Genomic DNA, 57,671 nt, shown 5'->3' on the forward strand with positions numbered 1-57,671 from the left:
ATGTTGTTAGCTTCCCTCATTCACTGTAGTATTGTTTATTAAAACACAAAAACCCAAAAGACGGGCACTTTTTTCAAAGTGTCTATCTTTCGGGTCACAGTTCAAATTAGGAATGTGGGTCTTTTTTTATTTTGCTCTTGTTAGTTGTTGTGATAAAACCACTAGTTCTTCAGTGGCCTCCAGTTATCAGACTGTCCTTTACTTGTTTCCCAAACATTAATTTAATCATGACAGTAGATGACATACTTAGCTGTTACAATGAGCTCATGAGGTCAGGTCAGATAAGAAACATAGCCACTACAGTAGTTACGGCCAAGCCGATTACTACCGGCTTCAGGTTGCGGCGCGCGAGCTCGAATGGATCAACACCGCAAATCGCTGCAGCGGGGATGAGTGCCCACGGGATCAACGTCCCTCCGCCTACCCAGATAGCGGCAATTTGACCGAGTGCGGTCAAGGTAGCGATTCCGGAGCCAATGGCGGTGGAGAATAGCTTGGCGATGGATCCGGCTAAAGAAATGCCTGAGAATCCAGAGCCATCGAGACCGGTGATTGCACCGACTGCAGTAAGCGTAACAGCTCCGACCCCTTTGTTGACCGGTACGGTCTGGGCTAAGGCGAAGCCAAGGTCATTGACCAAGCCATGGGAATTTGCCGGAAGCACCTTGCCAAAAATTTCGATGAAGGCAGAATCGCCGAGATAGAAGAAGGCGGCAATCGGAATGACAGGTCCAAATATTTTAAAGCCAAATTGGAAGCCTTCCACCAGATACCCGGTAGCTTTTTCCAAGCCCTTCTGTTTGTTGGCGATTATCGTGATAAGCAGCATAATCAATAAGGCTGTGCCGCCAACAAGTGCTGTCGCATCACCGCCCTGTAGATTAAGCATGAACATCGCTACTACATCTGCTAAGAACAGGATGGGGATGAGCAAGGCGAACCATCTGCGGATCGTTTGTGACAAGCTTCCTTCGCCCTGCGCAGCAGAGGAATCCGCAGCAGCGGCAGCCGTCTCCATATCGGTATAGGTGCCAGCCTGCAGCTTGCCGCTGTTCATGTCTCGCCGCAGCAGCCAGAAGCTCGTTACAGTGGTAACTACGCCCATTACAATGACCAAAGGTATGCTCGCTTGCAGCACATCGCCTACCGGTATTCCTGCCGCATCCGCCGTTAGCTTCGGAGCGCCTTGAATGATGAAATCACCGGACAGTGCGATGCCATGCCCGAACAAATTCATCGCCGCAGCAACGCCAAGCGCAGGCAAGCCTACCCGCAGAGCAACCGGGAGCAGCACAGCTCCTATAAGCGCAACTGCGGGTGATGGCCAGAAGAACCATGAGGTGATCATCATCACAATCCCGATTATCCAATAGGCAAGTGCAGGTGTGCGAATCAACTTGGCGAAGGGTGCGATCATCGTCTCATTTATACCGGTCTGGGTCAGCACCTTGCCCATAGACACGATTATGGAAATAATCAATATGGTCCCGAGCAATTCCTTAATGGCATAAATAAAGCTGGAAAAGACACCGCTGACGGAATGACTTAAGGATCCAGTAGCCAGCAGACCCAAAATAAAGATGCCTGCAATACACAAAATAGTCGTGTCCTTGCGAAATACCATGAATCCGATGATTACTACGATTAATAACAGATAAACCCAGTGTAATGAAATTAAAGAAATAGCCATCCTGGTCGCCTCCTCTAAGTTTTTGTGAAACAAAAACTGGCTTCGTAAGCATGAACTGGGTTTTTGAAAAACAACAGCTGGCTTCGTAAGCTAAGGCTAGGTTATTGTGTTAGAGTAATTGACATCAGTTGCGTATACTGGCACAAGCCCGAGTATTTGGTACTAAACCTTATGCAGGAGTGGAAGGTTTTATTCTAAATAAAGCTTTCCATACCGATTGATAGGAATATCTTATTACGATAAGGTAGCCACTATATAAAAAAAGATAGGAATAGGAGTGAATTTATGCTGGACGCTTCAAATGCTTCACCGAGTGCTAACAGTTCATCGCTTGATTTACGCAAAACGGCACCATGGATTATATTTATCATTTTTTTCGCTGTTCTGAACGAGACGGTGTTTAATGTTTCCACGCCGAATATCGCTGCGCAGTACGGGTTGACTCCGTCGGGCGTCAGCTGGGTATTGACCACCTTTATTATTTTTTTCGGAATAGGCTCCGTCATTTACGGTAAGCTATCCGACATTTACAGTCTGAAGAGGCTAATTGTCATTGGGATTGTTGTTTACAATGTCGGATCGATTCTGGGTATTCTGTGCCAGTCCTGGTACCCGATGGTTATTGTGGCTAGAGCGATACAAGGAGCTGGCGCATCAGCCATTCCCGCGTTAATCATGGTTGTAGTTGCCAGATATTTTTCTGCAGAGGACCGGGGCAAAGTATTCGGTATTCTGAATTCCGCTGTAGCATTTGCCGTTGGGGTAGGTCCGGTTATCGGAGGCTTTATTTCATCCGCTTATCACTGGTCTTTCTTGTTTCTGATACCCTTGATTACGCTCATATCGATCCCGTTTTTCCGGAAGGTGCTTCCTGATGAAGAGGTTCGCAGCGGAAAGGTAGACATACCGGGAGCTTGCTTGATCGGCTTCGGACTTGCATCTTTAATTTTATTTTTCACCATACCTCACTGGTATTACCTGACGGCCAGCCTGGTGCTGCTCGTTTGGTTCATCATTCACATCCGCAGAGTCGACCAGCCTTTTATCGAACCTGATTTGCTTAAAAACAAGCTGTTCCGCAGCGGTTTGATTGTTGGATTTATTCTATTTTGTACCGTGATGGGAATTATGTTTATCATGCCGTTAATGCTAAGCGGATTAAAGGGGCTGAGTGCAAGTGCTATAGGCTGGATTCTGTTTCCAGGGGCTATCAGCGCTGTAGTGTTTGGACCGATTGGCGGAGGCTTGGCGGATAAACGGGGCAATAACTTTGTAGTTGCTGTCGGAATTCTGCTGCTGACGGTCAGTCTGCTGTTGATTTCTTCCTTGCTCGGTTTTAACGCCTGGTTGATGTCGGCAGCACTGGTACTTATGTATATCGGATTTTCGTTCATTCAAACTGCATTGGCCAACAGTGTATCCTTAACATTGGAAATGAATCAGACGGGCGTAGGGATGGGCTTATTCAATCTGGTCGGCTTCATTTCGGGAGCTGTAGGAACCGCCTTGGTCGGCAGAGTATTGGATGAAAAGCTGTTGAATTTCCCTGTTAATCCTTTAGTTAGGCAAAACGAAGCCCATCTGTACAGTAATTTGCTCCTTGTATTCGTTATTGCCATAATTGTTGGAGCCGTAATTTTCTATAAAAGCTATGGGATGATCAAATTCAAAATGAAACCCTCCTGATGTGTTGACTCGGACGGTGGAAAGACGTAGGAAGAAATTGGGAACGCAAATGATGTTTTTTCGGAACAGTTGACGGCTGCGGGTTTTTATAACAAAGATATTGGATATTTAGGCTTCCGATATTATATGGATTACGGGCCATGCATTTATGGACCAAAGATCGTGGAAAGTCATGGGAAAGGCTCTCCGTCACGCTGCCGGAAAAGTTTAACGAATACAGGAAGAACCCTCTCACGCCTATATTTAACGGGAGAGATGGCCTGTTTCTAATGCCGTAAGAGATCAGGAACTCAAAGACATTGGATCATTTATCTAACAAGCAAAGATGGCGGTCTAACATGGATTTATGATGAATCTTTTGACAAACTAGAAAGTTACAATTAAGCGAAAAAAGCGGCCATTCACGACAAAGGCCACTAATTCAACAACAAATGCCGATCCTAGGACCCTATTTTTTATCGGGAATGGGTTATAAATCGCAAGAAAAGTTGAATAACAGCAGCAATCTGCCATCAGCTTGGCAGGTTATATTTACCTGACGTATAATTGGGTATATATAGTTGAATGATACTATATGAAAAAAAGGTCAGTTTGTATCCAAATTTAATTCTAGGAGTGAAGAAAATGGCTATTGATGTTTATATGAATTTTAATGGCAACTGTCGTGAAGCGGTAGAATATTATGCGCAGGTTTTTGGCGTAACCAATCCGCAGATTATGTCCTTTGAAGAAGCACCGCCTCACCCGGACTTCACCCTACCAGAAGAAGCTAAAAATTTAATTATGCATGCACGGCTTGACATCCTTGGTAGTACTGTAATGTTCTCTGATGTTTTTCCGGGGATGCCTTTTGTTGCAGGTAACAATATAACCCTATCAATTGTTATTAATGACGTGGAGGAAATTAAATCTTTATTTAATAAACTGAAAGATGGCGGTACTGTAGGTATGGAGCTTCAGGAAACATTCTGGAGTAAATGCTATGGCAGTCTAAAAGATAAATTCGGAATCGGATGGCAATTTAATTTAGCGGAATAAATGAAACAGTTACTGATTAAGAACCTATAAAAAAGATATAGACTTTTCCTCTAAATAAACTGGTACCCATTCGCTAACACTTTTTTCAAAGTGTCCAGTGTATGGGTACCAGTTTAAAAGAAGAAAAGATTTTATATCTTTTTTTTGCTTTCACCAAATTTTACACATGCGAAGCACTGGATGGTTGTCTTTTTGTGGAATCCAGTCTGCTGGCTCCTACAAACATGGCTGTAACCAAACCTATACTGCCAACACAAATGCTGAGTATAAAGCCGTGATTAATGGCGGTACCTAACGCCTCCTGAAGAAACCTCCGGATTTGCGGGTCGATTGTACCTCCAGCACGCATCAATAGTTCGGGATTAGCTAATAAGCTGATTTTATCGTCAGGAATACCGACTTTGACCGCACCCTCCGTTATTAATCTATATAAATTGTTATTTACGATTGTCGCCATAATCGAAGCGCCTAATATGCCGCCAATATTTCTCCAGAAGCCAACGATGGATGAGCTTACGCCCATGTATTTGGGATCAACATTTGCAGCAATAGCGCTCTGCGCAACACTCATTAAAGGCCCTACTGCACCCAATCCCAGCAAAATCATAAGAGCGATCATATAACCGCTGGAAACATCAGCGCTAACGACAGATAGCAGCGATGCAACAACGATGGTCATGAGCATACTGATAAGCATTAGAGTACGGAAGGTGAATTTCGACTGCAAGAAGCCGAATAGTATAGCTCCTGCAATTAACGAAGCCATCATGGGTGTCAATACGCCATTAGAATTGCTATTACCTAATACCCCAACCGTAAAACTGGGCAGATAAGTAATCGCCGAGAACATGAGTACACCTTGGCAGAAGCAAATGATGCTTGTTCCCAATACCATCTTATTTTTGAATAGGGTTAGCGGGAGTACTGGCTCTGCTGCATTCCGCTCAACTAGAATAAACAAAGTCCCGATTACAGCTGATATGGCGAACAAGCTGATTTCCTGCCATGAGCTCCAAGCATAATCCTTGCCTCCCCATTCAAGAGCAAGCATTAGTGAAACGGTTGTAATGATCAGAAATAATGTTCCTATATAATCTATTTTCGGTTTGCGCTCTGAACGAGTTTCCTTTAAAGCAAACATCAAAACAATCATAGAGGCCAGGCCGATCGGTACGTTAATATAGAAGTTCCATCTCCATCCCAAATGCCCAGCAATAAAACTGCCCAGCTGCGGTCCCGCAACGGAAGAGAGGCCAAAGATCGCCCCGAATACGCCTGACATTTTTGCTGCATCCTTCGGATCTTTAAATATTGTGTAAATAATAGTGAAGCTAATCGGAAATAAAGCACCGGAGCCAATGCCTTGAATGACACGAAACCAAATGAGCTGGTCGACATTCTGAGCAATTCCGCATAATGCAGAACCGATAAGAAACATGGCGATTCCAATCATGTAGAACATCTTCCTGCCGAATAAATCGGACATTTTTCCAAATACTAGCATCGTGCTTGTTGCCGCCAGCATATAGGCCGTAAATATCCAGCTTATTTTATCAAAAACATTAAAATCCTCGCTTAATTTGTTAATGCATGATGCAACAATTGTATTATCCAAGGATGACATTAATAATCCAAGTGCCATGGCAAGAATAATGAGCTTATTATTTGAGCCTGATCCGGTCACATTAACCCCTCGCTTCTTGTTCTAATTGTTCCATTTGTTCTAATCCTTCACGGATTATTTCCAATTTAACGCTATATTCCTTGATCCCAATTTGGATGCATATGTTCTGGGTCGGATGGATTTGATCTTTATAAAGTGAATACTTCTTGTTTAACTGCTCTAACTGCTTCTCTGTATGCTGCTGCACCTGCTTCAACCAGACAATGACCTTGTCATACCCCACAAAGCGGCCAAAATAAAGCCTCATCAAAAAATCCGATTTCAAGCTATCAGCTTCCAGAGGACTATCCAGATAAGAGCTGAACTGCTTTCTTCCGTTCTCCGTTATGGTATACACAATTTTATTAGGTTTACCGTCTTGAGGTACATTTTCCTTGGTTAACAACTCCTCTTTCTCCATCCGATGCAGCATAGGGTAAATCGTTCCGTAGCTGGAGCTGTAGAAGTAAGAGAATAGTTCTTCAAACAATTGTTTGATTTCGTAACCGGATAACGAACGCTCCATAAGCATCCCGAGAATAACATCTTGACTGTTCATGAAAGAGCCTCCTAAAAGTTTTCCAAATGAGAAACTAAACTGACATTATTTTCTATAATGTTTCGTTAGTTAATATATCAGTTCGATATATATCATGTCAATATATAAAATCTTTTTTTCAAATAGTATGGACACTCGCACAATGCAGGACTTATCTCGAATCGAATAGGGTTTGTTATTAGAGGTTAGAACGAGGAAAAGAATGAGGGAGAGAATGGATGATGCTGACGTTGCCACCTGGATTTCTTTGGATGCCGGCGATAATGTAGGAGGGACGCTATGGCGCTTTGGCGTCGAAGTAATCGAGGTACATGTGCCTGGAAATGAAACTAAACTTAGCCCCTATAGCTCATAGCTGTAGGGGTATTTTTCTATGGTTTTGAGGTTTGGGATAAGCATGGTCATCACTAAATTGGCGGTTGAGGGAACTGGGATGCGCTATTTCGATCTGCACACGTGTTCATTTATGTGAAACGGAACAAGGATCCCTTATTTCTTTGAAATGTGGGATTTTAACCGATCAGGGGCGCAATAACGCATCGTGGTTCCGCTACTTCATGAAATAGCAGGTGTGCAAGACATTTAGCGGAACGACGTTCCGCAGGAGATTGGGCGAGTGGGAGAGCGGACGAGTAGGAAAGCAGGAGAGCAGTGGGCAGATCCAGATCCCTGGACAGCAGCTGGGCGCCCTGTTTTGTCGCTAAATTTTCTTGGCCGTTCTGCGGTACGCTGCTGGTGTTATGCCAAGCACCCTTTTAAACATGCGGTGAAAATGAGGTAATGTTTCGAAGCCGCACATTTCTGCGATAAGGCTGATGTTGTGATCGGTAATGTTCAGTAGCTCCTTGGCTCTTATGATTCTTTTCGTCATGATGTATTCCGTCAGGTTCATTCCGATTGTCTGCTTAAAAACGCGGCTGAAGTGCGCAGGTGTAACGGATGCTTTGCGGGAAACTGTAGATAATCCGATATCATTAAATAGATGGTCATCGATATAAAGCAGAATTTCCTTCATCCAATTTGGTCCGATTGATGAATCAACAGCATTTTGGCCGTCATTCGGCCCGGTTTGCCGATTCAGGAGAAGCAGGATGGTTTGAAGCTGGAGCACAATGGCTTGCCTGTATCCGAGACTTGAAGCTTGTATTTCATGGTGAATAAGCTCAATACTTAGTTCAAGATCCTGCTGCTGCTGCTGCATAAGCTCGAATTTATAGTTTTTCTGTTTCCTCTGCTGTTCGAAGCAATGAAGATAAGAGAAGGAGTCACCGAAAGAGGCGTGTTGAACCAGTATGGGGCTAAAAAAGATAGCCGTAGAGGTAACAGGATCGTCTTTATCTGGCAATGCCCGATGGATCGTATTTCCGGGAATTGCAAAGAGATCTCCCTGCCGCATGTCATAGATCGTTTGATCAATAAATAAGGTCCCTGCCCCGCTGTATACGTAGACAAGCTCGTACCAATCGTGAATATGGTCGGGAAGCTCGGTTTGTGTACTCTTGGTGCCTCTGTATACGAACGAAAATGGAAATGTGCTGTTGGAGTCGAATTGTTTTCGAATTGGATTCATAATTAATCTCCTAAGGTAAGAAAAAACCTTGCATCTATAAGTAGATCATGGTTAAAATGATAGCAAAAAAGAGTATAAATTTGCAAGGATAGGTTATTTTTTAATTATTATTTGTTGGTAAAATAGAGTTAAGGTATGAATGAATTCTTTCATGAGAGGAAGGAATGTAAATGCTGATCGGAATTCCCAAATTGATTTCACCTGAACTGTTAAAAATAATGATGGAGATGGGGCATGGAGATGAGCTTGTTCTAGCAGACGCCAACTTTCCGGCAGCAAGTATCGCGCAGAGGCTGGTTCGCTGTGATGGGCATCCGATTCCGGAATTGCTGGAGGCCATTCTTCAATTATTTCCATTGGACACCTACGTGGAGCATACAGCGGCGCTGATGGACAAGGTTCCTGGGGATACAGTTGAAACTCCTATTTGGAAGCGGTACCAAGATATTCTGAAAAGCCATACTTCTCTGGAAGAGCCCTTTGAATATGCGGAGAGATTTGCATTTTACGAGCGAGCCAAGAAGGCTTATGTCGTAGTCGCTACAGGCGAGGGAGCGCAATACGCAAACATTATTTTGAAAAAAGGTGTCATTAAGCAGCAGGGCTGAGCCTGTGAGGGAGAGTGAGCAGCTTGCAATACAGAAAACTGGGCAAGACCGGATTGGATGTATCCATCCTGAGCTATGGGGCGTCTTCGCTAGGAAGTGTTTTTCGGGATGCTAATGAAGAAGAGGGAATCCGAACGGTGCATTCCGCAGTAGATCAAGGTATTAATCTTATCGACGTTTCACCATACTACGGACTGACTAAGGCAGAAACGGTACTTGGCAAGGCAATTAAGCAGCTTCCACGTGACCGATTCCTATTATCTACAAAAGCAGGCAGATACGGTGCGGATACGTTTGATTTCTCGGGCAAACGGATCATCAGCAGCATCGAAGAAAGCCTGCAGCGTCTGAACACGGATTACGTGGATATGCTGTTTCTGCATGATATTGAGTTTGTCAGCTCGAAACAAATTGTAGAAGAGGCTATTCCGGCACTTCATCAATTGAAGGAGCAAGGAAAGATCCGGTATTTCGGTATTTCCGGCTTACCGGTGCAGCTATTTGAAACGATGCTTCCTCAAATCGAGGTTGATGCGATTTTATCCTATTGCCATTATTCGCTAAACGATACATCGCTTTTAAGCTTATTGCCGCTCATTGAGCAACAACAAATTGGCCTTGTCAACGCATCACCGCTATCGATGGGGCTGTTGGGAACAAGAGTCGCACCTGAATGGCATCCGGGAAGTCGAGAGTTGAAGGACATTTGCCGAAAAGCAGCTGAGCATTGTGTAAGCCGAGGAGCGGATATCGCTAAGCTGGCTGTGCAGTTTTCGACAAGCAACGAACAGATTCCAACCACACTGGTCAGTACAGCGAATCCGGATAACATCAGCAAAAACATTGCCTGGACAGAAGAACCAATCGATGAAGAATTGCTTAAGGAGGTGCTTGCTATTTTGGCACCGATTCACAACCAGACATGGGTTAGCGGCAGACCTGAGTATAACGAGAAGGAGGCAATATCATGAGGGGTATTGTATGTGAGGAAATTGAAAAGTTTAAGCTTGTCGAGATGAAGGAGCCGTCTTTGGCAGCTGGTGAGGCGATAGTTCGCATTCGAAGAATCGGTATTTGCGGTACGGATCTGCATGCTTATAAAGGCAATCAGCCCTTTTTTTCTTACCCACGTGTGCTCGGACATGAGCTCGCTGGTGTAATCGAAGAAGTTGGACCCAATGAAGCTGGACTGCAGGTTGGCGATCAAGTAGGGATTATCCCTTATATGCAATGCGGGACATGTATCGCTTGCCGCAATGGCAAAACCAATTGTTGCACCGACTTGAAGGTGCTTGGCGTACATAGTGATGGAGGAATGAGAGAGCTATTGTCCGTACCTGTTACTCACTTAATTCAGACGAACGGACTTACACTTGATCAAACCGCCGTATTGGAACCCCTTAGTATTGGTGCACATGCTGTAAGAAGATCGGAGCTAAAAAGCGGTGAGACCGTGCTTGTAGTTGGAGCAGGACCCATTGGACTGGGAGTTATGGCATTCGCAAAGCACCGCGGCGCGCAAGTCATTGCTATGGATATCAATGATGAACGGTTAGCCTTTTGCCAGAAATGGGCGGGAGTCGATCATGCGGTCAATGCGCTGAATCAGCCTAAGAAGCAGCTGGCTGCAATTACCGGGGGTGATTTCCCGACGGTAGTATTTGATGCGACAGGAAATCTGCGTTCCATGACGGACTCCTTCGGGCTTGTTGCTCATGGAGGAAAGCTGGTGTATGTGGGATTGGTAAAAGCGGATATTAGCTTTAATGATCCTGAGTTCCACAGGCATGAATTGACGCTGCTGGCTAGCCGGAATGCAACCAAGGAAGATTTTGACAACGTTATGGAGGCAGTAAAAAGCGGAAGCATCGACGTAGGGAGCTACATCACCCATCGAGTACCGTTTGAACAAATGATTGAGCATTTTGACAGCTGGCTCAAGCCGGAGACCAAAGTGATTAAGGCTATGGTGGAGTTGTAGTCATTTGGTGTATCACAGCAGACAGCCATATAGGTTCTGCACATTGAATTATACGTACAAACGGGGCTGTACCAAAAGACATTTTGAGACAACCCTTCATTGCAAAAGAGCCCTCAATTCCACTTTAATAGTTGAAGGCTCTTTTTGCACATTCTTGTGTATTCAGTGACGCATAAGATGAGGTCGCTTTCCAACGCTTGCTAATCGCGGGTATCGGGTTCATGGCTCGTGGTTCGGTTAAGGCTTTGCATGGCAGTATTGCGCACTCCGTGCAATTATCAGGAAAATGTCAAGTTAGTTACTCCGAAAATAGCGTTCCAAGTCTTATAGCTGGAATTTCTCCTGCTAATTCTACGTATTTTGGCTGATATCCACCCTGGATTAGCGTGAGGATTTCCATCTATTTCTTTTCTTTCCGCAGCGGCCCCGACAAATCATGGCCTCCTCTAGATTGAAAGCAGCCTTTGAACATCGCTTCTCGCCCCATCACTTAAGCAACATCCAAAAAGCGGCCGAACTCATTTTTGGATTTTTAAACCCCCACTCTGAGGGGAATTTTCCTACAAAAAAGACGCTTCCATTTCCGCTTACATAGTGGTTTTGGAGGCGTATTTGTTCATAATTTGGAACTGATTCATTCACTGATACCCTTTTGGGACAGCCTCGTTATTTTATTTCTATGGATAGTACCACCTGGACAGAAAGACCGGATAGGTGCTAGTTTAAAGGGTTACACTACCGCTCAACGGGATCAATCATTTATCGCAGCTCTTTTTGTTAACTTTCATTAACCTATATGGTTATCTTCACTGCCTGTACCGAGTTGGGATTCAGCCTTATTCTTATGGACTGACAAGCTTTTTGAGATAGAAGTTGAAATTTTTATAACCAACGGTTATTATATTAACATAGGTTACTAACCGTTGGTTATAATTGTAGTGAGGGGGCTATTAGTTGGAATCAATAAAGAAGTCCAAGCAAGAGCTTCGTTCGGAAGAAACGAAGCGAAGCATTGCCGAAGCGGCAGGCAAGTTGTTTACAGAGCGAGGTTACGATACTGTAACAATGCGAGAAATTGCCAAAGAAGCTAATTGCTCGCATACAACGATTTATTTGTATTTTAAGGATAAGGAGGCATTGCTGGAGCAGCTGGCTATTCCGCCTTTGCAAACCTTGGAGGCTGCATTTCTTTCGGTTATGAATGAAAAGTCGTTAGACCCAACGGGGAAGCTCTTGGAGATCAGCCGACATTTCCTCCGCTTTTGTCTATCCCATAAAAGCATGGTCACAGTCATATTCAATGTAAAGTCCGTGCGTGTTGATGAAGTGAACCCGGCAGGTGAGGTAAACCAACTGCGCAATCGTTTGTTCAGCCACCTGACCGAAAGCGTCAACCGGATTATTCCGGCAGAGACATCGGAGGCGCGGATCAATCACAGCCGGGTGTATTTTTTCGTGATGAATGGAATGGTTAGTACTTATTTGAATAGCGAGGAACCGTTAGAGCCGCTGCTGGAGCGCATCATTCCATTATTGGATCAATCCATAGAGATTGTGCTGCTAGGCATAAAGCATAAGCTTGAACAAGTGCAGAACCCGTTGAAAGGACAAACGAAAGGTCAAAAAGATAAGGAGAAGTCCAAGAAAGATAAGAAGCAGAAGGTTAAAAAATCCAAAATTGAGGGATAGGGGAGTTGAAAATAATGAAAATCACACAAATATCGGAGCATATTTGGAAATGCACCATATGGATAGTTATTCCAATTAGTGTATGGATTGTGAAGTCAGAACGTGGTCTGACCTTGGTGGATGCTGGAATTCCATGGATGGCGGGCGGTCTGTTGAAACAGATAAAGGCATTGAATCTGCCGCTGGAGCGGATAGTGCTAACCCACGGACATTCTGACCATACCGGCAGCATCAAAAAAATACGCGAAACACATCGAGTTCCGGTTTACGCACATGAAGCAGAAATTGCTTATATGGAGGGACAATTGCCATATCCGGGGCGTAAAAAAGCGCAAATGTCCGTTGAGCCCGGGATTGTCGAGCCTCTCGATATGCAATCGATTGGCGGATTGGTTCCTTATCTGACGCCAGGTCACTCGCCGGGTCATATTGCCTACTACCATGAGCAGGATCAAGTTTTGCTGGCAGGAGATTTGTTTACAACCAAGCGCGGACAGCTGAAGCAGCCGATGGCAAGTTTTACTGCGGATATGGAGCAAGCTGTGGAGAGTGGTGCCATTGTTGCTCAGCTGAAGCCCAAGCTTGTTAGCATATGCCATGGCGGTGAAGTCCAGCTTCCGCATCAGCAGTATGAAGCTTACAGACGCAGATGGACGGAGAGCCAGGCTGGGCAGGCTAAAATTCGCCGCTGAATTTTAAGATCGGGCAATGTCGCTTCCCCGCATTTGAATTATCGCAGATTAGCCCAGATATGAATCGGTTTGCTTTTCAATCTCACGGACAAATGTCTCAGGCTCATCTAACGCCAAAAAAATCTTGGTCACCTTACGTGGTAAAAACAGCAAGCCTTCCACAGTAATCGGTTCCTTCAACTCTATACGGATATTGGGTGCGGCCAAGAGAGGTAAAGCTGCATCCCGCTGCTCCTCTTTTTCCAGCTGATATTCAAGTGCGGTTGCTGTATGGGCAATCAGCTGAAGGGGGACATCCGCCTGAATCCGTAATCCGTACCTGAGCTTTAGTATACCGTCTTGGAGCTTAACGGGCTGCAAGACAGAGGCACGGTAGTCACTCCAGATCAAAGCCAGCAGCCAAAAGTCGGAGATACTCAAAATCCAGGCTGCCCAATCAGACCACTGCTGAACCAGAAAGTGAACACAAATGCCTTCGATGATGAGGATTTTGGAAAGAATTGCTGCATAGAGCCTTTGACTGGTCTTCCTATAGTAGGAAAATTCAACGGAATGCTCGAGTTTAGCTAGCGTCTTTCTTTTCCACGAAAATAAAAGGTAATAGGCTGCACTGACATCATGAAGCAATAAGGAGGCCAGCTTGCCTCTTCCAATCGTTTCGTGTACCGCCTTGCGAAGCGCTTCTCCAGTATTAGCTTCTTCACGAGCAACCTGCCTAAAGCACCGGAAGAAACGGTATAAAATCCTGACCTCATAGGCAATAAAAGTAACCTCAACAGCAATGATTAGAAGCTCTATAGGCCATATCCCATTCCATATATGATTGCGCATTGAGACAGGAAGAACAAGCCATGCTGCCAACCCACCTAGCAAAGGCAGGGGGAGTACCTTGGAGATGGATTTTCCTTTGCCCCGTAACATACATAACCAATAGAGAAAAGGAATTACCAGCATACAATCGAACATAACGGCATAGACGAGCAGCCAATCTTTCTCGTTAATCGATGAGGTTCGTACAACTGTCAGGTCTGCTGCTAATATAAGAAATGTAAGTGCGATAAACCAGAGAGTAGATCGTTGGAGTTTGTGGACAGTCACATAAATCCCTCCTTAATTAACTGACTTATAATTCCATTATAAGGGTTATCCCAAGAATATAATGTACCCGGATATCCCACAGAAATGACGATTTTATGGCGGACGGATTGAATATTAAAAATGAAAAAGCCGTGATTCTCCTTTAGCAGGAAATCACGGCTTATTACTCTTTATTTATAAGAGCAGCTTTCCCTTAAAGGGAAGTCTGAAGCACGAATTTTTCAACGACATGCTTGACGCCGTCTTCGTTATTGCTGAGCGTAATATAGTCGGCTATCTTTTTAAGTGAGTCTACCGCATTGCCCATCGCCACTCCGAATCCGGCAGCTTCCAGCAGCTCATGGTCATTCCAGCTGTCGCCGATTGATATAACCTCGGACATATCATAGCCGTATTGACCGGCCAAGTAACGGAGCGCATCGCCCTTCGTACCCTCGTGATGGATGATCTCCAGAAAATGAGGCTTGGACTTCGTAATATGTACCAAATGTCCGATTTCCTTGCGAAGCTCAATAGCAATTTCATCAAGCTTGGCGGGATCATCAATTATTAGCAGTTTGGTAGAAGGCTTGTCAGCCAGCTCTTTGAAATTCGGATACACGGTAAAAGGAATTTTGGAAAGCGCGGCGTAAGCTTCGATTTTTTCATTGCGCTCTTTCGCATACAGAATGTCGTCAAAATACGTTTGCAAATGCAGATCGTTGCGCTCACAGTAATCAAAAAGGTAGTGGGCTGCTTCTACAGGCACAGATCGTTCGTATAAAATTTTGCCGTCTATGGCATTTTTCACTAGAGATCCTTGATAGGTAATCAAAGGAACATTCAGCCCCAGCTGGGAGGCCAGCTGCTTCGCTGAAGCGTACATCCGTCCGGTAGCCAATGTAACCGTAACTCCTTGTGCTAATGCTTGCTCCAGAGCTTGCTTGGTGCCTGCCGTAATTTCTTTCTCATCATTAATTAGCGTATCGTCAATGTCGATTGCCAGCATTTTATACATCGTTTATCCACTCCTGTAATTTATGTCTATGGCTACCATTATACCTTAGATTAATGCGCGGATTAACTGTTATTTTCTCTGAGCAGTATCTTTATAAAAAATATCAGCTATATGGAGACCGTATTGTGAAGATTTATTGATGTTTATTTGGTTCACAGCTAATTGTATATTCAAGGGTTCCCTGTAAACAAGTGTAGATGTCATGGCATGGGCATCATATCTTCAGCGCTCTTTGTATAGCTTCTGCTACCCTGTCTTTATCAAAAGGCTTCACAATAAAATCACTAGCTCCAATGGAGATGGCTTCAATAACAATAGATTGTTGCCCCATTGCAGACACCATAATTACTTTGGCGTCACTCTTGTAGCTTTTAATCTCCTTTAATGCAGTAATACCGTTCATCTCCGGCATAGTAATATCCAGCGTAATCAAGTCAGGAGAATGCTGGATGAATAGAGAAACTGCCTCAAGCCCATTCGAAGCTTCGGCAACAATTTCATGCCCTAAATCTAAAAGAATGTTCTTAATCATCAATCGCATAAACATAGAATCATCTGCAATCATTAGTCTAGCCATATTTTTATCACCTTTCAGGGGTCTACTTATTAACATTTCTAGTAGGCGGATTGATTCGTTCACACAAGAAAAACCCCCCTTATAAGATGAACAAGGGGAGTTGTTGATCCCTTCCTTCGGCAGCTGGCAAGCTTAGCGAATGATTTCGCCTTAGCCCCTAATAGCTTTGCGTCACTAATTTTCATTAGTTTTGCTCTTATCGTATATACAGAAGAATTACTATCCATTTTTTTAAAAGTATATCATTCTTATTGCTGGTAATAAAGGACTAGACGGAAATGCCGGTGATAAAGTTCTATTGACAAAGTACTAGCGTTTGAGTGCTGACAATTAAAGTCATAAATGCGAATAATTATTAAGGCAGTTACTCAAAATAAGTTTTGAAAATTTATATATTTTATATCTCGCTAAAATAGGTTGCCTACCTAACGATAATTCCGACAGCCAGGCATGAGAACAATAGAAAAGAGGCAGCGAATGGACAACCTGTCACAAAAGCAGAAAGTTATCGTTATGATCGCCTTATTGGCATCGATGTTTTTTGCAGCCATTAATCAAACGCTTGTCAGTTCAGCTATGCCAAGAATTATTTCTATGCTGGGCGGCATGGATTATTATTCTTGGGTTATTACGATTTATATGCTGACATCTACAGTTGCTACAATTCTGGTAGGTAAGCTATCGGATATTTACGGGCGTAAACCATTCTTGTTATCCGGGATTGTCGTTTTTATGATAGGTGCCTTTCTTACGGGACTATCCACCAATATATTTCAGATGATCGCTTATCGCGGCATTCAGGGCTTAGGCGGCGGAGTTTTGATGTCGGTTACAACAATGGCCGTTGGTGATTTATTTATGCCCCGTGAAAGAGCGAAATGGACAGGAGTCATGATGTCTATTTTCGGTTTTTCGAGTGTTATTGGACCGACTTTAGGTGGTGTGATGATAGATCATATGGATTGGAAATGGTTGTTCTGGGCGTTTTTGCCTCTGGGAATTGTTGCTTTCGTAATGATCTTGCGGATGTTTCCAAAGGTGCCACGTGTTGAATCGGAATCGATTGATTATTGGGGCTCGTTATTTTTGTCACTTTCCATTATTGCGCTTTTATTAGGCTTTTCTTGGGCGGGGTCCAAATATTCTTGGGGTTCCATACAGATTATTGGTCTTTTAATAATGGCGGTAATCTTCGCAGTTATCTTGGTTCTTATTGAACGTAAAGCGAAAAGCCCCGTAATGCCGCTGCATCTTTTTAAAAACTGGATCATCACGAATTCCAATCTTGTTGGTTTTCTTATGAATGCTGGAATGATGGGCGCTATGGTATACTTGCCCTTTTTTGTACAAGGGGTTAAGGGCTTAAGTCCGACCCAATCAGGGTTTGTTAACATGCCTATGTCATTGACGATGGTCGTATTGAGCAGTATGTCCGGACGATGGATATCCAAATCGGGTAAATATAAGCGGTATGCAATCGCTGGTATCTCCTTCATGGTTATCGGTATGCTAATGATGACATTTATGAACAGTATTGCATTAGCTGTAGCGAGTATGTGCGTGTTCGGTGTGGGATTGGGTTTAGGTATGCCAGTTTTTACACTCGTCGCTCAAAATGCAGTCCCGATAAACCAGTTGGGTGTAGTAACGGCTACGGCAACCCTGTTTAGAAATCTGGGAGGAACGATAGGGATCGCCGTGTTCGGTTCCATCATGACCTCTATACTTAAAAGAAATCTGGAAGAAACGATCGCTTCAGGAAAAGGTGTGAATTTATCTCAATTAGATCCTGAGCATGCGAGACAATTGGCACCTTTTTTAAATCCGCAAGTTTTATTGGATCAACCCAAATTGAAAATAATTCAGGCCTCACTACCGGCAGAACTTCAATCTTATTTTGCACAACTGATGGATATGCTCCGTGCTGTATTGAGCGAAACGTTGTCCACTGTATTTCTTAGCGGGGCCGGGTTATTGATTTTGGCACTATTGCTGGTTTTCTTTCTTAAGGAAATACCGCTTCGCTCCTCTGAGAAAGTTGAAGCACCGCAGGAGGAACCAGTGTAAAGGCTTAATAGAGAATGCTCAAAGCTGCTGGCCCTTATTGGGTGAGTGGCTTTTTCTTTTGCGTATAAGTAGAAAATGAACCAGCCCGAGCAACCTTGCAGTCCCTCGTGCGTCTAATTGTATAAAATGGAAGCATTGAGACGAGGTGGATGTATTGGTTAAGTTCTTACAAAAGGCAGCGCTCCCGCTGCTGATTAGCGCCGCGATGCTCACAGCTGTGCCGCTAGGAGCATCGGCGCAGCAGATTGTACCGGATCAACGTACGCAAGCAGAGATTGATGCTGTCCGGCTTCTGCTCGATCAGGGGGTTGTGAGCGAGAAGGTGGATCAGCTCGGGCCGAAGGCGGAAGTGGCTGCTTATGTGCTGCGCACGAGAAAGCCAGACTTGGAGGCGCTCAATCGGCTGGTGGACGGACTGCTGAAATATGCAGATGGCCAAGGTTACAATGGATCATCAGTCGGCGGGATGCTGGAGCAAAATAATGGTGAGCTCCGTTCATCGCCGGGGGCTCCGCTGGAAGCCAGGATGATGAGCCGCAAGCCAATGGATGTATCATTGAATGGCCAGCCGAGCGTGCTGGCACCTTGGGATGAATACCGAGAGCCGCTTTATTTCGACGATAAGGCGTATTTCCCGCTCTATAGGATGATGACGATGTTAGGCGGAGATGCCAAGTGGAATGGCGTCGATTGGGAAGTGACGGCGATCAGCCCATGGGGAAGCCGCTGGAAAGTGCCGATTGGCGAACGCGAGGTACGCAATGAAGCGGGAGATACGATTGCCACACTATCCGGTCCAGTAGTATTGGCAGACAATCAGGTGCTAGTGCCTTACGATTTTTGGAACACATTGACGGGTTATCGCATGGAATGGGACCGATCGCGTAAATCACTGTCTATTGTAACGGAGCCGTTATACCGGCCTGAAGACCCGGTTGAAGGCTATGGAGGTTCATCCACCGGATATGTGGTACCGGATCTGAATGTGCGTGTCGATGGCCGGTTTACCCGTTTGACGCATCTGCCTATCAACTATGAGGGAATTCTTTATTACCCTGTGGAGCTGATTCAGAATCTCATGGATTTGACTGCTGAGTACGATAGCCAGTCCAGAAGGCTGACACTGACTACGAATCGTACCATAGAAGAAGCGCGTTTCGCGCAGCCTGCGCTTCCTGCTCCACATATGTATGGAGTGCCTGTAAACACGATCTCCTATTTGCAGTATACGCTCGATGGCGTCCAATCAAGCGCCGAAGGGAAGCCGCTGCAGCTATCCAGTCCACTGGTGGAGAATCAGGGACGTTTGTATGCACCGATCAATGAGCTAGCAGCTATTGCAGGCTATCAAGTCAGTTACACGGCTGACAAAACGCTGTATCTGAATAAGCCGGTCGCCCAGCGCATCCGCGAGAAGCTGATGCCAGGTGTCTCACGGGATAGAGTGCGCATGCTGCTTGGCAATCAGCTCAAGGTCGTCTATAATGCCGTGGACGGCACGCGAAGCTGGCAGTATCGCTTCCTCACCGAAACGGCTGACGCAACATTGGTGCCACAGCAAGAGAGGGCTGCCTCTGAGAAGCCTGGTGGCTTCGAGCTGGAGGCTGTCGATCGGAAGGCGCTAGGCGATGGTACGCTCAAGCTGCAGCTGTTCGTCCATCACGATCCAGCCGGGTTGATGATCAGCGGCTATACGCTCTATACGGGTACATCTGACGGTATCCAGGAGACCCGCCTGCATGCCGATGGCAGCGTAACCGAGCGGCTTCTGAAGGATGATGAGGTAGCGGGGCCATGAAACCACATCAGAACTTATTTTGATTATGCTAATGTTAAGAGAATAATTATGAAATAAAAAATACTCACAAAAATATCTTTACTCTACTACAATTACTTGGTATCATGTTTCCAACAAATCGAAATGCGATGATGAGAAAAGTAAATACAGCGTTCTTCCACAGAGAGCTCCGGTTGCTGAAAAGGAGTGAAGAATTCTTTATTGAAGAAAGCCTCTGAGCAGTACATCGGAACCCAGAAGGGGATGGTGTAACAGGAGCTCCTGTTATAGAGCTAGAGTATAAGCATCTTTGTATTTAGATGCCGTACTCGAAGAGGCTGATATGGCGACATATTTGCGAATCCGGGTGGTACCACGAGCATATAAATCTCGTCCCTGAGACTATTACAGTCTTGGGGGTGGGATTTTTTTTATTTTGCATGATCGTTATACGTAAAAGAATATTCATACAAAACAAGGAGTGAGCAATATGTCTAGGTTAAAAGCGGCAGTTGTAGGAGCAACAGGGATGGCAGGACAGCAGTTTGTGCAGGCGTTATCCAATCATCCGAACTTTGAAGTTGTCATAATGGTTACCTCAAGAACTATGAAAAATTACAAAGAAGCATTACTGGAATCTAATGGATCATCGAGATGGACGCAGAATACGCCAGTTCCCGCAGATATGCTGGAAGTTCCGGTTGTATCCTCCAAGGAATTTCGTCCAGATTCTGTTGATGTTATTTTCACAGCGATTGAATCCGATCTCGCAAAAGAGCTGGAGCCTTGGTTTGCCCAAACGACTCCAACCTTTTCGACGGCATCTGCATTTCGTTATTTTGATGATACCCCACTACTCATTACTGGAGTTAATGATAACCATGCGGAATTAATTCGCAAACAACAGCTGGAACGCGGCTGGAAAGGCTTCGTTCTGCCTGTTCCCAATTGTACGGTCACGGGCCTCGCGATAACTTTAAAACCATTGCATGAGCATTTTGGAATTCAAAATGTTCTGATGGTGTCCATGCAATCGCTTAGCGGTGCGGGCAGAAGCCCCGGGACTCGTTCTTTAGATATTCTGGATAATATAATCCCGTACATTCCGAACGAAGAGGGGAAGGTTAGAAAGGAGCTTTTAAAGATACTCGGTGAATATTCTAGCGAGGGCATTACTCCAGCTGAGATTAACGTCAATTGCATATGCACGAGAGCAAATGTACTCGATGGACACACGGAATCCGTGTTTGTCGGTCTGAAGAAACAGGCGAATTTATCTGAAATTAAAGAAGCAATCAATGGTTACAATCCGTTTAAAAGCTCTAGTTTACATTCAGCCCCAGAGCATATGATTCATATCTTTGATGATCCGTTTCGCCCGCAACCTCGCTTGGATCGCGAGCTCGGAGGCGGGATGACAACAAGTATGGGAAGACTGGAAGAAGAACCTGTACTTGGGGGCGTGAAATATGTTTTGGTCTCCCACAACACGAAGATGGGTGCAGGAAAAGGTGCAGTTCTGCTTGCTGAATCGATGCTAGCACAGGGTCTACTGCAACAAGTAGCTCCTTAGGCATCATTCAATCCTTCAACAAGATACGATAGTTGAAAAGTAGCAGCGGCAGTCTAGTTTCGTATTAATGAGGCTGTCCCAAAAGAGTATCAGTGAATGAATCAGTCCCAAACTATGTACAAAGACGCCTCCAAAACCACCATGTAAGCGGAAATGGAAGCGTCTTTTTTGTAGGGAAATTCCCATCAGAGTGGGGGTTAGAAAATCGAAAAATGAGTCCGGCCGCTTTTTGGATGTTACTTAAATGATGGAGCGAGAAGCGATGTTCAAAGGCATCAATCTAGAGGAGACCATGATTTGTCGGGGCCGCTGCGGAAAGAAAATAGATGGAAATTGTAACGCTAATCCAGCGTGGATATCGCCTGAAATCAATCTAACTGGAAAAACTAACTCTAATAGAGGTGAAATGGTGGATATCAGCTAAAATACGTAGAATTAGCATGAGGAATTCCAGCTATAAGACTTGGAACGCTATTTTCGGAGTAACTAACTTGACATTTTCCTGATAATTGCACGAAGTGCGCCAGACTGCCATGCAATGCCGTAACCGAACCACGAACCATGAGCCACGAACCATGAACCACGGGCCATGAACCACGAGCCATGAACCACGAACCCGATACCCGCGATTAGCAAGCGTTGGAAAGCTACCTCATCTTATGCGTCACTGAATACACAAGAATGTGCAAAAGAGCCTTCAACTATTAAGTGGAATTGAGGGCTCTATTGCTACCATCTATACAGGATAAAATGGTGGAGGGGTTGTCTCAAAATGTCTTTTGGGACAGCCCCTTTTTTGTAGAATTTATATGTTTCGGGGCTCCCCGCAAATTATCTGAATCAACTTGGAAGCAGACCCCACTTTGTGGGGATATTTTGTTAGGCCTCAATGTTCCGCCAACATTTTAAAGAAAAAAGAAGGCTGGAATTAGAGGATAGAACTCGTTTATAATGTTGATGCATGCCCACTCGCCGCTACAAAGAGGTAGTATGCTAGGCCCGTCTGTTGGGATTCAAGCATATTTCGATGGAAGTCATCGGTTAAAAAGAACCGAGTTTGTTCAGCAAAGCTCACTCTATTTATTTCATGTCCATGATGAGTTAAAAACTCGATATGTTCATCGATAAGAGACTGCACTGCCTCGTCATCAACCCTTAGTCCATTCTTTAATGCCTTCGCGATACTATCCATAAAGCTCTTCGCTTCTATAGCCATTTCGTTCATAGATTCAAGTACAACCGGGTTGTTTTCCAACATGTCGTAGTCATACTTCTCTTTCAAATGCTGATTCTGTTCGTCCATAGCGTCCATCCATTGTTGTTCAGTAGCAAAACCTTTAAACATATCTGACATCTCCATCACTCCTCCTTTTGAAGCTGCAACAATCGACTCATCGAGAGTTTGAATCAGGCGTTCCATTCTTTTCATCCTCCTGGAAAGGAGTTCTTTCTGATCAGACAAAATTAGCAATCGTCGTGGTTCCTTTTCGAGGATGTCTTTGATTTGTTCGAGGGGAAAATCAAGCTCCCGATAAAACAAGATTTGTTGCAAACGCTCCAATTCCTTGATGCCATATAAGCGATAGCCTGCATCACTTACCTTGTTAGGCATCAAGAGACCAATTTTATGATAGTGATGAAGCGTCTTAATCGTTACTTTCGTGATTGCAGAAATCTCTTTTACGGTGTACAGCATATATCCACCTCCTTTCTGATGTTCATTCTAATGTCTCCTCTAAGGTCAGGGTCAAGGATTTAATTTGAACTTCTGTCTTCTATGCTAATGTGCGGGGGAATGCAACAATTTGATTAATTATTACGTTTAATATATGGAACTATTTGTAACAAGGACAGGTAATATGCCAATTTAAGGGGTACTAAGCCAGGGAAGCAGGATGGCTGATTAGTTATAATAATTCGTACAAGAAGCGAGGGATATACCTATTAATGAACATAACCCAGCGTACCGGCATAATGATACTGATGTTGCTTGGCACTCTCGCGTGCAGCAACGATCAGGTCATTCATCACAACGGTATAACCACAGCCAATATGACCACAGCAAACTCTGAACATAGCAACCAGAAACCGGCCTATAGACCGGACTTGTTTCCGGTGAGTGCAGCTATTCCCTTCGGTGAAAATTTAGGACAATCCTTAGAGCCGGGGTCTCCTCCTACGGGTGCGAAGCTGTTCAAAAGCTTTGCTCTTCCTCAGTCTGACGCGGAAGTTCTGGTGTATACAAGCGGTGATGATTCCGCAGGCTTAACCGGGTATCTCAAGGGCAAAAATTCGGAATGGAAGTTGGGTGACTTGTCCAGCTTTAATGAGAATCAAGATTGGATTCATTCGTTGAACTTCTTAACCGGGGATGTGTCTGGCGCCGTTATGGAAATCCCATTTGGTTCGATAGGTGCAAAGAAGGGATTGCTTATTTATCACCCTAATTCCGATTCCTGGAATGTAGTCGATTTTCAAGGGCATCCCGCTATTCCGATGGATCTTGACAATGATGGTGTCCCTGAATGGATTGGCAATCAGACGGATTGGGTGCCTCCAGCTCTGGAGATTCATCGTTGGGTCACAGAGCATGACCGCTTCGAATCGACCGTTCTTCAATGGAACAGCCTATTCCCTGATACGGATAACGAAGACCCCTCTTACTCAGCACTCTTTACAGAGAATGGGGAATACCTAATTCAAATCGGCAATAACGATGCCTATGCTTTTTTTACATATGATCAAGGCGTCTTGAAACAATGCCGGGCAGCAGACACTCGGGATCGTGTTCTCGAAATGCAGATGGCCCGACATCATTGATGGGATTTTTCGAAAAATAGTAGGCTTGATAAGAGATGAACATGTGTATCGTATAAGACGAGTTCCCTTTTATATTTGGGTAGCGGGGGGATGCGCTCTAAGGTACTGAACGGAACTGAAAATTCCGTTATTTAATCTGCCGCCTCCAATTTAAGAAGATTGCGGAAGTCGGCATTCCGTTATTTGGGGTGAATGGGAATATATTAAACACAAACAGAGAGATAACGGAAGGAGGTCTTCCGCTATCTCTCTGTTTGTTGTGCTGTTTCATGCCATAGCGGAACAATTACTTCCACTAATGCCTTGACTTATTCATTATGGGAAGAGCTAGAGGACGGCGCGGCTCCCGGGCGCGCGTTGTGGCGTTGCATGGTGGTCGGTCGAACCCCAATAGGTAGGATAGTTCTCTAATAGCTGTTTTTTATCAATATACGGTTTGCGGAGCATGTTAAAATTACCCTAAGATAAAATAAAAGAAGGTGTTTTTACAGTGGATCTGCTACAAATAGTCAAAGCAAACAAAGAAGAGAAAGAAGTACTCCAGAATTTGATGCAATTTTATTTCTATGACTTTTCAGAATTTATGGATTCGGATGTTAAAGAAGATGGACTATATGGGAAATATCCTTATTTAGATGATTATTGGATGGATGAAAACAGATTCCCTTATTTGCTTAAACTGGAGGGGAAAAATGTAGGTTTTGTATTGGTTAGATACATTGAATCGGAAGATAAAGAGCCTTATTTTTCAATAGCCGAGTTTTTTATTATGAAGAAATATCGAAGATTGGGACTGGGTAAAAAAGCAGCTATACAAATGTTTGATACACATAAAGGACTGTGGGAAGTATTTCAAGTTGAGAAAAATGTGCCAGCGCAAATATTTTGGATGCATGTAATTAATGAATATACATCAGGAAGATTCACGGATCGAATCGAACAAGGTGAAAGGAGACAGGAGTTTTCCACCAGAAGCCCATATAGTTAAACTTCAGATGTATAAAACTATCAAATATTGAAAATAATAGTTTAATAGAATTAGTAGAAAGGGGGAGTAGAGGGAATGATGAAGTATTCAGCACATTATAATCGATTTTATTTTTTAATGTACGTGAAGACGGGTGACACTAAACATTTAATGCAATTAAGGAAGAGAGGCTAATAGAAGAAGCCGTAAATTAACCTGTAGTTATGTTTCCACGACAGCTGACCATCATCGGATCTATGCCCCTATATGGCCGATTTTAGCATAGATTTGAAACCTGTAATGAGTCCAAACGTATGTATATAAATTGCGTTCATAAAAATGAATACTCTCGTTTTCTTGGAGGAGCCTGTCACCAAGGCCTTGCTATGTCTATAGCAGGTCGTGGTAGCGAGGCTCTTTTTGTATTTTTTTCCTGCAATTATGCATAATAACTTTATTAAAAAGGAGTGGAAACATGCTTATTTTCCAACTTGCCATGATTTTACTGGCATCTAAAATTGCCGGAGATATTAGTGTCCGATTAGGGCAGCCCTCTGTACTGGGCAAGCTGCTCATTGGTATCATTCTCGGACCAGCGGTATTAGGTATCGTTACAAGTACAGAAGTACTCAGTGAAATAAGCCAGATCGGGGTTATTTTACTGATGTTCATTGCAGGATTGGAGACAGATACGGAAGAGTTTAAACGTACGGGAAAGGCGTCAGCCTATGTAGGCGTTGCTGGAATCATTGTTCCTTTTTCATTAGGTTATTTGGCTGGTATTACTATAGGGCTTCCTCAGATTGAATCCGTATTTCTAGGGCTGCTGTTATCTGCCACAAGCGTCAGCATTTCTGTTCAAGCGCTTAAAGAAATGGGCAAGCTGAAGTCAAGAGAAGGGACGACTATTCTAGGTGCAGCAGTGATAGATGATATATTGGTCATTATTGCATTGGCTTTTGTCATGAGTTTTGCAGGCGGCGATGTTAATTTAGGAGTTATAGTTTTGAAGAAGATTGCTTTCTTTGCGGTTGCCATACTCCTTGCCTGGAAGGTAGTACCGTGGGTTTTGAACAAATTCGCTCCACTTAGAGTTACTGAGGCTGTGATTTCAGCAGGGCTGATCATTTGCTTCCTATATGCTTATTTAGCTGAGTATGCTGGAGTTGCTGCTATAATTGGAGCTTATATCGCTGGAGTAGCCATTAGTTTAACCAAGTATAAACATGAAGTATTCGAGAAAGTGGAAACCATAAGCTATTCTATTTTTGTTCCGGTGTTTTTTACATCCATAGGGGTCACTGCCGAGTTTACTGGGCTCCTGCAAAATATCGGACTCATCGCGGGATTAAGCGTTTTGGCTATTTTAACTAAACTTATCGGCTCGGCGATAGGCGCCAAATTAGCGGGCTTTCAATGGAGCAACTCATTAGCGATTGGTGCAGCGATGGTGTCTCGCGGAGAGGTAGCATTAATTATTGCAGCTATGGGGCTTGAGTCCAATTTGTTGAATAAAGATATGTTTGCTGTCATTATTGTCGTGGTATTAATAACTACGATTGTGACTCCTCCTATGATGAAATTGTTTTTTAGTAAGACGGGGGAGAAACTCAAGGTTTAATTAGCACTGTGATCATTGGCTACAGTCACAGGAACAAAGTCCAAGTAATCACCAAATAAAATCGCTCATTGGGCAAGTGATGGGGGGACTCCCATTTGCAAGCCCAATGAGCGATTTTTTGTGCTTCAGACCTATTTATTAATTCACGCTGTTGCCTTCCGGCGGGAGCGGGATAGTCCTAGGGAAGCGGCGACTGTTCCTGCGGCGATAGTGACTCCCGCAGCTCCGATCCAACTGATGGACGACAGTGAAGCTTGCTCCACGATGACACCCCCGATTCCAGCCCCGGCAGCCATTGCAAGCTGTAGAACGGAGCTGTTAAGGCTAAGCATAATGCCGGTAGCTTCCGGAGCAAGAGATATTAAATTATATTGTTGCGTAGGACCCGACGACCAGGCTGAGAAAGCCCATAGCATGAGCAGCGGGAAGACGATAATAGAGGATGGGGCAGCTAGCGATAACAGAATAAGCGCTACTGCGTGAAGCAGCATTCCGCCGATCAGAGTGCGGGGAACGCCCCATTTGTCCGTGCTATAGCCTCCGAACTTGGACCCAATCAAGCTGGCGATACCGAATGCGAATAATCCTGCGCTTATTTCCTTTTCACCCATCCCTTTCACACTAAGAAGAAACGGAGAAATGTACGTGTAGGCGATTGAATAGCCTGCAATCCAGAAAAATGTGATCGACAAGGCAATGGCGATTCGGGGCTCCTTCAGCAAAGCCAGCTGTTCACGGAAAGGTACGGATTTTTCACCGTCCGATTGCGGAATCGTGAAGTAAATAGCCAGCATGGCGAAAAGTCCTAGTACTCCGATTCCTCCGAAGATTGTCTTCCAATCATAAGCGGAGGCGATAACCCTGCCGAGAGGCACACCTACAATCAGGGCGGTACTGAAGCCCATGACAAGTGTAGCGATGGCGCTCCCTTGCTTATCGGGTGGAGCCATCTTGGAGGCTACCGTTAATGCTGTAACTACGAATACCCCGGTACTGAGAGCCAAGACGATTCGTGACCCAATAAGAAATTCGAATCCTGGCAAAGCTACGGCGATCCCATTGCCGATTACGAAAATACCGAGTGAATAAAGAAGCAGCTTTCTTCGCTCCAGACGAGCTGTAACGGCCATAAGGAAAGGGGTGCCGAACGCGTAAGCAAGTGAGAAAACGGTTATGAGCTGACCCGCAGCAGATACAGAAACACCGATGTCGGCAGCGACCTTATCTAAAATGCCTGCGATAATAAACTCTGATGTTCCGACTAGAAAGCTGACGATGGCCAACATATAAATTTTCCACGTATATGACATAATTATTATTCCTCTCTTCCACTCCAATATATTTATATTTCTAAAAATATAGAAATATTAACGAAAAAAAATTACGATTCCAGCAAATAAGGTGCGTACTTTTTCGCCATCTCACGGTTCACACTGTAATAGATATAGGTTCCGTCCTTACGGAGATCGAGCAGGCCGCAATCTGTCAATTGCTTCAGATGATGAGACAGCGTTGAACCAGCAACGGACTCCAGCTTACCCATGATTGCCGAGCAGCACAGATTTCTTTCCTCAGTAAGCAAGAGTGCGATTTTAAGCCGGGTTGGTTCCCCAAGTGCTTTATATACTTTGACGGCTTGCCGTACTTCTGCGTTATCTTCAACCATCATAACTCCTCACCCTAACCTGTGACGTTATTTCTATATTTATCGAAATTTAAAATAACATACCATCCCACAAAAGTAAAGAGTAAGATTTCAAAAAACGATCCCAAGCCAGGAATTGAATAATTTGATATAATGAATTTTATTATTACCATGATGCTAAGGTTCCCTGAAGCGTCTTGAGTTGTCTTGGATGAGGTGGCTAATGAAAGCTTATTTAGAATTGCTTAAGGACATTTTGGATCAAGGTGTGAAGAAAGAAGATCGTACTGGGACGGGCACAATATCCGTATTTGGCAGGCAGTTTCGGATGGATCTTTCCAAGGGATTTCCTTTATTAACAACGAAAAAGCTGCATGTTCGCTCTATTTTTCATGAGCTGCTATGGTTTTTGAGCGGGGATACGAATATTCGCTATCTTCAGGAAAATAAAGTTACAATCTGGGATGAATGGGCAGATGAATCAGGCAATTTGGGCCCAGTATATGGTTCGCAATGGCGTACTTGGCCGGCTCCGGACGGAAGACAGATCGATCAGATCAGCCAGGTGATTGAGCAAATTAAGCGTAATCCGGATTCACGCCGTCATCTTGTGGTCGCGTGGAATCCCGCTGAAGTGGACAATATGGCTTTGCCACCGTGCCACTATGCGTTTCAATTTTACGTTGCCGATGGCAAGCTGTCTTGCTTGTTCAATATGCGCTCCGTGGATACGTTTCTAGGACTGCCCTTTAATCTGGCGAGCTATGCGCTGCTGACTCATATGATGGCGCAGCAGTGCGACCTGGATGTAGGTGACCTGATCTGGACCGGTGGGGACGTTCACTTGTATACGAATCATTTGGAGCAAGCTAAGCTGCAGCTGACTCGTGAACCGTATGAGCTGCCTAAGCTGATCATTACTCGAAAGCCGGATTCGATATTCGACTACAAATTCGAGGATTTCGTGATTGAAGGATATCAAAGCCATGCCAGCATTAAAGCGCCGATATCGGTGTAGCTGTGGAAAGTAGCGGAGAGGGGGGCTGGTGCATGATCATTTCAATGATTTATGCCATGGACGAGCAGGGTGGAATTGGCATCGATAATAAGATTCCTTGGCGATTGCCGGAGGACATGGCTTTCTTCAGGAGAACGACCACAGGTCATACCGTGCTGATGGGGCGCAAAACGTTCGAATCGGTAGGGAACAAGCCACTTCCGAAGCGGCGCAATGTTATTTTAACGCGTGACACGAGCTATACTGCTGAGGGCTGCGAGGTTGTTCACACAGTTGAAGCGGCACTTGAGCTGTTCGAAAGCGGTGATGCTGAAGAAGAGCTGTTCGTAATCGGTGGAGCTGAGGTGTATAACTTGTTCATGCCGCACGCAGACAGGCTGTATATCACGGAAATCGCACACCGGTTTGAGGCGGATGCGTTTATGCCGGGGATTGACAAGTCGCAGTGGAAGGCAGCTTCCAGAGTGAAGGGCGTTAAGGATGATAGAAATCCTTACGATTACGAGTTTGTTACGTATGAGAGAATACGTTAATTTAGTAAATGGAGGAATGAAATTGCTTCATTCGGCGCATCTTAATGGTTGAAAAACCCGAGAGGAAGTGTCCGAATGACCAATGTAAATCATCATCAAGTGCCTTTGCAGCACATCATTGATGATGCGGAGAAAGCCATACAGGTCGCCGAAGATGCCGAAATGGCGGTTCGTCACGCTCAGCTGGAGTCGAACCCGGAGAAGCTTGCGAGCTCAATTCAGAAGCTGGAGACAGCACAGCGAGCCGTACAGCAAGCGCAAAGCGAATTGAATTCGCATCTTAACGACTCCAATCGTCAGGAGCTGCTTCAGGTACAGGAGCAGTTGACTCAAGCGAGTCAGTCCATGGATATTGTCAGCGGCAACACCCATCAGCCGAAGCAGATTCGTTAGGCTGATGGTTTCTGTGCAATAGCGCATTATTGTGTCAGTACATTGCAGCAGCAGCTCGATTGACTCTTAGCTTGACATGAATAGCTGCGCTATTTTTCAAATAACCTGAACTGCCATTCTGCTGGCAGCTTCGGGTTATTTTTATTTTTTTGATTTTGTGAGGACATAAGCTGTTCTTGATTACGTCGCTGATCTGACCCAAGCAGCTGCATGTGCATCTTTTTCAATTATTTTATATTTTACTGTTTGGGAGCAGCAGGAATCGACATATGAATCGATAATATTATATAAAAATGCAAAAATATCCTGTTATCGACAAGGAGGGTTTGTCCATGATGCACCCACATACTGAATTGCGTTATATTGATGAGTTGATAGGGTTTGGAGTATTTGCCACCCAATTTATTCCTAAGGGGACTTTAACATGGGCGTTGGATGATTTGGATCAGATTCTGGATCATGGGGTAGTAGATGCTCTGGACGATGATCGGAAAAAGCTGGTTTTAAAATACTCCTACCGCAATCAGCACGGGAAATTCATTCTTTGCTGGGATAACGGCCGCTATGTAAATCACAGCTTCCACGCCAACTGTATCGGAACCGCCTATGAAGTCGAAATTGCCATACGTGATATATATCCCGGGGAACAGTTAACGGATGATTATGGCTCACTGAACGTGGATGAACCCTTTGATTGTTTACCTGAAGAAGGGACTGAGCGATCCAGAGTAATGCCTGGCGACCTACTTCAATATGCAGATTTATGGGATGCTCAGGCACTTGATGCCTTCCGTCATTATAATGAGGTCGAGCAACCGCTAGCTCCGCTGGTTCGACCGGAGTTTAGGGATAAAGTGGAAATCGCGGCAGGACAGAACATACTGCTCAATTCCATTCGTGAGATTTATTTTGATCGAGCTTCCATAATGGAAGTTAAATGAGGCGCTTGTTTAATTAAGTCTTGAAAAAATTCACGCTGCAGCGTAATAAACACTACTGGTGTCTTAGTATGTATGGTTGCCGTACGGGGAATGTTTTGGAGCAAAGCCACTTCCCCAAAAAAATCCCCGTCAGAGAGTACCGCCACCCGTCTGTTTTCTCCGGTCTCGTCCTTCTTCGCTACTTCTACTTTTCCTCTTACTATGACGTAGAACTTATCTCCAGGGTCTCCTTCATGGATAATAGTCCGATCTCTGGCATAGGATTCAGTAGCAAAAAAGTGGGAGATATTCTGTAGGAATGAATCATCCATATCAGAAAAAATAGGGAATAATTTAAGTCGGTCCGCACTAATCTCCACATGATAACCATCCTCGCTGATCTCAAACCCGGTCTGCTTTTGCCACGATTGCTTGTACCGTCCTCCAGGCAGCTCCAGTAATTGTTGATGGGAGCCCTGTTCCGCAATTTTCCCTTGATGAAGCACATAAATACAATCGGCATGTTCAGCTGAAGCAAGGCGATGGGTAACGGATATGACCGTTCTAGTGGCGGTTAACCGTTGTAGTGTCATGTTTATCGCCACTTCCGTGGCCGGATCTAGTGCAGAGGTCGCTTCATCCAGGATAAGAATAGCTGGATTACGAATAATTGCCCGTGCTATCGCCACCCGCTGCCGCTGCCCGCCAGACAGACGCCCGCCTCGCTCGCCAACATCAGTCTCATAGCCGTCTGGAAGACTCATGATGAAATCATGTATTTCTGCCGAACGTGCAGCTTGGATAACCTCCTCATCGCTTGCCTCAGGCTTACCTAGCCGTATATTCTCTCTAATGGATGACCGGAAAAGAAAGCTTTCCTGAAAAACGATGCCGATTTGCGAACGGAGCGATTGCAGCGTGATTTCGCGTATATTGTGCCCGTCATAAAGCACGGATCCTTGTTGAGGATCATAGAAACGCATGAGTAAATTAATTATCGTACTTTTACCCGAGCCACTGGCACCGACAAAAGCGGCATAAGTACCTTTAGGAATCGTAAGGCTGATATTATTGAGGTTTTGTTGGTCGGAGGTGTAGCCAAATGTGACATTACGAAACTCAATTTCACGTTCAAAGTGCTGAAGATTACTTGCTTTTTCGTTATCAGCAACACTCGCCTGCTCATCCAATAGCTCGCGGACACGCTGCATCCCGGATGTGGCTTGTATGAATTGGGGAGCAAGCCAAGTGATGGCTGCTACCAAATAGCTGAGGCTAATGAGGATAGCGCTGAATGCGAGCAGAGATCCGACGGAGAGAAATCCGAAAAAAGCCAGCACCGATCCCGCGCAAATGGTCATGAGATTCAGAAGCATCGTACCCATATTAGTGGTGCGGTCTATGACAAAGTTTGAAAAGCTGGAGCGGGCGGATAGCTTCCTGTAGTTGACCATACGCTCATCAAAACGCCGTATAAATAGCTGCTGCAGGCCAAATGCCTTAATGACCGGCTGAGCGCTTACATTTTCCTGAACGGCTGTCGTAATGTTAGCCTGCTCTTCTTTGAGTATGTAACTGGCGTCATAGGCTTTCTGACCGAATAATTTCGGACCAATCAAGCAGAGTGGCAAACCAATTACAGCCAGCAGAGCCAACTGCCATTGCAGGACAAAAAGCACCGCCACGTTCAAAATAAGTCCTAAAATAGACAAGAGAGCATAAGGTATCAGCATAATGAAGGTATCTATGGATATCAGGTCATTATTGAATCTGGAAACGATGTCCCCGCCGTTGATGCGGTGGTAGAAGTCCGTTGATAGGCTCTGCAGCTTCCGGTACAGCTGTGTATAATAATCCGTAACAATGCGAGAGCCTAGCCCTGCGAACATGCGGTCACGGTAGAGGCCAATAATTACTGAAGCTAGAGCAATGACCACCATTAAACAAAGGATGACAACGAGATATGCATATTGATGGGGGACAATGGCCATATCAATAATAAATTTAAAGCTTAACGGCATGAAGGTTTCGTATGCCAGTTCAACCAGTAGGGCAGCTAATAGCAGGGTGGTCTGGAGTTTGTATTGCAGGAAAGAGGAAGCAATATTGCGAACGAAGGAAAGCATGAATAACCTCCTGAGTTTAAAAGCGCAGATTGCTTTATTTTATCATATTTTGTTGTAATTTTGTCCGGTAATAATAACTTTAAGGTAACGCTACTGCTCAGTTGTTCCAGCTCACCAATCTCCGGTGGGATGCGGTTTAGGCTGATCTCTTCCTTCCGGCTTGGAACGATACCCGGGAGTAGGCCGATTCGAGCTCGCACAACGTCTCTTGAATATGCTCTATTTCATAATCACATATCAAAGTTAAATCTAAAGGAATAGCATGATTTTTGTCGAATTAAGTGGAACTATGATGACAAAAAGAAAAGCAATCTTTATTACTGGATCATTCTTTATCGCCTTATTTCTAATTCGTATCATCTGGGCTACTTTTCAAGCGCCGCTAGATCATCCTCTTGCGGTTCGTGGCGATTTGGATTTGCGCGGTTTCGACTTCGCCAATGATCGTACAGTTGCATTAGACGGCGATTGGGAGTTTTATCCCGGCAAGTTTGTAATGCAAAGTGAGTCAAACACAATCTCATCCGATGGGGGGAGAGCATTCATTCATGTTCCAGGAGATTGGAGATCGGCTTTATCGGTTAACAACTCGCCGTATGGCTATGGCTCCTATCGCTTGCGCATCAAAGTCAACCCGGATAATGAGTTAACCTATGGCATCCGTGTCTCAAGCGTACGCACTTCGTCCGAACTGTACGTGAACGGTCATCTACTGGCGAAGGCTGGGCAGCCGGCAGAGACCAAGCAGGAGTATTCTGCACAAAGCATGCCCTATACTGCTACTTTCAAAGCCAATACTGGAGAAATCGATGTTGTCGTTCAAGTTGCGAATTATGACAATAGTAAACTAGGCGGTGTGGTCGGATCGTTTAAGTTTGGCAGTGAGCATGCGGTGCATAATGAAACATGGTTTTCCATTAATATGCAGATCATTGTGTGTGTCGTTCTCATGATCCATGCCTTGTATGCACTTATTCTTTACGTGATCGGAACCAGGCATAAAGTAATGTTCTCCTTCTTTATGCTCGTTGTTTGCGCCGTTCTCATGACGATGCTTGACGATGATAAACTGTTACTTGTATGGCTGCCGACTATCAGTTATGAATGGTCCACTAAATTGATTTTGCTGTCTTTTATTGGAGTAGGCGCATTTCTGTTACAGTTTGCGAAGGGTCTCTTACCGGAATATGTGGAGAACAGAGTGTTCCGCTGGTTCCTCTTGTTCTGTGTAATTGCGGCAATATCGGTTGTGCTTTTGCCGGCCAGAGATGCACTAAGTGTATTGGCTGTATATTACTCCATAGATTTATTCGCCTGTTTGTTTGTTCTCATGCTCTCGTTTCGTACGACTATAAAGAGCGATAAGGACGCTATATATTTGGTGCTTGGTCTAGTCAGCGTGATGTCTAATGTAATTGGAGGTTACCTTAAGGGTCTACTGGGTGCAGGCTATTACCCGATCGACTTAATTATCGCGTTCCTCGCTTTTGCAACGTTCTGGTTCAAACGCTATTTCCGCATTTCCACTCAGACGGCAAAGCTCGTACAGAAGCTGCAAGAAACAGACAAGAAAAAAGACGATTTTTTAAACAACACATCTCATGAATTACGGAATCCACTGCACGGCATGCTTAACATTGCCCAAATCGTTTTGGATACCGGAATTAATGATCAGGACGTCAAAAGCAGAGAAAACATGAAGCTTCTTATTACAGTAGGCAAGCGAATGTCGTACATGCTCAACGATCTGCTTGACATGACGCGGCTTCAGGAGAATGGCTTACGATTACAGACGGGGAGTATCCGAGTTCAAGGAGTTGTATCTGGTGTAACCGATATGCTTCGTTTCATGACGGAGGGCAAGCCAATTCGCATCGTCAACGACATCCCGGCCAACTTCCCCAATGTCATTGCAGATGAAAACCGTCTTACACAAATTGTATTCAATCTGATTCACAACGCGGTGAAATATACAAATCAAGGACAAATCGTAATAAAGGCCGAGATCAAGGATGATAAGGCGAGCATTGTCGTCGCCGATACCGGCATCGGAATGGACCAAGAGACACAACAAAGGATATTTTCACCTTACGAACAAGGAGACTCCAGCATTACGGCGATTGGAGGCGGAATCGGGCTCGGGTTAAGCATATGCAAGCAATTGGTGGAGCTGCACGGAGGCACGTTGGAGGTCCACTCCATTCCAGGGCAAGGTTCGGTATTTAGCTTTACCTTGCTGCTATCCGATCCTAACATCCCGCAAAACGAGACGGAATTCATCACTTCGGCATCGGCCGATACAGAAATAGCGGTTTCCGTTTCCTCCGCACCTCATGGTGTCATTTCTCAACCGAAATCGGATGCCGGTTCGGATCGGCCAAACATTCTGGTCATAGATGATGATGTTGTCAATTTAAATATATTGAGCAATCTCCTTGTTTTGGAAAATTATAATGTCGTAACGGCTGTAAGTGGTCGTGATGCACTTGCCATTCTTGATACGAGGGAATGGGATTTGATCGTCACTGATATCATGATGCCGCACATGTCTGGATACGAATTGTCCCGTATTATTCGAGAGCGCTTCTCGATTTCGGAGCTGCCCATTCTGCACCTGACTGCTCGTAGCCGACAGGAAGATATAGACGCCGGATTCCAGTCAGGCGCGAACGATTATGTGACGAAACCGGTAGATGCGATGGAATTAAAGTCCCGGGTACGGGCATTGACTGTATTAAAGCAATCGGTACGTGAAAAGCTGCGCATGGAAGCGGCATGGCTTCAGGCACAAATTCAACCCCATTTTCTGCACAATACCCTTAATTCAATAGCCGCGCTTAGCGAAATCGATAACGAGAAAATGAGTGCGCTGCTTGTAGCATTCGGCCATTACTTGCGGGCAAGCTTCGACTTTCGGAATTTGGAGCGACTTGTTCCGCTTGAGCATGAACTTGGTCTTGTTCGCTCATATCTGTATATCGAAAAGGAACGTTTTGAGGACAGATTACGCATTCGATGGGAGGTGGACGCAAAGTTTCGTTTTCAAGTCCCTCCGCTCTCCGTCCAGCCTCTTGTCGAAAACGCAATACGTCATGGCATATTAAGTCTAGATGAAGGCGGGGAAATTCATATTCGGATTACCGAGAACGAGCATGGGGCGGAAATTTCGGTCACTGATAACGGAGTGGGGATGGATGAGGAAACGGTAAAGCGTGTACTCGAAAGACGCATGGGAGAGAGGACAGGAGTGGGCTTGTTCAATACGGATCGGAGATTAAAGCAACTATACGGCAAAGGTTTGCAAATCCGGAGTGTTCCAAATCAAGGTACTATCGTCAGCTTTGTAGTTTCAAAAAATGAGAGGGGAGCTTAAATTATTATAATTAACGCAAAGATACCTTCTTTATCCATTATAGACTGAACGGCGCTGATACCAAGATTCAATTTAACTGGCCGACAAACTGCTGTCGGTCGGATAGACGCCGTTTCAGTGTTACTTTCGATCATCGTTTAGCGGAAACGGAAGCTCTCCGTTCGTTCACTAAAGTATAATGTTGCCTCCCATCCGTCTGTATACGATTCCAGTTCAATCGTCAGAAGCTTCTCCCAATCTTCATTTTGGGGTAAATTCTCGATCCGTATTTTCAATTTATCGCTCAGTTCCTCAACTAATGTGTCGGAATAATCGCCACTCGACAAATTCACCGGAATCCATCGGTTGCCTATTAAAATACGAAGAAACATGATCTTCCCCCCTTTTTTTTACCGCGAACGGAGCTCTGTTACCTGACGAAGCGGAGCTGCTTGCTTCTGATCTGTCAGGAGGCTGTTCGTATACAAGGTATCGTCGCTCAACGTTTGGTTCCAACTCGCCAGGTGATAATCGTAAAGGGGTATTTTGACATCGGATACAAAGGCACTGCGGTAATACATTCTTTGTATTCTTACGGGTCCGACCGTTTTCAAATATGTGAATAATGAAATTCGATAACATTATAAACAATCTGTCTAACCAATTGCTAACCACATCAGATTAATACTTTCCAAAAAATCAGCTCTCATGAAGGAACTGCCGTTTAGAGGGGATACGATTTTTCCATCGTGCGTACCATTCCAATACTGCAGGACTTGGATCGACCCCAGCTTCCTGCTCCAATATTCGAATCATGAATTGATACTGCTTATCGACAGAATCTGTGTCATTCAGTGAAGCATATATATTCATAAGCGCGAGATAACTATCTTCATTCAGAGGATCTCGCTCTTGTATTTGATGGTAAACTCTAAGTGCCTCTATATTCATGTCATGAGAAGAATAAAATTGCCCCAAATGCTGGGCATGTTGCAACCATAGTGCCTTGAGTCTTTGGCGTTCTCTCTCTGCCCACACATAATTATCCTCTTCGTAGAAATTTCCACGATACATATCGAGCAGTCGCTGATGTTCTGTGACATGTTCGATTGAAACAGGGTTTAATTGGCGAAACCCTTGCTCCCATTCTTCAGCATCGATTCGCAGTTCTTTCGACTCAAGAATATACCCATACTGTGAATATCGGATCGAGATATAACCATCTCCAAATGTGTTTTTCCATGTGCTGCGAATTCGATTAATACTTGTTTGCAGGTTGGCTAGCCCCTTGGGATCATCCAGTTCCGGCCAGAGTAACTCCAGCAAAGTATTCTTATTAATTACTTTCCCCCGATGAAATAGCAAGTAGGCAAACAGCTCTTTTGCTTTTGTCGACCTCCACTTCAGGAATTCCAATTCTCCATCCGTCTTCCGGATCTGCATGGCTCCTAAGCAATGATATAATAAACCTTCTTCATTTGGAGACTTCATAATCGAAATACGTTCCCGTAGACGTTCTATTGTTTGGCCCAATCGTTCGCGTCTTAACGGCTTCACTAAGTAATCAGTTGCCCCTAGTTCGAATGCCTCAACCGCGTGTTCGTCATAGGCTGTCACATAAACGATCTTCGTGTTCGGAGAGGTCGTGTGTATTCGCTCTGTCGCCCTCAAGCCATTCAATCCAGGCATGTGAATATCCAAAAAGACGGCATCAGGCTGGAACTCACCAATATGCTTGAGCGCTAACTCAGCCCTTGAGAATGAACCGATCACTTTGCAATCCCGATACTCCCCAAGCATGTTTTCTAATCTGACTAACGCCAGCCGCTCGTCGTCTACCAGCATGACTTTCATTCGATTGCAGCCTCCATTCATATTGTATCTTTATTTCATTTCTATATCGGCAAGACAGCTTTCTTATTATATAGGAAAAATTGTTGTAAATAACAAATTGATGCAGATTAGGTGACGGTGTACTTCAGTCCAACTATATTAATTTTGGTTAGAGTTTGGTTAGAAGGCTTGTCTATAATGTAGTTCAGAGAAAACCTCTTTACGGTCTCTTCACTATTGTTGTCTTGTTGCATTCACAGATACAAGGGCATTGCTCTAATGACAAGGATAGCGATAGAAAATATACACATGGTGGGAGAGGTGATGCAACTGAAAAAATTGCAGCTAACAATAAACAAAAGGATACAGTGTAGAACAGAAAGAAGTTCGCAAATATGTAATTTTCTATATGCTTTCGATGGGAGGAATTAACAAAAGATGAAATTAAAAAATCAAAGAATGTTATCTTTACTAATGGCAATCGTTATGGTGTTGACGATGATCCCCTTTCATCCGTTAGAAGTAAGAGCAGCGACAACACCAACACTTAATCTTGGTAATCCAGTTAGGGTAACCGGAGCAACCTATCAGCTTCCCAATGCTGCATTTGGAAGCACAGGCGCCGTTCATGCAGCAGGCGGATACTTTACTGTGGCTGTAAATAGTGGCACAACTGCGGTTGGAACTCATTCAAGCGGAATTACCGAGTTGACTTATGGCATAACCATTAGTGGCATTACTACTGATAAATCTACACCTACAAATAGAGTGTTCAATTTTTCAAGTGGTACCACTTATGAAGAAATTCAAGCTGCTATTCGCAATATGACACTTACACAAGTTTCAGGGCAAACCCAAAATGTCACAATAAATGTAACGCCAGGGGCACCATTGTCCAATGGAAAGTCCTCTGTGCGTACCTACAAGGGACGCCATTTTGTATATGTGGCAAGACAGAGCAGCATGACTTTTAAAGATGCTGTGACTACTGCAACAAACATTAACGGACATCTTGTAGAGCCAGCAGCAAATAATCCTGGAGAAATGCTTGCGGTTGCGAGTATGTTTAAAGAATTTAAAAGTCCCTTTGCAAGAGAACCAGGCTGGAACTTTATAAGCTTTATTGGCGCATCTAAAACTTACTCACCTAATTGGGACACTTCTGTTGGTAGCTTCACAAGGTATGTATCAACGGGTTACCAAACAGGTCTTGAGCAGACTAGTAATTATATGGATAATGGAGCCTACGACCATCTTACACTCCTGCTAGACGATAATAATACTGGAGTAAAATACTTAGGCGTAAATAATACACACGGTGGTAGCAGCGCATATAAAGACCCAGGAGTTATTGTCGAATATGATTCCGGTATCATTAGTAACATCATCACTGCCACACAAGATATCGCACTTCCAGTGATGGGAGGCAGCGTATCCATCAATGGAGTTGCCAAGGTGGGTCAGGCGTTGACGGCGAACGTAACGGGAGTCACGTATACGCCGAACACGACAGGCAATATGCCTACTTATCAGTGGTACCGAAACGGAGTCCCCATCACGAATGCGACGGGTTCAAGCTACGCATTAACCGCAGACGACATGGGCGCGGCCATCACGGTGAAGGTTACCGCAGACGGCGTACACGCGACAGGCAACGTAACGAGCGTAGCGACGGCACCGGTTACGGCCGGAGAGCCGGCTGTAGATAAAACACAGCTGCAAGCAACGGTCGATAAGATCAATCGAGAGAACTTGCAGACAACCGACTATACTCCGGCAAGCTGGCAGGCACTGCAGGATGCGCTGAAGCAGGCCCAAAAGGTACTAAGCGATCCTAACGCTACGCAAGCAGTGGTTGATACGGCGTTAGCGGCTCTGAACGATGCACGCGATCGTCTGGCTTCGACGAATGTCGGACTCGTCTCGCTCAGTGTGGGCGATGAGAACGGGAGTCCGATCGCGTTGACTCCGTCATTCGACGGCCGGCAGTTGAATTACAAGGCGGTCGTATCGAACGAAGTGTCTACGGTCGGTATCGACCCGCAAGCTCTCCAGCCGGGCAGCAAGGTCTCCGTTACCTTGAACGGCAACCCGGTCAGCGCCTCGGATTGGAAGAACCTGCCGCTTAGGGAAGGCCTGAATACGATTCAGGTGGAAGTGACCGGACAGGACGGCAAACGGGCGACCTATACGCTGGAAATCGTTCGGACCACGAATAAGCTGGTATCGCTCACTCCTTCCATCGGCAGCTTGAGCCCTGCCTTCGATTCGAACACGGGAGCTTATACGATGGCCGTATCCAACAGCGTATATCAGCTGCAATGGACGCCTGTAGCGCTCGATCCAGGCGCGAAGATCGAGATTAGCGTCAATGGAGGAGCTTATAGCGAAGTGGTCAACGGTGCAACAAGCACGGCGCTTCCGCTCAATATCGGTGTTAACACTGTAACGGTGAAGGTGACGGACCGGGACGGCCATATCAAGGAATATACGATCACCGTAATCAGAGTATCCTCTGGAAGCAGTCGTCAACCGGGCAGTGGCGGTGGAGGCGGTAGTGCTTCGAATTCCGGCGATATCATCACAACTGTGAACGATAACAAGTCCTCCTTTGCGACACAAACGACGGAACAATCCGGAGATCGGACGGTCACGACCGTAAAGATCGATGGTGACAAGCTCACCGACACCTTGTCTCAAGGGGGAGCACAAAATCTGGCGATTCGCGTTCCGGGCGACGGAGATGTTCAGGTACAAGGCTTGACGGCAGCGATGGTCAAGCAGCTGAAGGATACCGGCTCGAGCCTGGAAATCGGGAACCTGCTGGCGATCTATCCGGTGCCTAGCAGCCAACTGGACCTCGGTGCAATCACGAAGCAGTTTAGCGATACAGCGCTTGGCGATATTACCATGAATATCCGCATTAAGCGTTCGGAACAAGCATTAATCGATAATGTGCGCACCCGTGCAACGGCTAATGGCTATGAGCTGCTGGTGAATCCGGTCGATCTGGATTTGACCTTCTCCCATGCAGGACAGACTATCCGTGCGGAGCAATTGAACGGATATGCGGCAAGATACATTGCGCTTCCCGAAGGCATCGACCCGAACCGGATTACGACCGGGGTGATCGTGAATCCTGACGGAACCGTGCACCATGTACCGACCGTCGTTACGAAAATCAGCGACCGGTATTTTGCGAAGATTCAAGATTTGCGCAGCCATGGCAGCTACTCCGTCATTTGGAATCCGCAGGACTTCAATGATGCTAAGAGCCACTGGGCGCATAAGACGGTCAACAATGTTGCCGCTAGACTCATTCTTGCCGGAACCGGGAACAACGTATTCTCGCCGGATCGTAATATCACCCGTTCTGAATTTGCGATTATGTCCGCAATGGGCATGGGGTTAATGGGTCAGGAAGCCGCACAGAACGCATTCCATGACGTTGCTTCCACCGCTTGGTATCGCACTGGCGTCTCCGTAGCCAGCGAATTCGGTATTGTGGAGGGCTATGAAGACGGCACGTTCCGCGGAGAACGGCAGATTACCCGGGAGCAGGGGATCGCGATGGTCGCCCGGGCTTACAACCTGATTCAGCCGCAAAGTGCGGCGATGAGCCAGACCGAGATCGCAGCGGCGCTTTTGGTGTACGGCGATGCGGCGGATCTCTCCGATTGGGCGCGCGAGATAGTTGCCCGGATGATTCATGCCGGCATCGTAGAAGGAAGCGCCGGCCAATTGCTGAAGCCGCAAGATAACATAACGCGGGCAGAAGCAGCAGCACTGATCGAAAGAATGCTCAAAACGACCGGTTTGATCGATAAGTAAAAGTTATCTGAACAACCATTGCCGACTTTCATGTCGTCGATGGTTGTTTTTTTAGAACCGTTAAGCTGAGCCATAACCATAAAATTATGGTCAATTGATCGAGCAGCAAGGGCATAAAGGTGTATCTGTCTGCGGCAGCAGTACAGTACCGGGCAGGACAACCATTTTGGGGACGTTAGATTTTAGTTTACCTAGTCAAAGTTGGATGGTAAGCTAATATCGATTTGATGTAGGGGCGGTGGGATCATGAGTAGTAAGACTTCATTATTTGAAATTTTAAAAGTATCCTTTCAATTGGGCTTGACCTCCTTCGGGGGACCGATTGCCCACCTGGGCTATTTTCATGAGGAATATGTAAAGCGGCGCAAATGGATGGACGAACGAAGCTATGCTGATCTGGTAGCATTATGCCAGTTTCTGCCCGGTCCAGCCAGCAGTCAAGTAGGGATGGGAATAGGCTACATGCGCGGAGGTGTGCTTGGAGCTATTCTGGCGTGGTTAGGGTTTACTCTGCCTTCGGCATTGGGCTTGACTTTATTCGCTTATTTATGCCAAGGCTTGGACGTAGGCGGCATGGGATGGATTCACGGGCTCAAGCTGGCCGCAGTAGCTATCGTTGCCCAAGCGGTATGGGGGATGGGGAAGAACCTGATACCTGATCGGAGCCGGGCAACGATAGCGATTTTGACCTGTATAACGATGCTGTTATTCAACTCGGCGCTTATTCAAGTTGCCGTTATTGTGGCAGCTGGCTTGTTAGGCTCATGGTTATATAAGAATGCTGCTGCTGTAACCATTAGCAATGCGCAGATCGAACCAGCAGCTGCTTCTTCCAATCACAAAAAGCTGGCCATCTGCTGTTTAATCACATTTTTTGGCTTGTTGGTATTGCTGCCGCTGCTTCGTTCTGTTTATCCATCACAGTGGCTTGCTATCATCGACAGCTTCTACCGGTCCGGCTCCCTAGTGTTTGGCGGCGGGCATGTGATGCTGCCGTTGCTTGAGAAGGAAGTCGTACCATCCGGTTGGATGGGACAAGAGCAATTCCTTGCAGGCTATGGAGCGACCCAAGCGATTCCGGGTCCATTATCGACGTTTGCATCTTATTTGGGCTTTGTTATTCATGGTTGGGAAGGCGCTGCTGTAGCTACAATTGCGATATTCCTCCCTGCTTTCCTGCTTGTCATGGGTGCACTTCCGTTCTGGGAAATGCTTCGGAAGCAGCCGAAGGTCAGAGGGGCTTTATTAGCAATTAATGCTTCGGTAGTCGGTATTTTGCTGGCAGCCTTGTATGATCCGGTATGGGTGAGCGCGGTAAAGACACCTGGCGATTTTGGCTTGGCGTTGGCACTGTTCGGTGCGCTTATATACTGGAAGCTGGCACCGTGGATTGTGGTCATCGCTGCTGCGGGCGGAGGCATGCTGCTTACTTTATTTTAAAAATAGTTGAGCAGGGAAGCAGCTTTTCACCGCTATTGTCGATATTGTACATTATTTCCCGAGAAATATTAGGGTTACTTTTTCCAATTTTCCTCAGCATTTTGCAGCATCCGGTATGTCGTCGAATTGTGCTCAGACGTTATTTAGCTGCATTAAGTTCCATTTATACACAGTTCTATGCCACGAAACCGACAAAAATTGTCGAAAGAGGTAAAAATGTAAACAAACTGTAACCTTTAAGACAAATAAACCGTTTATAATCGTAACCATCGATTTAGAAAGAAGCGAGGGAATACGATGAAAAAAATGATTTTAAAAATAGCGTTAGCCAGTGCTGTTGCCATTGCTGCAACCGTTGGCATTTATGTTTATTCCATATATGAAACAACTACTGTCGCAATAGAAAAGATCGGAACGCCGGAGGTAGTACCTGTGGAGCAGTCGGCCAAAGTGAAGCCGCTTACTTTCTTGTTGATGGGCATTGATTATCGACCGGAATCCGGCAGCTTGAACTCGGATGTCATTATGGTGGTTACATTGAACCCTGAGCAGCACTCGGCTACCCTTGTTTCACTGCCGCGCGACCTGCAAATCGCCCCCAAAGGACTGCCGTCACGAAAAGCCAACTATTATTATCCCTATTTCAATAACATTGAGAAAAACAGTGCCTTTATGGAGACGAAAAAGGTTTTTAGCGACTTCATGGGCGTTCCGGTCGATTATATGGTAACGGTTGATTTCGACGGTTTTCGTCAGATTGTTGATCTGATGGGTGGATTGACGATCCAGGTGGATATGGATATGCGCTATGTAGACGACGAAGACGGAACCGATATTAATCTGAAAAAAGGGCTGGCTAAGCTGAACGGCAAGCAGACGCTGGATTTTGTACGCTACCGTAAATCTAACAGGAATACGGAGGAATCGAGCGACTTGGCTCGGAACCAAAGGCAGCAGCAGGTGTTGGATCAGCTAATGAATTCATTAAAAAGCACGGGTGGAGTAACCAAGCTGGGACAAATCATTGAAACTGTGGGAAGCCATATGAAGACGGATGTGCCTGCTTCGCAAATTAGGGATTTGATGACAACTTATTTTGATATTTCCCCATCGAACGTAAAGTATGTACATTTGGACGGAGAATGGGAGAGCCCTTATATCATTGTCAAGGATGAGGACTTGGAGGAGGCACGGGCTGCCTTAATACAACAGCTCGGAGGAAAAGGAACGGCTATAGCCGGTATTGGTTTGGGTACTGGCAGTGGGGCTGGGAAAGAATCGACTTCTGGTACTAGCAGCAGTAAAGGGAGTAGTGGGGGCTCAAGCGGCTCAAATAGCTCAGGCGGGAGCACAGGAGAAAAAAGCAATCCAAGTACAGGCACGGGAAATGGAAGTGCTACAGGAACAAACTCCGGCGCGGGAGCAGGCAAGCAGAAAGAGCAGAAGGGTGGCGCGAATAAAGAGACGAATGGTACAGCGGAATCAGGTAGTAGCACTGTAGGGGAAGCGACGTATGGGGTTAAAAGTGAAAATGGCAGCATGCCACCGAAATCACCCCCGATCCTGCCGCCCAATGCAGGGTCAAGTTCAGAATGAGAATACATACATTTAAATAATAATAAAGGGGTTGTATAGCAATGACCCGAAGAATTGGCTGCTATCATGCTCATTATTCGAATATTGAATATATCCAGCAGGCATTGGAGTGCTACGATGTGGAGTTGAGCCATTTTGTGGATCCTGGATTAGACAGATTGAAGGGGGATGCCGATTTTTCGGCTGAGCGAGGACAGCGTAAAATCGCTGATATGCTAGGCTGGATAGCGTCCTGCCATGTGGATGCGATCCTGGTTACATGCACCTATTTTACAGCTAACTTGACAGAGGAGCTGGAGCAGGCGCTGCCAGTGCCTGTCATCAAAATCGATGACCCAATGCTTGCTCTGATTTGTGCCAATGATGAACCACAGCTGCTCGTGTTTACCAATCCCGCAACTGTGAATGGGACTATGAACCGAATGCACCAGTATGCGCGAAGTGCCGGGAGATCGCCACAGCTTCAAGCCCATTTGCTGGAGAATACATTCGAATTGATCATGCAAGGAAAGAAGCGGGCATATATCGAGATGGTTAAGACTGGACTCGAAAGATTGTCCGCCCAGTATCCGGATCAACAATTATGGGCTGTCCAATTGTCTATGGTACCGGCGGCTGATCTTGCTTCTTCAGCTTCGAGAGATAGCAAGAAGATCGGCAACCCGTTGAAGGCGCTTGTTGAGGAGCTTGTGAGTAGACTGGAGTTGAAGCGCGTAGTTTTGTAGAAAGGCGTGGTTTCGACGATAGCTCTTAGCTGAAGCTCGCCGTTTTATTTTTATTTTTACGCACAATCCGTACGATTACGAAGATCGCTAGTAAAACAAATGGTAGCCACATCCATTTTAAACCTTGAGTGTGAATCAGACGACCTACTTCATCTACATAATCGCCGAAGAAGCGGCCAACTGTGAAAAAGATCACTGTCCAGACAAAGCCTGTCGAATAGGAAAGGAGTGCATAACGCGGGAATGTCATCTTGTTAAGACCAACGACATAAGGAACAACATGTCTAACTACCGGAAGAAAATAGCTGATTACTAAGGCAAAGCTTCCATACTTCTCTATAAGCTTCTCCGATGCTGTTAAATACTTCTCCATCTTCTTCTTTCGTTTCAGCCTCTCAATTACCGGTTTACCAATAAATCTACCCAATACATAACCGAGGCTTAACCCGGAGATAACTCCCAAATAAGTCACGATAAAGGCAGGAATAATTTGCAATATCCCGTTTGCGGTTACCGCTCCACCGGTCATCACAATAACTTCATCGGGTATCGGCATACCAACGATGCCAAGCCACAAGGCGAAAAACAATGCGGCGTAACCATACTGCCCAATCATAGACAGCAGCATATCGTAATTCATTCTATTCCAGCTCCTTCTTACGGCAAACGTACACAAATGCAGGCGGTAGATTAAGTGGGACCACTTTAATTTGCTCTATATGAAAATAGTGTTTCAATAGCTGTTTCATTTGTAAAGAATACTGAAAAGCAACAAAGAGTCCACCGGGTTTAAGAGATGCTGCAATTTCATCCATCAGCCTTATTCGCAGCTCCTCAGGGAAGTTGAAAAAAGGAAGTCCGCTTATAATAGCATCCAACTGCCCGATTCCTTCCACACCAAGAGCGCCTTGGATATCGGTGGCATCAGGATGGCAGCCGTATTGAGGATATTGCAAGGCTAGCTGCTTTCTCAGCATAGGCTCTTTTTCAAATAATAAAATCCGGGTCTGTCCCTTTGAAGCCAATTTAATTTGCTTGGTTACAGCGCCCGTGCCCGAACCAAGCTCTGCAACAGATTGTACAAGGTCCCAAGGGATGCTTCTAGTTAAAGCTTGTGCCAAATATTTGGAGCTGGGAGTAATACTGCCCACTTCTTTAGGCGAGCGTAAAAATTTATTAAGAAACAGGAATTTCTCCTGAACTAATGCGCTTAGGTGCACGATCAATATAATTCTCCTCCTCATATGGAATTCACTAGAAACATCATACTTATTTTGGCATATGAGGTTCAACTGTCTGTGGTCCTGATTTCAACTGGACCTAAGGCTAGGATACTGGTATGAGGAAATAAAAAAACACGGTATATACCGTGTTAGTATGGCGGACGCCCTTAGGCAATCCGATTCTTTATTAGTTCATAGTCTGAAGCACCTGATAAGTTACTACAAGAACGAAAGTTATCAAAGTGGCGCCTGTTACATAAGAAAATCGTTTGCATGAGAATGTCATGGCGGTTCTCTCCTTTTAATGAGTGAAAGTATAGCGCAAGGCTGAACAATCAATAAGCGCCTAATACGCAATATGTATATTCTATAATAGCATATCATTTGCTAGTGTTAAACTTTTGTGAAGCTAGCCCATTTTCTTCAGCTCATCCAACGGGTAAAAGGTGCCGCGCCAATAAATACCACCCTGTCGAACCGTCAACCAGACAGAACGGATGATGATATAGCATAGCAGACAGACCGTGAGCGGCAGTACTATGACTTCTTTGCCATTATGCCCAATTAAATAGCGGCTGAGACGCAGGTATAGAACAAGCAGGATTAGGATAGCTCCGGTATACAGCCACAAAGGCCACCCATCCAATATGAAGATAGCGAGAAATGGAAAAAAGAACATCAGGAGCTGTCCCAATACGCCTAGTAAAGCTAGACCGATACGGTAATGAAAACCGGAAAATAAGTTTTTCTCTAATCCTCGAACGGCCTCACCTAAGGAAGAATACCATTCAACCGCGATATGCTCTCTGCCTGATGCAAGTCTTTGACGCAGCCCCGCTTGCTTGACACGGATTCCAAGCTGTAGATCATCATCAGGGCGTAAGGCGAACGCTTTGTGAGTCCCTATGCACTCGTAAGCCGTCCGGGTCATCATGTTAAAAGCGCCTACGCCCATGCCATGTTTGTGCTGGCTGTCAATATTGGCGCGCCAAGGCTTTATATACAAGCTGAAGGCAAAGAAGAAGTACTGCACGAATGCCCGCAGCCAGAAGCTGCGCACAATCATGTCAGGAGCCAGAGTCAGATGATCGACATTGTTTTCTTTCATATAGTGGACTGCGTCAGCGATAGCAGCGGGTTGAAACAGCACATCCGCATCCGTGAATAAAACATATTGTCCACGTGCTTGCTGATACCCTTGATATAGAGCATGATTTTTACCTATCCAGCCTGCGGGGAGCGAAGTAACATGAATGATCCGCAGCGGGACAGGAATGTTCTGTCTGCCTTCCGACCATTTACGCAGCTCTTCCAGCTTGCGACCGGTATCGTCTTGAGAACGGTCGTTAACGGCAATGATCTCCAGACGGGGATAAGTTTGATTCAGCAGATGTTTAACCGTCTCCGAGATGGATGCTTCCTCTTCCTTAGCGGCAATTATGACGGAAACAAGGGGGAGCTCATGGACAGCTTTTGCTTGACGCTGCTGCCTTGCTTTGTTTATAAGAACAACATTTGAGGCCAGGGTTTTATCATCCTCCTGGTCTTCTTTGTTATGAGGCAAATGCAGCATAAGCTCACGAGCCCGGTAAGTATCCCAGAGCATATACAACCAATAGGATATGGTGAAGATGGCCAGCAGCTTGAGTACCAGCATAAGTGTACCCTCCCGGATGTGCTTTTTTGGCATTATATCATGGGCTGAGACAGGACGACAAATCCACCTGTGGCTGTGTTACAATAAGTAAGTTAAGCGTTTGTTCTTGAATACCGAGTTACTGGTTTTATTTTTTGCTTAAGCACAATCATCATAAACGCATACGTCCTTGTGGACGGTTAGCCGTTTGTTTTTGGATAAATACTTACAGTCCGGCACAGGTTGGAGGAAAGGGAAGCGGGGAGTGTAGCGGGTGATGAATAAGGACGGAGCTAGAGATAAGAGCGGGGCAGGAGAAGGAAGTTCGATGTTCCGCAAAAGAATCAAGGGAACCGAGCTGGCCGATTTTTTGCAGACGATAAGGCAGCAGGGTACGGAATTGGATGATTTGCTATTTCTGTGCGTGGGAACAGACCGGTCGACAGGAGATTCATTGGGGCCGCTTGTTGGTATGATGCTAGAGGATGCAGGTTATCCGCATGTAATTGGAACGCTGCAGCACCCGCTGGATGCTGGCAACATTAAAGACCGATTGAGCGAGCTGCCTCAGGGCAAGCATGTCATTGCTATTGACGCGTGTCTTGGACAACCGGCTTCTTTAGCGAGCTATCAGGTTTCCAATCAGCCGTTGGAACCGGGGAAATCACTCGGCAAGCAGCTGCCGGCGATAGGTGACTATACAATTGCAGCAATTGTGAATGTTGATGGGGGCAATAAGTATTCAATTTTGCAAAGCACCCCTTTGTACCGCGTTTATCTGATGGCGGGAGAAATCGTTGAAGCGATAAAGAAAGTATTTCCTGTTCGATGAAGCCTGTACAATCTAAGTTACTATGGAATATCCCTTATTGAACACGAGGTGAACAGCGTCCAATTTGCCGCAGCTGTTCTCTCAGACACTGCCTTTCTTAGGCGGTGTTTTTTTGTTTGCCCGTTTGTGATGAATTTATTTGGGTGATTCAAATAATATCGATTGTTTATTTTCGATATATCGATTAATATTATTCGTAATAAAACTAAAGGAGACTTCAATATGTCGCTGCACGGCAATCATAGGCACAAACGAGGAGACCGAATAGGACGAATTCAATTAGCCATTCTTCAGCTTCTTCGCATTGAGCAGATGCACGGGTATCAAATAATTAAGCAACTGGAAGAGAAGGCAGAGGGTTTATACAGCCCTAGTGCAGGAACCGTGTACCCGGCCCTTCAAGAATTACATGATAAAGGGCTTATCGATATTGATGAGCAAAAAGAGAAAAAGGTTTATTTTCTTAATGAAAATGGAAAAAAGCATGTTCAGGATATGGGACTGGAGTCTAATGAATTCTGGACTGAGTGGCGTCGCCGTCTAGCCTGGAAGCAATCGGAGCAATTTAAAATGCTGAGAGAAGAGCTGGATAAGTGGGAACAAGAGCTTCATGCTGCTAAGAAACAGCTGGTTAGAAATCCGGCTCGCACAGAAGAGCTGCTTGCCATTCTTGCTGAAGCTCGCAAACAAGTATCCCTTTGGACACAACCCAAGGATTCAAGAGAATAAGTTTAGACAGAACCCTTATTTGAGGAGATGAAGAGTTGATGAGAGATGGAGACGGGAGCGGACGCTGGGACGGAGGAAGTAAACAAGCGCTGCAAAGCCGGGGGAAAGCAAGCTTGAAGGAGGTGTCGATCCGTCGAATATACAGTTTGTTTCGAGGATATCTGTGGCAATTAACGGCCATTATTGTGCTTGCGCTTGCTGCAGCGCTGATTGGCTTGATTCCTCCGCTTGTGATGAAAGAAATTATAGATATAGCCATTCCCAAGGGGGATAAAAGGCTGCTGACTTTAATGATCGGGCTGTTGGTGGTTCTTCCGCTGCTAAGCGGGTTACTTGGAGTATGGCAGAACCACCAGAATACGAAGGTCGGCCAAGGTGTTATGCGGGATTTGCGGCGGACGCTATTCGCTAATCTGCAGCGGCAGTCGATGAGCTTTTTCACCGATGCGAAATCGGGGGAAATCATCCAGCGGTTGACGGGCGATGTGCAAGCTGTACAGAACGTGGTTACTACCGTTGTAGTATCGGCCGTAACTCAAGGCGTTATCGTCATTACAACGGTAGTCATTTTGTTCGTGCTGGACTGGCGATTAGCGATATTGTCGACAATCATTCTGCCATTATTTATTTTGCCCGTCCGCAAAGTATCTCAGATACGCAAGCGGCTGCGCGGGGAAACTCAACGTGTGCGCGGCGATATGTCTGCGCAGCTGGGAGAAATTTTTGGCGTATCCGGAGCGCTTTTGACCCGGATTTTTCAGCAGGAGTCGAAGCAGGAGAAGGATTTTGACGTTCTGAACCAAAAGGTGATGGATTTAGAGCTCCGCCTCAATTTAGTCGGACGCTGGTTTGGCATGGTGCTCGGCATATTGGGGCCTCTGGGCACAGCATTGATTTACTGGTATGGAGGCTGGAACGTAGTAGAAGGGACTATGACAATTGGCGCCATTGTCGCCTTCACCGCTTACTTGGGCCGACTGTATGGTCCAGTCGGCACGCTGTTGAATCTGCAGGTCGAGGTGGCGACAGCGCTAGGTGTGTTCCAGCGTATTTTCGAATACGAAGATATGGAGCCGGAAGTGGCGAATAAGCCAGGAGCACAGAAGCTACCTCCGGCGCGGGGGAAAGTCACGTTCCAACACGTATCTTACGCCTACAATAAGGAGAAATATGCGCTGCATGATATCTCCTTTACGGCGCTGCCAGGTGAAGTTGTGGCGATTGTGGGCCCTAGCGGTGCAGGCAAATCAACTTTAATCGGCATGCTGGCTCGCTTGTACGATCCGACCGAAGGAGCTGTCACTGTCGACGGTCAGGACATCAAGGAAGTGACTTTGTCATCGCTGCGTGATCAGATCGCATTCGTGACACAGGAATCGTTCCTGTTCCACGCTTCCGTGCGTGACAACCTGCGGTTCGCGCGGCTGGACGCGACCGATGAAGAGATTGAGTCGGCCTGTCGTCAGGCCTACATCCATGAAGCCATCGCTGCCATGCCGGAAGGCTACGGGACGATGGTCGGCGAACGCGGCCATCGTCTCTCCGGCGGGGAGCGGCAGCGGCTTGCCATTGCGCGGGCGATTCTGAAGAATCCGCGCATTCTGGTGCTGGACGAGGCGACCTCGCACCTCGACTCCGAATCGGAGTCGTATGTGCAAGCGGCGCTCGATGAATTGATGCGTGGGCGGACGACGCTCGTCATCGCCCATCGGTTGTCCACGATCCTGACCGCGGACAGGATCATTGTACTTGAGGCCGGACGCGTGGCGGAGTCCGGCCGGCATGCCGAGCTGCTGCAGCACGATGGGCTGTATGCGCGGCTGTATCGAACGCAGTTCGAAAAAGTTATGGCATGAGTAGCCCTAATAGGCTAATCTTGGTTTCATGCCGCAGAGGTTAACCTTTTCTAGTATCCCGTGATATTCGGAGAACCGGTAATTTGCCTAGCGGCTACCGTCGCAGATAGAACAATTAGAAAAGCCTCCGACCCATTAAGCAGTCGGAGGCTTCTTTATGTCTTTCAAACATTTTTCGAAAATTATGAATAACTATTCATCGATCAGTCGAGAGTCGAGCTGCACTCATCAAGCAACAAGCTTTAACCCGACTGCGGAACCAAGTACTAATGTAATACATAGTATTCTCGTCAAATTTTTGGGCTCGCCATAGAAGATCATTCCCAGGATAGCTCCGCCTGATGCGCCAATTCCTGTCCAAACTGCGTAGGAAATACCCATAGGCAAAGTTTTCATGGCGATGGAAAGAAATAAAAAGCTGGCTCCAAACCCGGTCAGGAGCAGCAGCATGTTTTTCCAATTACGATCCTTGTATAATCTATGCATCATGACGACACCAACCATTTCACATACACCTGCTATAATGAGAGAGATCCAGCTCATTTGGCTTCAGCTCCCTTGACTTCAGACGTATCCTTCGTAACGAGCTTAAGCCCGATAACCCCGATTAAAAGAGCAATAATAAGCAGCAGCTTGGTGATTTTGAATGGTTCCCCAAATAGAAGCATCTCAGACAGAACGGTTCCTGCTGTTCCCAATCCAACGAAAATGGCGTAAACCGTTCCAACAGGCAGTTCTTCGCCTGCTTTTATCATCAAATAAAAGCTAATACTAATAGCAACGACTGTCCCGCACCATTCCCATAAGTTATCCGCATGCTTCAAACCAATTACCCATAGCACCTCGAAACATGCAGCTATAAACACTTGAATCCACTGTTTATTCATGATGAACACTTCCTTTCAAACCTAACATTGAACCAGTTTTTATTTAGCAATAATGCCTTGCCAGTATAATCGCCATACGCTCTGCATGCGCTGCTCGAAATCACTGCGATTGTAGTAAAATTGCTGGATAAAGGCGCCGTCAACCAAGCAATAGAAAGAGGCGAGCAAATCCTCGACCTGCTCTCGGCGAAGTATACCTTCTTCCATCCCATTCAAAAAGATACTCTTTACCACTGCTGACAAAGCTTCCTCGGATTCAGCAAAACGGGAACGCAGCGCTTCCTGTAAGGAAGTGGGAGGGAAGAGCATAGCTCTCTTGAGAAAGGTAACATTCTCCTCACTTAGCCAGTATGTCCGGCAGACGTCGTGGACGATGGTATAAAGCTTATCATGAACGGACATTGAAGCAATGGTCTGCTCCATCCCTTTAATTTTACCAAGCTGCTCCTCTATGACACTATCAAATACTGCCAGAAACAGGTCTTCCTTGCTTGAAAAATGTGCATACAAGGATGGGGTCTTGATACCGACTTCTTTGGCAATTCCCGATAGTGGGGTCGCATCGTAACCATTGTGAGCGAACAAGCGCAGCGCGGCTGCTTTTATTTTAATGGCTGTCATTGAAGCCACACCTTTCAAGTGAGAGGCCGTCCTCTCTATCATCTAACTAACGTTAATTAGGTAAACTCATTGTACTTCATCTCGGATACCTTTTCAATTCTTTTTTATTCCACGGGTTAATGTTTTGTACATTTGGTCATCCTATAATGATTGGATTAGCTCCCCTTATCTTGTATGATATCGAGACTCGAATTGCCAGAGCGATAAGCCGAGCCACACTATGGGCGTGCTTAGTTATTATGCTCGCGATTGCAGTTTTTACCCTGTGAGGCTCCAAGTGGATGTATCTTCCAATCCTTAGAATGCTGCCGCGCTGGCGGTGATACCATGAAATCACGCAGAAGCTGAATAAACAATGTGCAAAATTTTATTTCGTGATTCACATTAAAATGGAGAGCGTGACACTGGATGCTACTGTTTAGTTATTTATTATTTGAGTCTCCACATTGCGAAAATAGCAGGGGATTTATTGAAATACATTCACCTTTACCCCCCAGGATTTAATTAAAAGGAAATTCTCCGTAAATATTCGGTTATTTCCGCAGAAATAGGGGTTAACTGGAAATGGTCATGTTAAATCGGTGATTTTGTAAGAATTAGGTCGGATTCTATAGAATTAACGGGATGGTTTCCAGCTGTGTGGTTGAGAAGCGAGTAAAGGAGTAAATTTAGCATGAGCTTTTCCCTTTAATTAAATAAAAGAGCATCATTCCAACTCAATGAACCCTATATCGATAAAATGATGGAAGAATTCGCAGCAAGCTTAGCGAAATTGAAGAATACTATTTAACGAGATGAATTGAAAGAAAGCAGGCTGTCCCTCCATTTTGGAGGACAGCCTGCTTTTTCGTGGTTAAGGGCTCACGGGATCTGGAAGCGCAGGTGGAAATGAATTATTGCGCTACATCCGTAACGGTGACCTTGTACTCGTAAAGCTGGGAAGGGGGCTTTCTCACTTCCTCAAGGCCAGTATAAGTACCAGTGATAGTGGCCGGTCCTGTCTTGAACTTGAATTTGCCGCTTAGCGTTATGTAACCGTTGCTGAGCTGAGCAATAGCTTTATTGTCCTCGACAGAGGTTATTGTTACTTGGAAGCGAACCTTCTCGTTTTTATGATTCGTTAGCTCGGTGAGGGGAATATCAATGAAGTCCACATTAGTTTTGGCGAATACATACTTGTTGTCGCGATATTCGTAATAAGCTTTGCGTCCTGCCCCATCACCCGTAGGATTATCGAACACGATTGTTCCGGAGCGGTCGATATCCATTTTATCAGCCTCGATATCCAGAATCTTACGCATTTGCGTTGACTTTACCTCGTACGCGATGTAGCGTGTTTTCCGGTTTTTCGAAGCCGCTTCGATAAGTAGAGAAGGTGTATCCGGTTTACCGTCTCCAAGCTGCTCGGACCATTGCACCGATTTTATCGTAAGCCCTTTATCAAGCTCAGCTTGAGCGGTTTCGATTTTTTGATCCGTCAGAAAGCGTGCCATCACTATAGCTTTGTTGTCTAATATGCCTGCGGCAAGCAGCTTGGCGCCTCCTGCTGCTTTGGCGCTGACCACATTGGTGAACTTGGCTTCATTGCCGGCGGTTTTGCGCAGCAGCTGAAGCGGATCGGATTCGAGCCAGAGCTGCTCGGCATTGCTAACCTCTTTTTGCGTATCCTGATATTTATCCAATACGTTGTACAAGGCAATCGCGTCGGTGAATTTGCGGGAAGCCATGAGCTGCTCGGCGCGGTCGAACTGCTTGCGTATGTTGGTTTGAACATACGCAGTTACCTTGGATGAAGAGCCGCCCAGCTCTTTATAGGCTTGATAAGCCCGTGCCTTGCTGATGAAGCCGGGCAAGTCGTTTTTGGTGAGCAGCTTCGCAAGCTCGCTTTGTGCATAAGCTTCCAGCTTGGGCAGCAGCCAAGCTGCTTCAATGCCGTTAGAATCATAAAACTTGCGGATTCGCACCGCATCCTTCAGGACCTCTTCATAAGTCTTATTTTTGAAGAGGGTATCCAATCGGGCTTGATCATATCGTTCAAGCAGCTTGTTTAGCTGCTGTTTTTTGGTTTTCTCATCCGTGAAAAAGGCAGCTGGCAGCTGCTGAAGATAGATAATTGCGTTATCGCTGTCGAACGTCTTCTTGCTTATATCAGCTTCCAAGCTTTGGATGAGCTTCTGCTTGCTGCCGGTGAATACCTCCGTGAATCGTTCTTCTATCTTGTTGGCAGCGACCATATCAGCAAAGCGCTTGTTGGCAGCCTCATCCTGTGCAGCCATTTCTGCTGCTTTCGTCTGGAAAGACTCGTAGCTCTTGAGCAGCAGGTTAATGTCATTGGCCTCATTGGCTGCCGCCAAGTCCGCTTCCAAAGCTCCAAAATAGCGCTTTAGCTCGGTTACAGGTCTTAGTGCAGCGAGGGCCTCGGCTGTTTCGCTATCCTTATATTTAATGCTATTAATGTTCTGGGCTCTTGTGTAGGTTTCTTCTGCTTCAAGGTCGTTACCTGCTGCCTGAAGCGTGGCAGCTTCAGCGTACAGCTTGGTTTTCATCCAGCTGTTATATCCCTTGTAGGCGGCTAAGCACAGCATAAAGGCAAGCAGCATAGCGGCTGCATTGCGGCTTCGTATCGAGTGCTTGTACATGGAAGCAGACATTTCAAGCCTCCTTTCTTAATAAAACTCAGAATGCATAATTTTCAGCGAGGCTGGACCATTCTGATATTGCGAGAGAAGCTGCTATCGCTTAACCTTATAATATTCCTTGAAGCTCCGGGTCTGCTTCATATTTCAACTTCACCGTTTCCTTCACCTTCGGGTATAGCACGGGAAAGGAATCTGGACGGTCCGCGACCAAGCGACATAGCCTGATCAACCTCTCTCGCGGCAGCTCATCTACAAAATCGGCAATCATCTGCTCATATTGAATGACATATGCATTTACACGCAGCGCTGCGGTCACCACCTGACCGATTACAGCCCGGCCACCCGCTAATGCCTCGATTTCCTCTCGGTGCTTGAAGGTATAGTCGATAACATTACGCTTAACCAGCTCCGGGCTCACCTTACTCACTTCAAATAAATAGCGGATAAAATCCGGATCAAATGCATCAGGGACGAGTGTGCTTAACTCAAGATCCATGTCCTTACGCAGTACAAAATGATTCAAGCACATAAGCTTTAGAACCTTCACCTGATTGCCGCTGATTAAATAGCCGATTTCCCTTAGCTTCTCGTAGGCGAGCTTGAAATCATCTGACTTCAAATCCTTTGCGGCGTCTTCGGTGTCGCGAAGCAAGCCTTCGCGTATGGCGAGATTTTCGTACTGCAGCAGGTTTTGTATAGTCTGCGTCTCCAAGTAGGGAGCATACGGCCTGCGGATCAGGAAGTAGGCGACTATAAGCGCAGCGCCTGCAAGCAGCGAGATGGCCATCTCCATAAAGCTGCGGGCAAAAACACAAGCAGCAAGGCTTACCGTGCTGACAATCAATACGTCCCTTTGCTTATTGCGTTGCAGGATGGATCGGGTCACTGACTGAAGATCAAGAAATTTGCCTTCTGCACCACACTGCAGACAATACTCTTCCCACAGGGTGGAGTAATTGCCGCAACTTTTACACTGTTTCAAACGTTGAAAGATGTGGCTGGTTGGTCGACTTTTGCGAAAGTGGGCTGCAATCTTATTTGCCAGGGTGCTCACCGCCGTTCAATCGGCTTTGCATATCGGTGTCAATGCTTTCAAGGGAGACTGCGCTCCGTCTGATTTTATTAAATTGAACCCAGCGGTTCAGGATATAAATAGCGGCTAA

50 protein-coding genes, 1 riboswitch and 1 other annotated feature (1 of these 52 running past the window's edge) are annotated in these 57,671 nt (G+C 45.6%); of the genes, 27 read left to right on the forward strand and 23 right to left on the reverse strand.

Features of this window, described 5'->3' with window-relative positions:
- Nucleotides 1–277: 277 nt before the first annotated feature.
- Nucleotides 278–1,690: a hypothetical protein gene (locus ACFQ0C_RS20015; protein ID WP_379368860.1), complete on the reverse strand. Its 1,413-nt coding sequence runs from the start codon at nucleotides 1,688–1,690 to the stop codon at nucleotides 278–280.
- A 285-nt stretch (nucleotides 1,691–1,975) separates the two neighbouring features.
- Here ACFQ0C_RS20015 and ACFQ0C_RS20020 point away from each other — a divergent pair, with 285 nt between their 5' ends.
- Both ACFQ0C_RS20020 and ACFQ0C_RS20025 read left to right on the forward strand, forming a co-directional pair.
- Complete coding sequence (locus ACFQ0C_RS20020) at nucleotides 1,976–3,376, forward strand: MFS transporter (RefSeq protein WP_379368862.1); 1,401 nt, start codon at nucleotides 1,976–1,978, stop codon at nucleotides 3,374–3,376.
- A gap of 624 nt (nucleotides 3,377–4,000) precedes the next feature.
- A complete protein-coding gene (locus ACFQ0C_RS20025) occupies nucleotides 4,001–4,414 on the forward strand; it encodes a VOC family protein (RefSeq protein ID WP_258218411.1) in 414 nt (137 codons plus the stop codon).
- A gap of 160 nt (nucleotides 4,415–4,574) precedes the next feature.
- Here ACFQ0C_RS20025 and ACFQ0C_RS20030 read toward each other — a convergent pair whose 3' ends face one another.
- Together ACFQ0C_RS20030 and ACFQ0C_RS20035 are read right to left on the reverse strand one after the other, a co-directional pair.
- Complete coding sequence (locus ACFQ0C_RS20030) at nucleotides 4,575–6,098, reverse strand: DHA2 family efflux MFS transporter permease subunit (RefSeq protein ID WP_379368864.1); 1,524 nt, start codon at nucleotides 6,096–6,098, stop codon at nucleotides 4,575–4,577.
- A gap of 1 nt (nucleotide 6,099) precedes the next feature.
- On the reverse strand, nucleotides 6,100–6,636 hold the full coding sequence (locus ACFQ0C_RS20035) for a PadR family transcriptional regulator (RefSeq protein WP_379368866.1): 537 nt from the start codon (nucleotides 6,634–6,636) through the stop codon (nucleotides 6,100–6,102).
- 202 nt (nucleotides 6,637–6,838) lie between these two features.
- Between ACFQ0C_RS20035 and ACFQ0C_RS20040 the strand changes: the two genes are divergently transcribed.
- On the forward strand, nucleotides 6,839–6,991 hold the full coding sequence (locus ACFQ0C_RS20040; RefSeq protein WP_379368868.1) for a hypothetical protein: 153 nt from the start codon (nucleotides 6,839–6,841) through the stop codon (nucleotides 6,989–6,991).
- Nucleotides 6,992–7,336: 345 nt separating this feature from the next.
- Here ACFQ0C_RS20040 and ACFQ0C_RS20045 read toward each other — a convergent pair whose 3' ends face one another.
- Nucleotides 7,337–8,206: a helix-turn-helix domain-containing protein gene (locus ACFQ0C_RS20045; protein WP_379368870.1), complete on the reverse strand. Its 870-nt coding sequence runs from the start codon at nucleotides 8,204–8,206 to the stop codon at nucleotides 7,337–7,339.
- 170 nt (nucleotides 8,207–8,376) lie between these two features.
- Between ACFQ0C_RS20045 and fucU the strand changes: the two genes are divergently transcribed.
- From fucU to ACFQ0C_RS20070, 5 genes are all read left to right on the forward strand, one after another.
- A complete protein-coding gene (fucU, locus tag ACFQ0C_RS20050) occupies nucleotides 8,377–8,814 on the forward strand; it encodes an L-fucose mutarotase (protein WP_258218415.1) in 438 nt (145 codons plus the stop codon).
- 23 nt (nucleotides 8,815–8,837) lie between these two features.
- Nucleotides 8,838–9,785, forward strand: a complete 948-nt coding sequence (locus ACFQ0C_RS20055; protein ID WP_379368873.1) for an aldo/keto reductase — start codon at nucleotides 8,838–8,840, stop codon at nucleotides 9,783–9,785.
- Nucleotides 9,782–10,795, forward strand: coding sequence for a zinc-binding alcohol dehydrogenase family protein (locus tag ACFQ0C_RS20060; RefSeq protein WP_379368875.1), 1,014 nt, complete (start codon nucleotides 9,782–9,784; stop codon nucleotides 10,793–10,795). The genes ACFQ0C_RS20055 and ACFQ0C_RS20060 overlap by 4 nt, the downstream gene beginning before the upstream one ends.
- A gap of 954 nt (nucleotides 10,796–11,749) precedes the next feature.
- Complete coding sequence (locus ACFQ0C_RS20065) at nucleotides 11,750–12,484, forward strand: TetR/AcrR family transcriptional regulator (protein WP_379368877.1); 735 nt, start codon at nucleotides 11,750–11,752, stop codon at nucleotides 12,482–12,484.
- A gap of 14 nt (nucleotides 12,485–12,498) precedes the next feature.
- Entirely contained in the window at nucleotides 12,499–13,176 is a 678-nt protein-coding gene (locus ACFQ0C_RS20070; RefSeq protein WP_379368879.1) for an MBL fold metallo-hydrolase, read from the forward strand.
- Between the two features lie 48 nt (nucleotides 13,177–13,224).
- On the opposite strand, the gene ACFQ0C_RS20075 is transcribed toward ACFQ0C_RS20070, so the two are convergent.
- The 3 genes from ACFQ0C_RS20075 to ACFQ0C_RS20085 all read right to left on the reverse strand — a co-directional run bounded on the left by ACFQ0C_RS20075 (nucleotide 13,225) and on the right by ACFQ0C_RS20085 (nucleotide 15,848).
- Nucleotides 13,225–14,274: a hypothetical protein gene (locus tag ACFQ0C_RS20075; RefSeq protein WP_379368881.1), complete on the reverse strand. Its 1,050-nt coding sequence runs from the start codon at nucleotides 14,272–14,274 to the stop codon at nucleotides 13,225–13,227.
- 193 nt (nucleotides 14,275–14,467) lie between these two features.
- Nucleotides 14,468–15,271 (reverse strand): Cof-type HAD-IIB family hydrolase, encoded by an 804-nt coding sequence (locus tag ACFQ0C_RS20080; protein ID WP_379368883.1) that lies wholly within the window; start codon nucleotides 15,269–15,271, stop codon nucleotides 14,468–14,470.
- Between the two features lie 214 nt (nucleotides 15,272–15,485).
- Complete coding sequence (locus ACFQ0C_RS20085; RefSeq protein ID WP_379369007.1) at nucleotides 15,486–15,848, reverse strand: response regulator; 363 nt, start codon at nucleotides 15,846–15,848, stop codon at nucleotides 15,486–15,488.
- A gap of 115 nt (nucleotides 15,849–15,963) precedes the next feature.
- Nucleotides 15,964–16,053: riboswitch (cyclic di-GMP riboswitch) on the reverse strand.
- Nucleotides 16,054–16,325: 272 nt separating this feature from the next.
- On the opposite strand from ACFQ0C_RS20085, the gene ACFQ0C_RS20090 reads away from it, so the two are divergent.
- The 4 genes from ACFQ0C_RS20090 to ACFQ0C_RS20105 all read left to right on the forward strand — a co-directional run bounded on the left by ACFQ0C_RS20090 (nucleotide 16,326) and on the right by ACFQ0C_RS20105 (nucleotide 21,689).
- The gene (locus ACFQ0C_RS20090; protein ID WP_379368885.1) at nucleotides 16,326–17,915 is read left to right on the forward strand and encodes an MDR family MFS transporter; all 1,590 of its coding nucleotides are present in this window, start codon (nucleotides 16,326–16,328) and stop codon (nucleotides 17,913–17,915) included.
- A gap of 154 nt (nucleotides 17,916–18,069) precedes the next feature.
- Nucleotides 18,070–19,713, forward strand: a complete 1,644-nt coding sequence (locus tag ACFQ0C_RS20095) for a stalk domain-containing protein (protein WP_379368887.1) — start codon at nucleotides 18,070–18,072, stop codon at nucleotides 19,711–19,713.
- Between the two features lie 119 nt (nucleotides 19,714–19,832).
- Nucleotides 19,833–20,093, forward strand: a binding site (T-box leader).
- Nucleotides 20,094–20,182: 89 nt separating this feature from the next.
- Nucleotides 20,183–21,265, forward strand: coding sequence for an aspartate-semialdehyde dehydrogenase (gene asd, locus ACFQ0C_RS20100; protein ID WP_379368889.1), 1,083 nt, complete (start codon nucleotides 20,183–20,185; stop codon nucleotides 21,263–21,265).
- Nucleotides 21,266–21,509: 244 nt separating this feature from the next.
- On the forward strand, nucleotides 21,510–21,689 hold the full coding sequence (locus ACFQ0C_RS20105; protein WP_379368891.1) for a hypothetical protein: 180 nt from the start codon (nucleotides 21,510–21,512) through the stop codon (nucleotides 21,687–21,689).
- Between the two features lie 522 nt (nucleotides 21,690–22,211).
- On the opposite strand, the gene ACFQ0C_RS20110 is transcribed toward ACFQ0C_RS20105, so the two are convergent.
- Nucleotides 22,212–22,961 (reverse strand): MerR family transcriptional regulator, encoded by a 750-nt coding sequence (locus tag ACFQ0C_RS20110; RefSeq protein ID WP_379368893.1) that lies wholly within the window; start codon nucleotides 22,959–22,961, stop codon nucleotides 22,212–22,214.
- A 251-nt stretch (nucleotides 22,962–23,212) separates the two neighbouring features.
- On the opposite strand from ACFQ0C_RS20110, the gene ACFQ0C_RS20115 reads away from it, so the two are divergent.
- The 3 genes from ACFQ0C_RS20115 (at nucleotide 23,213) to ACFQ0C_RS20125 (ending at nucleotide 26,673) form a co-directional block, all read left to right on the forward strand.
- Nucleotides 23,213–24,085 carry a hypothetical protein gene (locus ACFQ0C_RS20115; protein WP_379368895.1) on the forward strand — a complete coding sequence of 291 codons (873 nt, stop codon included), beginning with the start codon at nucleotides 23,213–23,215 and terminating at the stop codon, nucleotides 24,083–24,085.
- Nucleotides 24,086–24,575: 490 nt separating this feature from the next.
- Entirely contained in the window at nucleotides 24,576–25,073 is a 498-nt protein-coding gene (locus ACFQ0C_RS20120; protein ID WP_379368897.1) for a GNAT family N-acetyltransferase, read from the forward strand.
- Between the two features lie 454 nt (nucleotides 25,074–25,527).
- Nucleotides 25,528–26,673: a cation:proton antiporter gene (locus tag ACFQ0C_RS20125; protein ID WP_379368899.1), complete on the forward strand. Its 1,146-nt coding sequence runs from the start codon at nucleotides 25,528–25,530 to the stop codon at nucleotides 26,671–26,673.
- A gap of 143 nt (nucleotides 26,674–26,816) precedes the next feature.
- Here ACFQ0C_RS20125 and ACFQ0C_RS20130 read toward each other — a convergent pair whose 3' ends face one another.
- Both ACFQ0C_RS20130 and ACFQ0C_RS20135 read right to left on the reverse strand, forming a co-directional pair.
- Complete coding sequence (locus tag ACFQ0C_RS20130) at nucleotides 26,817–27,983, reverse strand: MFS transporter (RefSeq protein ID WP_379368901.1); 1,167 nt, start codon at nucleotides 27,981–27,983, stop codon at nucleotides 26,817–26,819.
- A gap of 71 nt (nucleotides 27,984–28,054) precedes the next feature.
- The gene (locus tag ACFQ0C_RS20135; RefSeq protein WP_379369009.1) at nucleotides 28,055–28,339 is read right to left on the reverse strand and encodes an ArsR/SmtB family transcription factor; all 285 of its coding nucleotides are present in this window, start codon (nucleotides 28,337–28,339) and stop codon (nucleotides 28,055–28,057) included.
- Nucleotides 28,340–28,541: 202 nt separating this feature from the next.
- Between ACFQ0C_RS20135 and thyA the strand changes: the two genes are divergently transcribed.
- From thyA to ACFQ0C_RS20155, 4 genes are all read left to right on the forward strand, one after another.
- The gene (thyA, locus tag ACFQ0C_RS20140) at nucleotides 28,542–29,336 is read left to right on the forward strand and encodes a thymidylate synthase (protein ID WP_379368903.1); all 795 of its coding nucleotides are present in this window, start codon (nucleotides 28,542–28,544) and stop codon (nucleotides 29,334–29,336) included.
- A gap of 32 nt (nucleotides 29,337–29,368) precedes the next feature.
- A complete protein-coding gene (locus ACFQ0C_RS20145) occupies nucleotides 29,369–29,869 on the forward strand; it encodes a dihydrofolate reductase (RefSeq protein ID WP_379368905.1) in 501 nt (166 codons plus the stop codon).
- Nucleotides 29,870–29,944: 75 nt separating this feature from the next.
- Nucleotides 29,945–30,262: a hypothetical protein gene (locus tag ACFQ0C_RS20150; protein WP_258216792.1), complete on the forward strand. Its 318-nt coding sequence runs from the start codon at nucleotides 29,945–29,947 to the stop codon at nucleotides 30,260–30,262.
- Between the two features lie 332 nt (nucleotides 30,263–30,594).
- On the forward strand, nucleotides 30,595–31,203 hold the full coding sequence (locus ACFQ0C_RS20155; RefSeq protein ID WP_379368907.1) for an SET domain-containing protein: 609 nt from the start codon (nucleotides 30,595–30,597) through the stop codon (nucleotides 31,201–31,203).
- Here ACFQ0C_RS20155 and ACFQ0C_RS20160 read toward each other — a convergent pair.
- Nucleotides 31,167–33,308 carry an ATP-binding cassette domain-containing protein gene (locus ACFQ0C_RS20160; protein WP_379368909.1) on the reverse strand — a complete coding sequence of 714 codons (2,142 nt, stop codon included), beginning with the start codon at nucleotides 33,306–33,308 and terminating at the stop codon, nucleotides 31,167–31,169. The two genes, ACFQ0C_RS20155 and ACFQ0C_RS20160, sit on opposite strands and share 37 nt — an antisense overlap.
- 292 nt (nucleotides 33,309–33,600) lie before the next feature.
- Here ACFQ0C_RS20160 and ACFQ0C_RS20165 point away from each other — a divergent pair, with 292 nt between their 5' ends.
- Nucleotides 33,601–36,681 (forward strand): hybrid sensor histidine kinase/response regulator, encoded by a 3,081-nt coding sequence (locus tag ACFQ0C_RS20165; RefSeq protein ID WP_379368911.1) that lies wholly within the window; start codon nucleotides 33,601–33,603, stop codon nucleotides 36,679–36,681.
- A gap of 137 nt (nucleotides 36,682–36,818) precedes the next feature.
- Here the strand turns inward: ACFQ0C_RS20165 and ACFQ0C_RS20170 are convergent, their stop codons facing one another.
- The 3 genes from ACFQ0C_RS20170 to ACFQ0C_RS20180 all read right to left on the reverse strand — a co-directional run bounded on the left by ACFQ0C_RS20170 (nucleotide 36,819) and on the right by ACFQ0C_RS20180 (nucleotide 38,514).
- On the reverse strand, nucleotides 36,819–37,052 hold the full coding sequence (locus ACFQ0C_RS20170; protein ID WP_379368913.1) for a hypothetical protein: 234 nt from the start codon (nucleotides 37,050–37,052) through the stop codon (nucleotides 36,819–36,821).
- Between the two features lie 18 nt (nucleotides 37,053–37,070).
- A complete protein-coding gene (locus tag ACFQ0C_RS20175) occupies nucleotides 37,071–37,241 on the reverse strand; it encodes a hypothetical protein (protein WP_379368915.1) in 171 nt (56 codons plus the stop codon).
- 118 nt (nucleotides 37,242–37,359) lie between these two features.
- The gene (locus ACFQ0C_RS20180) at nucleotides 37,360–38,514 is read right to left on the reverse strand and encodes a response regulator (protein WP_379368917.1); all 1,155 of its coding nucleotides are present in this window, start codon (nucleotides 38,512–38,514) and stop codon (nucleotides 37,360–37,362) included.
- Nucleotides 38,515–38,931: 417 nt separating this feature from the next.
- Here ACFQ0C_RS20180 and ACFQ0C_RS20185 point away from each other — a divergent pair, with 417 nt between their 5' ends.
- From ACFQ0C_RS20185 to ACFQ0C_RS20200, 4 genes are all read left to right on the forward strand, one after another.
- Nucleotides 38,932–42,324 (forward strand): S-layer homology domain-containing protein, encoded by a 3,393-nt coding sequence (locus ACFQ0C_RS20185; protein ID WP_379368919.1) that lies wholly within the window; start codon nucleotides 38,932–38,934, stop codon nucleotides 42,322–42,324.
- 246 nt (nucleotides 42,325–42,570) lie between these two features.
- Nucleotides 42,571–43,764 carry a chromate transporter gene (locus ACFQ0C_RS20190; RefSeq protein ID WP_379368921.1) on the forward strand — a complete coding sequence of 398 codons (1,194 nt, stop codon included), beginning with the start codon at nucleotides 42,571–42,573 and terminating at the stop codon, nucleotides 43,762–43,764.
- Between the two features lie 297 nt (nucleotides 43,765–44,061).
- Complete coding sequence (locus tag ACFQ0C_RS20195; RefSeq protein ID WP_379368923.1) at nucleotides 44,062–45,360, forward strand: LCP family protein; 1,299 nt, start codon at nucleotides 44,062–44,064, stop codon at nucleotides 45,358–45,360.
- Nucleotides 45,361–45,401: 41 nt separating this feature from the next.
- Nucleotides 45,402–46,085 (forward strand): hypothetical protein, encoded by a 684-nt coding sequence (locus tag ACFQ0C_RS20200; RefSeq protein ID WP_379368925.1) that lies wholly within the window; start codon nucleotides 45,402–45,404, stop codon nucleotides 46,083–46,085.
- A gap of 25 nt (nucleotides 46,086–46,110) precedes the next feature.
- Here ACFQ0C_RS20200 and ACFQ0C_RS20205 read toward each other — a convergent pair whose 3' ends face one another.
- The 3 genes from ACFQ0C_RS20205 to ACFQ0C_RS20215 form a co-directional block, all read right to left on the reverse strand.
- Nucleotides 46,111–46,725, reverse strand: a complete 615-nt coding sequence (locus tag ACFQ0C_RS20205; RefSeq protein WP_379368927.1) for a DedA family protein — start codon at nucleotides 46,723–46,725, stop codon at nucleotides 46,111–46,113.
- A 1-nt stretch (nucleotide 46,726) separates the two neighbouring features.
- A complete protein-coding gene (locus ACFQ0C_RS20210) occupies nucleotides 46,727–47,308 on the reverse strand; it encodes a class I SAM-dependent methyltransferase (RefSeq protein WP_379369011.1) in 582 nt (193 codons plus the stop codon).
- Nucleotides 47,309–47,717: 409 nt separating this feature from the next.
- Nucleotides 47,718–48,965: a glycosyltransferase family 2 protein gene (locus tag ACFQ0C_RS20215; protein ID WP_379368929.1), complete on the reverse strand. Its 1,248-nt coding sequence runs from the start codon at nucleotides 48,963–48,965 to the stop codon at nucleotides 47,718–47,720.
- 256 nt (nucleotides 48,966–49,221) lie between these two features.
- Between ACFQ0C_RS20215 and yyaC the strand changes: the two genes are divergently transcribed.
- The 3 genes from yyaC (at nucleotide 49,222) to ACFQ0C_RS20230 (ending at nucleotide 52,361) form a co-directional block, all read left to right on the forward strand.
- Nucleotides 49,222–49,776, forward strand: coding sequence for a spore protease YyaC (gene yyaC / locus ACFQ0C_RS20220; protein ID WP_379368931.1), 555 nt, complete (start codon nucleotides 49,222–49,224; stop codon nucleotides 49,774–49,776).
- Nucleotides 49,777–49,998: 222 nt separating this feature from the next.
- Nucleotides 49,999–50,505, forward strand: a complete 507-nt coding sequence (locus ACFQ0C_RS20225) for a PadR family transcriptional regulator (protein ID WP_379368933.1) — start codon at nucleotides 49,999–50,001, stop codon at nucleotides 50,503–50,505.
- A 38-nt stretch (nucleotides 50,506–50,543) separates the two neighbouring features.
- Nucleotides 50,544–52,361: an ABC transporter ATP-binding protein gene (locus ACFQ0C_RS20230; protein WP_379368935.1), complete on the forward strand. Its 1,818-nt coding sequence runs from the start codon at nucleotides 50,544–50,546 to the stop codon at nucleotides 52,359–52,361.
- A 228-nt stretch (nucleotides 52,362–52,589) separates the two neighbouring features.
- On the opposite strand, the gene ACFQ0C_RS20235 is transcribed toward ACFQ0C_RS20230, so the two are convergent.
- The 6 genes from ACFQ0C_RS20235 to ACFQ0C_RS20260 form a co-directional block, all read right to left on the reverse strand.
- Complete coding sequence (locus tag ACFQ0C_RS20235; protein WP_258216806.1) at nucleotides 52,590–52,904, reverse strand: DMT family transporter; 315 nt, start codon at nucleotides 52,902–52,904, stop codon at nucleotides 52,590–52,592.
- Nucleotides 52,901–53,248 (reverse strand): DMT family transporter, encoded by a 348-nt coding sequence (locus ACFQ0C_RS20240; RefSeq protein ID WP_258216807.1) that lies wholly within the window; start codon nucleotides 53,246–53,248, stop codon nucleotides 52,901–52,903. The genes ACFQ0C_RS20235 and ACFQ0C_RS20240 overlap by 4 nt, the downstream gene beginning before the upstream one ends.
- 39 nt (nucleotides 53,249–53,287) lie before the next feature.
- A complete protein-coding gene (locus tag ACFQ0C_RS20245; RefSeq protein WP_379368938.1) occupies nucleotides 53,288–53,869 on the reverse strand; it encodes a TetR/AcrR family transcriptional regulator in 582 nt (193 codons plus the stop codon).
- 893 nt (nucleotides 53,870–54,762) lie between these two features.
- Nucleotides 54,763–56,520, reverse strand: coding sequence for a hypothetical protein (locus ACFQ0C_RS20250; protein WP_379368940.1), 1,758 nt, complete (start codon nucleotides 56,518–56,520; stop codon nucleotides 54,763–54,765).
- Between the two features lie 94 nt (nucleotides 56,521–56,614).
- Nucleotides 56,615–57,394, reverse strand: a complete 780-nt coding sequence (locus ACFQ0C_RS20255) for a hypothetical protein (RefSeq protein WP_379368942.1) — start codon at nucleotides 57,392–57,394, stop codon at nucleotides 56,615–56,617.
- A gap of 148 nt (nucleotides 57,395–57,542) precedes the next feature.
- A protein-coding gene (locus tag ACFQ0C_RS20260) for a hypothetical protein (protein ID WP_379368944.1) crosses the window boundary here: on the reverse strand, nucleotides 57,543–57,671 show its 3' portion. Its footprint extends 24 nt past the window's final position; only the last 129 of its 153 coding nucleotides appear in the window; the start codon falls outside the window, past its right edge — the gene reads right to left on this strand; the stop codon is at nucleotides 57,543–57,545.

Origin of the sequence: Paenibacillus sp. GCM10027630, from assembly GCF_042676305.1 — a bacterium.
GTDB lineage: Bacteria > Bacillota > Bacilli > Paenibacillales > NBRC-103111 > Paenibacillus_S.

Excerpts from the sequence above, each read along its gene's own strand:
- ACFQ0C_RS20015 (WP_379368860.1), bottom strand. The coding sequence starts at position 1,690 with ATGGCTATTTCTTTAATTTCATTACACTGGGTTTATCTGTTATTAATC.
- ACFQ0C_RS20020 (WP_379368862.1), top strand. The coding sequence starts at position 1,976 with ATGCTGGACGCTTCAAATGCTTCACCGAGTGCTAACAGTTCATCGCTT.
- ACFQ0C_RS20025 (WP_258218411.1), top strand. The coding sequence starts at position 4,001 with ATGGCTATTGATGTTTATATGAATTTTAATGGCAACTGTCGTGAAGCG.
- ACFQ0C_RS20035 (WP_379368866.1), bottom strand. The coding sequence starts at position 6,636 with ATGAACAGTCAAGATGTTATTCTCGGGATGCTTATGGAGCGTTCGTTA.
- ACFQ0C_RS20040 (WP_379368868.1), top strand. The coding sequence starts at position 6,839 with ATGAGGGAGAGAATGGATGATGCTGACGTTGCCACCTGGATTTCTTTG.
- ACFQ0C_RS20045 (WP_379368870.1), bottom strand. The coding sequence starts at position 8,206 with ATGAATCCAATTCGAAAACAATTCGACTCCAACAGCACATTTCCATTT.
- fucU (WP_258218415.1), top strand. The coding sequence starts at position 8,377 with ATGCTGATCGGAATTCCCAAATTGATTTCACCTGAACTGTTAAAAATA.
- ACFQ0C_RS20060 (WP_379368875.1), top strand. The coding sequence starts at position 9,782 with ATGAGGGGTATTGTATGTGAGGAAATTGAAAAGTTTAAGCTTGTCGAG.
- ACFQ0C_RS20070 (WP_379368879.1), top strand. The coding sequence starts at position 12,499 with ATGAAAATCACACAAATATCGGAGCATATTTGGAAATGCACCATATGG.
- ACFQ0C_RS20080 (WP_379368883.1), bottom strand. The coding sequence starts at position 15,271 with ATGTATAAAATGCTGGCAATCGACATTGACGATACGCTAATTAATGAT.
- ACFQ0C_RS20085 (WP_379369007.1), bottom strand. The coding sequence starts at position 15,848 with ATGGCTAGACTAATGATTGCAGATGATTCTATGTTTATGCGATTGATG.
- ACFQ0C_RS20090 (WP_379368885.1), top strand. The coding sequence starts at position 16,326 with ATGGACAACCTGTCACAAAAGCAGAAAGTTATCGTTATGATCGCCTTA.
- asd (WP_379368889.1), top strand. The coding sequence starts at position 20,183 with ATGTCTAGGTTAAAAGCGGCAGTTGTAGGAGCAACAGGGATGGCAGGA.
- ACFQ0C_RS20105 (WP_379368891.1), top strand. The coding sequence starts at position 21,510 with ATGATGGAGCGAGAAGCGATGTTCAAAGGCATCAATCTAGAGGAGACC.
- ACFQ0C_RS20110 (WP_379368893.1), bottom strand. The coding sequence starts at position 22,961 with ATGCTGTACACCGTAAAAGAGATTTCTGCAATCACGAAAGTAACGATT.
- ACFQ0C_RS20115 (WP_379368895.1), top strand. The coding sequence starts at position 23,213 with ATGAACATAACCCAGCGTACCGGCATAATGATACTGATGTTGCTTGGC.
- ACFQ0C_RS20125 (WP_379368899.1), top strand. The coding sequence starts at position 25,528 with ATGCTTATTTTCCAACTTGCCATGATTTTACTGGCATCTAAAATTGCC.
- ACFQ0C_RS20130 (WP_379368901.1), bottom strand. The coding sequence starts at position 27,983 with ATGTCATATACGTGGAAAATTTATATGTTGGCCATCGTCAGCTTTCTA.
- ACFQ0C_RS20135 (WP_379369009.1), bottom strand. The coding sequence starts at position 28,339 with ATGGTTGAAGATAACGCAGAAGTACGGCAAGCCGTCAAAGTATATAAA.
- thyA (WP_379368903.1), top strand. The coding sequence starts at position 28,542 with ATGAAAGCTTATTTAGAATTGCTTAAGGACATTTTGGATCAAGGTGTG.
- ACFQ0C_RS20145 (WP_379368905.1), top strand. The coding sequence starts at position 29,369 with ATGATCATTTCAATGATTTATGCCATGGACGAGCAGGGTGGAATTGGC.
- ACFQ0C_RS20150 (WP_258216792.1), top strand. The coding sequence starts at position 29,945 with ATGACCAATGTAAATCATCATCAAGTGCCTTTGCAGCACATCATTGAT.
- ACFQ0C_RS20155 (WP_379368907.1), top strand. The coding sequence starts at position 30,595 with ATGATGCACCCACATACTGAATTGCGTTATATTGATGAGTTGATAGGG.
- ACFQ0C_RS20160 (WP_379368909.1), bottom strand. The coding sequence starts at position 33,308 with ATGCTTTCCTTCGTTCGCAATATTGCTTCCTCTTTCCTGCAATACAAA.
- ACFQ0C_RS20165 (WP_379368911.1), top strand. The coding sequence starts at position 33,601 with ATGACAAAAAGAAAAGCAATCTTTATTACTGGATCATTCTTTATCGCC.
- ACFQ0C_RS20170 (WP_379368913.1), bottom strand. The coding sequence starts at position 37,052 with ATGTTTCTTCGTATTTTAATAGGCAACCGATGGATTCCGGTGAATTTG.
- ACFQ0C_RS20175 (WP_379368915.1), bottom strand. The coding sequence starts at position 37,241 with ATGTATTACCGCAGTGCCTTTGTATCCGATGTCAAAATACCCCTTTAC.
- ACFQ0C_RS20180 (WP_379368917.1), bottom strand. The coding sequence starts at position 38,514 with ATGAAAGTCATGCTGGTAGACGACGAGCGGCTGGCGTTAGTCAGATTA.
- ACFQ0C_RS20185 (WP_379368919.1), top strand. The coding sequence starts at position 38,932 with ATGAAATTAAAAAATCAAAGAATGTTATCTTTACTAATGGCAATCGTT.
- ACFQ0C_RS20190 (WP_379368921.1), top strand. The coding sequence starts at position 42,571 with ATGAGTAGTAAGACTTCATTATTTGAAATTTTAAAAGTATCCTTTCAA.
- ACFQ0C_RS20195 (WP_379368923.1), top strand. The coding sequence starts at position 44,062 with ATGAAAAAAATGATTTTAAAAATAGCGTTAGCCAGTGCTGTTGCCATT.
- ACFQ0C_RS20200 (WP_379368925.1), top strand. The coding sequence starts at position 45,402 with ATGACCCGAAGAATTGGCTGCTATCATGCTCATTATTCGAATATTGAA.
- ACFQ0C_RS20205 (WP_379368927.1), bottom strand. The coding sequence starts at position 46,725 with ATGAATTACGATATGCTGCTGTCTATGATTGGGCAGTATGGTTACGCC.
- ACFQ0C_RS20215 (WP_379368929.1), bottom strand. The coding sequence starts at position 48,965 with ATGCTGGTACTCAAGCTGCTGGCCATCTTCACCATATCCTATTGGTTG.
- yyaC (WP_379368931.1), top strand. The coding sequence starts at position 49,222 with ATGAATAAGGACGGAGCTAGAGATAAGAGCGGGGCAGGAGAAGGAAGT.
- ACFQ0C_RS20225 (WP_379368933.1), top strand. The coding sequence starts at position 49,999 with ATGTCGCTGCACGGCAATCATAGGCACAAACGAGGAGACCGAATAGGA.
- ACFQ0C_RS20230 (WP_379368935.1), top strand. The coding sequence starts at position 50,544 with ATGAGAGATGGAGACGGGAGCGGACGCTGGGACGGAGGAAGTAAACAA.
- ACFQ0C_RS20235 (WP_258216806.1), bottom strand. The coding sequence starts at position 52,904 with ATGAGCTGGATCTCTCTCATTATAGCAGGTGTATGTGAAATGGTTGGT.
- ACFQ0C_RS20240 (WP_258216807.1), bottom strand. The coding sequence starts at position 53,248 with ATGAATAAACAGTGGATTCAAGTGTTTATAGCTGCATGTTTCGAGGTG.
- ACFQ0C_RS20245 (WP_379368938.1), bottom strand. The coding sequence starts at position 53,869 with ATGACAGCCATTAAAATAAAAGCAGCCGCGCTGCGCTTGTTCGCTCAC.
- ACFQ0C_RS20250 (WP_379368940.1), bottom strand. The coding sequence starts at position 56,520 with ATGTCTGCTTCCATGTACAAGCACTCGATACGAAGCCGCAATGCAGCC.